Origin of the sequence: Streptomyces sp. NPDC046931 (assembly GCF_040644655.1) — a bacterium.
GTDB lineage: Bacteria > Actinomycetota > Actinomycetes > Streptomycetales > Streptomycetaceae > Streptomyces.
In genome coordinates this window covers 1-55,876 of record NZ_JBEYWX010000019.1, presented here as the reverse complement: position 1 = coordinate 55,876, position 55,876 = coordinate 1, and the positions used below count along the sequence as shown (strand labels likewise).

The window sequence follows — 55,876 nt, the reverse complement described above, 5'->3', positions numbered from 1 at the left end:
GGCCCACCTTTCCGTCGGCGGCGGCGCCGCCCGCGCGCTGGAGTTCCTTGACGGCCTTTTCCGTGTGCTCACCGAAGAGGCCGTCGATCCGGCCGGGGGAATGCCCGTGGTGCGCCAGCAGGCACTGCACCTCGACCACCTGCTCGCCGCCGGCGTTCAGCACGACGAGCGGCTCTTCGGCACTGTGGCCCGCGAGAAGCCGGCCGTTTCGCCGCGTGTAGTGGCAGGCGAAGCCGGACGGCTGTACGGCCGCGCGGACCGGCTGCTCCTGCCGGGACGGCGCGGACGCCGAGTCCTCGCGTACCGTCATCCAGCCTGCCACGGCCAGCAATGCGAGCGCCGCGGCAATGAGCCCCGCGATCATGGCCGGGCGTGAACGGCGCGCAGGGCGTCGGTCCTCCGGCCCTTTGTTCTCCGTCCGTTGGTCCTTTGGCGCTTGCTCTTGCTGGCGTTGCTCTTCCTGGCGTTGGTCTTCCGTGCGTTCGGCGTTCTGGAGCGGGCGGCCGGTGCCTGGCTCGGCCGCCGGTTCGAGCTCCGATTTTGCCCCCGGCCGTTCTTGCGAGCGTGCGTGCTCCGCAATTTCCCACAGGGCGAGCAACTGTGCCGGGTCGGTGCCGGACATCCTGCTCATGGCCTCGACGGCCTGACGCGGCGGCAGCGTTCTGCCGTTGAGATAGCGCTCCCAGGACGACCTGCTGTACGCGGACTTGGCCGCCAGAGTCGCGGTACTGACGCCCATCTGGTCCTTGAGCTCCCGCAGACGGACAACCAACCGGCGCACCGATGGTGCGAGTTCGTCGGCCAACGGCTTCCACTGTCCCATGCTGTCCCCCCGGCATGCGGCGGCTTCCCTCTCAACTTTGACTCACGCGGACCGGTTCAGTCCGCGCTTTCCGGGCCTGTTTTCGGTCGTCAGCAGGCGACCGGCGTCCCAGAAATGCGTCAGCGGTCGTCGAAGAACCGCAGGTCACAGTCTCGGTGTCCCGGCTTTGCCCGTCATGCCCGGCTGTCCTGTCACCGGCCCCGCCCCCCTTGGCACGATCGGGTCATCGCCTCGGCAACCGGCCCGACCGCGGGCCACATCGGGGCTTCACCACGACAGGAGACTCCATGAACACACGAACGAGCCGCCTCCTACTGTGCGCCGCGGCCGCGGCGTTGAGCGGCGGCCTGATGGCCGTCCCTACGGCACAGGCCCGGTCGACGGCACTTCCCGCAGCCGAGCGGAGCACCGGCCACACCACCGCCGCCCAGGCGGCGAGCGGCAACTACACCTACCTGGAGTTCAAGAAGGGGGCCAATCCGCAGAACTCCCGCCTGTACTTCGTCTACGTCCAGGGCTCGAACCCGGACCACCCCCGCATCCACACCCTGGGCAGTTGGCGAGCCGGCTCGGGCAACGGCAGCAAGGACACCTGTGCGAGCAACGCCGGCTGGCTGCCGAACGGCACCTACAGCATCAAGGCGTTCTACCCGCAACACCGCGGGGGGCCCCACGGCGTCAACGGTATCGCCTGGTATGTGGGCGACCACAAATGCCACAGCGGCCGCTGGCGCACCGACTTGTTCGTCCACAGCGAGATGCTCCCCAACGGCAGCGCCGGCGGCTCCGAGCCGTACCGGTGGGACGGCGACAGCGACTACAAGTCCAACGGCTGCATCAAGCTCAAGCCCTCCGACATCCGGGCACTCCGCAACCTCCAGGCGAGCTACCCCAACCCCCACACGCTCACCGTGCACTGAACCCGGCCTCCCCAAGGAGCCCATGAACATGATCAGCGACCGTTCCAAGACCACCGCAGCCACCATCGGCCTGGCCCTCGCCGGCGCTCTTCTCTCCACCGCCGGCGGCGCATCCGCTGCCCCGTCGAGGGCCACCGGGGACGCCGTGGCGCAGACCCGCTCCGATGTCGTGTGCGACTACTTCTACGGTGACCGGCCGACGATCTCGTACGGAAGTTCGGGACCCATCGTCAAGCAGGCGCAGTGCGAACTCAACGCCGTCATCCGCGCCGGACTGGCGATCGACGGTGCCTTCGGTCGTGCGACCGAGAGCGCGACCAAGAAGTTCCAGGCGAAGTGCGGGTTGACCAAGGACGGCATCATCGGCCCGAGGACGTGGGCCCGCCTCAACGACGCCTTCTACTACCACGCCCACTGCTGACGGCACCCCTCACCCCACCTGCCCTGAACGCAGAACGAGGACAAGACAAGGCGGAAACACGATGCACCTCAAGCGATCCCTGGGCCTGGCCACCGCCGCGACGCTCACGACCATCGGACTGGCCGCGCTGGCCGCGCCCGCGGCCCACGCCGACGAGTGGGCGTGCACCTACCCGGCCGTGTGCTTCTTCAAAGGCTACGAACGCACCGGCTCCTTCGTCGACATCACCTCCGGCTGGCAGACTCTGACATCCAGCAAGAACGCCACCGGGGCCTGGAACACACGCAACGACGACGGGGCGCTCCTCCACTTCACCAACGGCAGGAGGCTGTGTCTGCGACCCGGTGACTCACGCAACGATCTGCGCACCATCGGCACCGTCGACAAGATCCGGATCATGGACAGCCCCAGCTGCTGAGAGCCCGCTCCACGACCGGGGGAGGAGAAACAGGGGCAGGCCGTCACGCGACGGCCTGCCCCTGGGCGACTACTTCGTTCGCAGCATGAGGGCGTAGCGGGTGTTGTCCCCGTAGACACCGCTCTCGTCCCCTCGAACGTCGAACTGTCGCTGGAATCGAGCCACAGCCTGCCGGACCTCCGTGTCGAAACGGCCGCTGACGGCACCGCCGTCGTAGATGTGCGGGATCTGGAGCAGACGTACCTGCAGCTCGTACACGCCATGGCCGCTGTCGCCCAGGCGCAGCACCCCGGTACCTGGGACTTCGGGGAGCGAGGTCCTGCCGGGAAGAGGCTGGGCCGGTTGCCCGGCGGGAGGGGAGGGGGTCGCGGGGGCGGGGGAGGGGTCGCCAGGCGATGGCCGGTCGGGCTGCCCCAAGGACGCGGGCGGCACCGCTGGCGTGGAGTGCTCGTTGATGAGCAGGGGAGAGGCAAGGAACAAACCGCTCGCCGCGCCCAGCCCGAAGATTCCGGCGATACGGGAGGGGCGCCGGTCAGTGAAGCGCCGATGTCCTCGGCTTCCGTTCTGCACGGGCGTGGGGGCGGGCTTGCGGCGCAGTGGCTCCTCGTCGGGCTGGTCGTCGAGTTGGTCCGCGGGCCAAGCCGAGCGCTGCGGGGCGGCCGAGCCAGGGGTCTCCGTAGATGAGTGGCGCCTGTGACGGACGCCTTCCGGTGGAGAAGCCGGGGGAGGGAAGGCTGCCGGCGGCTCGGCGCGCCTCCGGCGGCTGTGGCTGGTGAGGGGAGCCGGCTCTTCCGCCTTCGGCGGCTGAACCGGCTCCCCCGGTCGCGTGCCGCGTGCCCACAGCGGCTCGGGCGTGGCGGCCACCGGAGCCCCGTGAACGCTACCGGTTCGCGGCTGGTCCGCGACGGGCGGCAGAACCCCATGGGGAGGGACGGGGACCAGGCCCTCTGAACCGGGTCCCACCCGCTGCGTCCGTCGGTGCGGAGCAGGAGCCGGGGGCGATGACGGGAAGCGGGCGGAGCCAGTGGAGTCTCCGTCCCCGGCTGTTTCGCTGTAGTGGCCGAAGGACGGCAGCGGGCTCCCGGCCCCCGGGTGGTCGTCCTCCGTTGCGTAAAGGTCGGCGCGTGCGGCGTCCAGGGCGTCCAGGATCGTCTGGAACGAGTCGCGGATGTCGTGCGCGAGTTCATCTCCGGGAGCGAGTGCCCGCTGGGGTTCGGTCTCGTTGAATCGCATTGGCAGACCTCCTCGGCCAACATCCGTGGAATGCCATGGCGGACTCCCGGTTTCCGTGTGAAGCCATACGCAGTCCGCGTGGTGTTTTCTCAACCAGTGGGCTGGAGTCGGACCGCTCGTGCGGGCACTCCACCGCGGCCGCAGCATTCAGCGGGTTGCCTGGGTCACTCTTCGATGAACCCGCCCGCCGGCTGACTCCGGGTTCCGTGTTGGTCCCGCGGTAACGGCTCACTCCCTGCACGCCTCAGCCGCCGGCATCCCCCTGGGTACTGGGTGAGCGGCTGCTCGAGGGCGAGGCGCTGATGCTGGCGGAAGGACTGGCGGAAGGTCTCGCCGAAGGTCTCGCCGAAGGGGGCACGGTCGGCGCGGTACGGCTGGGGCGGGCGCTGGAGGGCCGCGGCGTCGGCTCGGTCTTCACGGGTGGCGGTGGACTGCTGCTGACAGCGGGAGTTCGTGGAGCCGGCGATTCCGGGTGGGGGACCGCCGGTCGGGGACGCCCGGACCCTTCACTGTTTCGTTCCCGGACACCCTTTCCGGCCGACTGCGTGGCCGTGCGCTCGGGTGAAGTCGGCGAGTCGGTGACGTGGACCGGGGGCTCGTCGAGGATTGGCAGATCCGGGCCCGGTGCGGCTCGTGGACTTGTCGGCTGGGGAAGCAGTGACGCGGCGCCCATGCCGCCGAGCACGGTGAAGGCGGCCGCGGCAAGGGCCCGACCCGCATACTTCTTCAGCAGTGGTGGCCGAACGCGCCTGGCTGCCGGCCGGTTCTCCGAGGGAGTCGAAGACCAGGAGGCGTCCGGAAGCCCGAAGGAGCCCGGTCTCTCGTTCAAGTCGGCAACCGGGACCCCGGTGTCGGAGACTGGAGCACTGTTCTGCCCAGAGCTCGTCTGTGTCATGTCGGAGTCGAATGCACCGCATTCTGGGCACGTCACAGCGCCGTTGAGGGTGCGGTTGCACGGGATGCAGTAGTCCATGGGCTCGACCGCTCAGCGCATGGGTTCATGGGGTGAAGCGGAGTCGGTGACCCGGGCTGGGCAGTGGTCGGCGGTCGGGAGACGCCGCTTGTTTTCTTCGATCCTTGCCATGTGCGAACCTCATTCACCGGTCTGGAGAGGTGGTCACCGGTTACTGAGATCAACGGGGTGGACTGGATGAGTGTTCAGGCAGTTGCTGAAACGTGGGCTAGGTAACTCTGCCGGAAAGGTCGTTGTCGCCAGGCCGGCGTGCGGTCGGTCGCGGAGTCCACCAGAGCTGTGGGCATGTGATGCTTCTTAACCTTCACATGAGCGACTTCAGCCCTGTGGCCGAGGAGCCGCAGGCCGCCCGTCCTTCCGACCCTGCGGCGTTCGACCCACGGGCACTGCAAGCACCGTCCAGCTCTTGCAGCCTGGCCGGTCGCTCAACAGTCCGCGTTCATAAGGTCGACGTGCACTGGGCTATCGTCCCGGGTGAACGGCCGCGCATCGGCGCACCAGGCGATTACGGGTCCCGGCGTCTGACGACTCGAAACCCGAGCGAACGAACAAGGGCGTCATAGGCCCCGGGCCGCGCGCCCCATGCAGGACAGCGCTTGGCGCAGGATGGCGGGTGACGTGCCGAAGTTGAGCCGTACGCACCCCGCACCGCCGGAGCCGAAAACGTGTCCGGAACTGAGAGCGACCTTGGCTTCGTCGAGGAACATCTTCGCCGGCCCGGCCATGTCGCTGACCACGCCAGGGCTTCCCGTCTGCTGGTCGCTGTGCAGCCGCAGCCTCGTGCAGTCCAGCCAAGCGAGGTAGGTGGCTTGTGGCGGGCGGTACCGCACGCTGGGGAGGTGCTTTTCGATGAGTTGCCCCAGGAGATCTCGATTGGCATCGAGTCCGAGTAGTAGTTCGTCGAGCCATTGTCCGCATTCGAGGAATGCTGCGGTGTGGGCAATGACGCCCAGATGACTGGGCCCGTGACTCACTTCTTCGGGCATGAGCCGAAGGTCTTTGACAGCTTCGACGCCTGCGATAGCCAGAGCAGCCTTGAGACCGGCAAGGTTCCAGGCCTTGGACGCGGAGGTCAGCGCGAAGCCGTTTTCGGAGCCTGGAACGGTGAGAAATGGCGTAAAGGTGGCCCCGGGCAATACCAGGGGGGCGTGGATCTCATCGGATACCACCCTCACGTCGTATCTGCGGGCGAGCTCTGCGATCGCCTCCAGTTCCTTGCGGGTGTGGACGACACCGGTCGGGTTGTGCGGGTTGCTCATGAGGAACGCGGCGCGACGGCCGTGGCTTCGCGCGCGTACGAACGCCTCCTGCAGCGTGGCCAAGTCGATCCGCAGGTCCGGACCGAGCGGTGCCTCGACGACTTCTCGGGCGTCGTGGGCGACGAAGGCATAGAAGGGCGGATACACCGGTGAGCACACCACGACGGCGTCCCCGGGATCGGTTATCAGGCGGAGCACTTCGACGATGCCCATCATGACGTCAGGCACGATCGCCATGTGCTCCACTCGCAAGCCGTCCCACCGCCATCGCTCGGAGGCGAACTCGGCGAAAGCCTCGGCATAAGCATTTCCGTACGGGTACCCGGTGTCGCCGAGGCCGATCGCTGTGTGCAGCGCTTCCACAATGGCAGGGGCCAAAGGCACGTCCATCTCCGCTACCCACAGCGGGAGCACATCCTCGGGGAACGTGCGCCACTTCATGCTCGTGCGCTCCCGAAGCTGCTCAAGAGACAGTTGCACTAGAGGGTCTGTTCGAGCACCCTCTGCCGCTTCAGAACCTGAGCCCTTCATACGACCCATCACTCTATGCTCCCATGCACGCAGAAACAGGCTTATGCGGGTCTGAGCAACCACGCGGCGGCGCCGGTGCTCCGGCTGGCCCTCGCGATCTGGGACTACGGTCGGCCGGTGTGCTCCCTGAACCGGTCCAGTCCCCGGACGGCCGCATCATCGAGGACATGGGCGACTGCATTCCCTTCACCTTCTGGTCAGCACGTACTACGAGGTGCGGAGCCTGGCCAACGACCCGCGGCTGAGCAACGACACGAGAAACCGTCCATCCGGCTACGGCCGCACAGCGGAAGCGGAGGACACAGGCCTGCCGCCGAGCTTCATCTTCACCGACCCACCTGTGCACGACCGGCTGCGCGACACCATCAACCGGCCGTTCGGTCCCCCGCACAGCCCCAGATTCCTCGACGACCTGCGCGGAGACCTGGCCAAGGCCGTCACCGAGCTGCTCGACGCCTTCGAGGGCAAGGACCAGGTCGACATCGTCGAGGACTTCTCCTACCCCCCTTCCTGTCACCGCCGTCTGCAAGGTCCTGGGCGTGCCGCGCGAGGACGAACCGCGCTTCCACGCTGGGCCGATGCCCTGGCGTCGTCAATCGATCCGCATTCCGGCGAGGACGGCCAGGAAAAGGGACAGCGGGCACGCCAGGAGCTGGGCGCCTACCTGTCCGACCTGATCGAGACCAAACGCCGCCATCCCGGCCCCGGGATGCTCAGCGCGCCCGCCCCCGACATGACACCTGCAGACCTGGAGGCCACCGCGGTGCTGCTCCTGGTCGCCGGCCACGAGACCACCGTCAACGCGATCACCAGTACGACCCTCACCCTGCTGCGCCACCCCGACGTCCTCCAGCGGTTCCAGAAGGAGCCTGACCTGGCCGTCCCACTCATCGAGGAAGTACTGCGGCACGAGCCCCCGGTCCAGTTCGTCCCGTGGACCACCGCCCTGGCCGACATCGACGTCGCCGGCACCACCATCCCCAACGGCTCGCCGATCTGGCTCATGCCGGCCGCGGCCAACCGGGACCCCAAACGCTTCAAGGACCCTGACCGGTTCGATCCCGACCGCAAGGGCACCGAGCACCTGGGTTTCCACACCGGCATCCACTACTGCTTCGGCGCCCCGCTCGCCCGTATAGAACTGCATTTGGCTGTGCCCGAACTGTTCCGACGGGTCAAGTTCTCCGGGCTGCTCGAGGATCCGCCGCCGTACCGCGCCAACGCCGTTCTGCGCGGCCCGCGCCACCTCCCCTCGCCGATCGAGGGCCTCACCCCCCTGAGCACCGCCGCCGGGAGCGACAGGCGAACCGCTGCAGGGATCTCCAGGGCTTCCGACGCCTGCGCATCCGCTGGGAACGGCGCGACGACATCCACGAAGCATCCCCCGGCTCGCCGTGCCCCTGATCACCCACCGCCGCGTAAAACGGCTTTGTTGGGCCTCCCGACCGACCGCCGTCCACGACCCTTCCAGGAGGATCTTGCCTCGACTGCGCCAGATCTGCGAGGCTGTTGGCGATGAGGAGGCCCACGAGTGTCGCTGGCGGCGCGCCGAAAGTGGTCGCCGCGCTCCTGGCAAAGATCGAGAGCGGAGCCTCACGTGCAGGCGACTGGATCCCGATTGTCGCCACCTGGCCGAGGAGTGCGGCGTCAATGAGAACACGGCCCGTAAGGTCGTCATGAGGCTGGGATCGACTGGCGTCCTCTCCGGACTTGGAGGCGGCAACACGTGCGTACGCGCACTGCCACGGCACCAAAAGCGCCGGAACATTCGGTATCACGCAGAGAAAGCAGCAGTTCTGGTGCCCGAACCCGAGCGTGCACACTGCGGAGTATCCGAGGCTGAGTCAGACCCCCTTGACCGCGTTCTTCTTGAGGACAGCGCAGATTGCACGGTCATCGAGGCGCCACCCGAAATGTCCGAGGTGCCAGCCCTGGCGCCCGGGGTACGGGTTCCACGTCGGACTTACACCAGGCGTCACGCGCAGAAGGCTGGACCCGGTACTGGACTCAGCCGCTCCATGCGTCACATCCTGCGGATCCCCAAGGGCGGCTTTTCGGCAGATGACAAGCCTGTCGAGGTCACCGGAGGGCTCTCATGAGCCAGGTGATCTCGATCGTCACGCCGGTGCACGGCCGTGGAGTACGGTTTCTCTCGGATGTCTACGCGTCTCTGCTCGCCCAAGATCTCCCTGACGGCTGGTCATGGGAGTGGTGTGTGCAGGAAGACGGGCATGACGTCCGTGCGTCCGCCCAGCTACCGACGGACGATCCGCGCATCCGGATCTCAGCCTCTCGCCCTGGCGGCCCACATGTGGCACGAACCCTGGCGTTCGCCCGGTCAACGGGTTCGTACGTAAAGAACCTGGACGCCGACGACCAACTCACTCCAGGCGCACTGGCACGCGACATAGCAGTGCTGGAAGAGCACTCCAACGTCGGGTGGACCACTTCCCGAGTGGTCGACCTCCTTGAGGACGGGAGTACCGTCTCCTTCGAACTCAGCGATCCGGAGCCGGGTCTGCTCCCGCAAGGAACCGCATACGGGTTCTGGGTCGAGCACCGGCGACCACAGGTCCATCCCGCCACGCTGTGCGTGCGACGCCCCCTTCTGGCGCTGCTCGGCGGGTGGATGGCCCTGCCGGCTTCCGGTGACACGGGCCTGCTGCTCGGACTCGACTCTCTGGCACACGGATTCTTCATCGGCGAGATCGGCCTTCTTTATCGCAAGCACGGCGGTCAGATCACCACGCACCCCCATCACAGGGCCGGGGCGGAGTGGGAAGCTCGGATGTCGTTGATCCAAGAACACGCTGACGCGCTCCGGGCCTGGACCGGCAGCACGGGTTACGACTCGAAGTTCGAGAGTGACAGATAACCATGGTCAGCGAAACGGGCACCGATGGCCGGCCCTCTCCCGGCGGCGAGCTGAGATGACCGGTCCGGGGTCGTCCGAGTCGGCGGGCGCCCGACTCCACCACCGCGTCGAATCCCATCTCGCGCACGTGTGCGTCGACGGCGGCCTGCCACCGCGCGGTGACGGCGCGCCAGGGCTGCAGCAGTGCGGACGTCGGCCAGGGCAGGGCGGCCACGGACCGGCCGCTGTCGTCACCGGACGCCTGCGTACCGCCCGGTGCGGGGATGTCACCGTGGATCGTGTCGGGTTCAAGGACGACTCCTTGGCCCTGCTGTTCCTGTGCTGCCATCCCGAGCTGTCCTCGCCCAGCCGGATAGCACTGACCCTGCGCGAGGTCGGCGGTCTGACCACCGCGCGGATCGCCGCGGCGTTCCTGGTGCCCGAGGCGACCATGGCGCAGCGCATCAGCAGGGCCAAGCAGGCCATCAAGGCATCCGGCACCGCCTGGTCCCTGCCCGAGGCGGCGGAACGCGCCGAGCGGCTGGCCGAGGTGCGGCACGTGCTCTACCTGATCTTCAACGAGGGCTACGCCGCCACCGGCGGCAGTGACCTGACCGCGCCGGAACTGTCCACCGAGGCGATCCGGCTCACCCGGCTGCTCCACCGGCTGGTGCCCGAAGACACCGAGACCGCGGGGCTGCTCGCCCTCATGCTGCTGACCGAGGCACGCCGTCCCGCACGTACTGGACACCATGGCGAGTTGGGCCGCTGACGCACCAAGACCGCAGCCGGTGGGACCGTCGGCTCATCGCCGAAGGTGTGGATCTGATCAGCCGCACTCTGCCCCGCGGGCAGGTCGGCCCTTACCAGTTGCAGGCGGCCATTGCCGCCGTTCACGACGAGGCCGAGCACACCGACGCCACCGACTGGCCCCAGATCCTCGCCCTGTACGACCTACTGGAGCAGTTCGGGCCGAACCCCATGATCACCCTTAACCGTGTTGTGGCCGTCGCCATGGTCTGCGGTCCGGCCGCCGGACTCGATCTCCTGGCGGCGTTGGAGACGGACAAGCGCATGACACGCCACCACCGGCTGCTCGCCACCCGTGCCCACCTGCTGGAACTGCTGGGCGAGCACGCCGCCGCACACGCCTACCGGGAGGCCGCCCGCCGCACCACCAGCGCACCCGAACGCCGCCATCTCACCGACCGCGCCCACCGCCTGAAGGGCCCTGCGTGACTCGGTTCGAGCGGACGGTGGTACAGCTGCACAGGCTGGGCGGGACGGCGCGGTTCTCGCGTGGCTGAGTGTCGGTGAACGTGTCGGCGGAACCGTTCACCGGCGTTGATCTCCGACGCGAGCCGCCGACACGGCCCGTCCTGCGGGTTCGCGACACTCCGACACGTGACTACCGGCTGCGCGAAGGTCTCGACCGCCGACCGGAGTCCCGATCGTCGGATCGACACCCTGCTGCCGGGCCGGGGTCGACCGCGAAAACATCCGCGTCGGCACCGCGAGTCGCGCGAAGGCGTTCCGGCCGAAGCTCGACCTCTGCTCCAGCTGCTGCGCAGGGTGACAGCTTGAAGGTAACCCGGCTCGACCGGCTCTCCCGATCGGTGCTGCAACTGGCGATGCCGCATCTGGTGACGCTCGGCGCGGACCTGCGAGCGGGGGATCGGGCTGCACGTGATCGAGCAGGGTATCGACATGTCCACGATGGAGGGGCGGGCCATGTTCGGGACGTTGTCGGTGCTCGCGGAGCTCCAGGGGGCGCCGATCGTGGCGGATACCGACGACGGGCTCGCCGTCGCGCGGGCCCGCGGCCGGATCGCCGGGCGCCGACCCGGGCTCACCGAGGGCAAGGCTGCGATCGCCCAGCAGCGGCCCGTCAGGCGCGGCTCGGTGCCGGCTCCGGCTCCGGCTCGGCGAGAGGTGCTGCCGCGCGGCGGGGGAGCAGCAGCGGGGTCGCCAGCAGGAGCGCTCCGGCCAGGCCGATGGCCGTACGCGGGCCGAGCAGGCCGCCCAGCACGCCCCAGACGGCCGTCAGGAGCGCGGTCGAGGCCTTGGTCGTCACCGCCCAGGCGGACAGCGTGCGGGCGACCCGGTCGGTCGTGGTGCGTTCGAGGCGGTAGGTGGCGTAGACGGGGTTGAAGACCCCGCAGCAGAAGATGAGCCCGAGCTCTACGCCCATCACCAGCAGCAGCCCCCCGGTGCCCGGCCCCAGGAACGCCAGGCCGACGGGCCAGAGCGCGCGCAGCGCCCCGGCCACGACCAGGACCTGGTGCTGCCCGAACCGGACGACGAGCGGTCGGGCCAGCCGCGAACCGAGCAGCCCGCCGATCGAGGGCGCGGCGAAGGCGAGGCCGTACTGCCACGGTGCGAACCCGAGTCGGCCGAGCATCAGGACGGCCAGCAGCGGCTGGGCGGCCATCACCAGGCCGTTGAACAAGGCGGTGTTGAAGAACAGCGGACGCAGCGTCGCGTCGGCGAGGATGTACCGCCAGCCGTCGAGCAGGTCCCGGGCCCGCATGCGCGCGGCCTCCCGGCGCGCGGGCCGCGGCTCGTGCCCGCCCGTCGCGCGGATGCCCAGCGCCGAAAGCAGGTAGCTGACCGCGTCGGCCACCACCGTCGCCACCGGACCGAGGAGCCCGGTCGCCGCGCCGCCCAGCGGCGGTCCGATGATCGTGGTCGTCCAGGCCGTGGACTCGAATCGGGCGCCTGCGACGAGCAGGTCCTCGGCCGGCACCAACGTCTTGAGGTACGCGCCGGAGGCGGCGCGGAAGGTGATGTCGGCCGCCGCGACGACGACCGAGACCAGCACGAGCTGAAGGAAGGTGAGCACGCCGAGCGCGAACGCGGCGGGGATCGTCAGCAGCGCCGCGAACCGCACCAGGTCCATCGCGATCAGCACCGGCCGCTTGCGGCGGAACTCCACCCACGGGCCGAGCGGCACCGCCACGGCCGCGCCCACCGCAGCCCCCACGGAGGAGAGCGCGGCGACCTCGGCCGGTCCGGCGTGCAGCACCCGGATGGCGATCAGCGGGAAAGCGCCGAAGGCGAGCCACGTGCCGAGCGCGCTGGTCCCGTACGCTGCCCAGAGCCACCCGAAGCGCGGCCCCAGCCGTTGTCCGAGCAGATGTCCCAGCCGGTGCCCGTTCCTCATGCCCGACGCCCCTCGCCCCTCACCTGCACAACCGCTCGCTGATCAGAAGCATCAAAGCGGGCCCAATAGCCAGGGATCAAACAACCACAGGACCGTCCTGCCACAACCAACGGTTGTACCCGTAAGGTATCGGCATGGACATCAACACCGTCCGGACCTTCGTCGCCGCCGCCGACGCGGGGCAGTTCCAGGAGGCCGCCGCCGAGCTGGCCGTCACCCAGCAGGCCGTCTCCAAGCGCATCGCCGCACTGGAGCGCAACCTCGGCGTGCGGCTGTTCACCCGCACCGCGCGCGGCGCCGAGCTCACCATCGACGGGCAGGCGTTTCTGCCCCACGCGCGCGAGCTGCTGCGCGTCGCCGAGCGCGCGGTCGTATCCGTGCGCCCCGGCCGCCGTCCCCTGCGTGTCGACGTGATCGCCTCGCGCGTCGCGCCGTCGGGCCTGATGCGCGCCTTCCACCGCGCGCACCCCGAGATCGAGCTCGACGTGGTGATGCTGTTCGACGTCGAGACGGCCGTCGCCGCCATCCGCTCCGGTGCCATCGACGCATCCTTCCGCGCCGTCGCCGCGCCCGGCCGGCCCTTTCCCGAGGACATCGACTCCGTCCGGGTGCTCGACGAGCCGCTCCAGCTCCTCACCGGGCCCGCCCACGCGCTGGCGGGCGCCCGGTCGGTGACCGTCGCTCAGCTCGCCGGGCACCGGATCTGGATGCCCGGCATCGTCCCCGGTACCGAGTGGGCCGCCTACTACGGCGACCTCGTCGCCGAGTTCGGCCTCACCATCGAGGCAACCGGCCCCAACTTCGGTTCCGACGCGCTACTCGACACCGTCGCCGACACCCCCGCCCTGGCCACCTTCATGGGCGAGCAGACCCGCCTCGTCTGGCCCGCCGGCCACGGCTTGCGCCGCATCCCGGTGACCGACCCGACGCCCGTCTACCCGCACTCGCTCCTCTGGCACCGCGACAACCCACACCCGGCGCTGGCCACCCTCCGCGCCCACCTCGCCACCACAGCGGCCGGTCACGGTGCCGCCGGGACCTGGACACCGGGCTGGGTGATTCCGCGCTGAACGCTGCGGCGTCCGCGACCATCGTGGCCGGACTCGACGGACGGTGACGCGGGGCAGGCGTGGCCATGGGCACACCCCGGCGCTCCCGCACCGTATGCCTCCTGTGCCTTGACGGTGATCAAGACTGTGAACTGCTGATTCGGCTCAGTGGCCCCGGATAACACGCGGAGCCGGAGGAAGCACCGGAGCAGAAGGCCGGCGATTGGCTCTACGCTTTCGGACGCAAGGGCAAGCCCGTGCCGTCGGTGGCGGCTGGAAGGGCGGACGGCATGAGCGGCGACGATGAGCTGCTGCTGCTGCTGCGGGGCCGGGTCCACGGCCCCGACCACGGCGACCCCGACCCCGAACCCGTCGCGCTCGGACATTTGGACGAAGTAGGCACATAAGGATGTCACCTGAAGCACCGTGATCTCCGCTGCACCTGTCCTTCGCCGAGAGCCTGCGAGCGACGCTCTCTGGGCGGCAACCGGGTTTCGACACAGCTGCCTGCTGCCCGCTGCCTGTAGTGGAACTCAGCCCTGGCATACGCCGCGTGCGTAGTCGAACGTGGCCGTCGCCTGCGAGTACCGCCACTGCGGTGCGAGCAGCTTCGCCTTGAGCTGGGCCGCCGCCTCGGGGCTCTCCACCGCATAGCCGAAGTCCTGCAGCCAGGACGGGTAGAGGTTCTTCGAGCCGATGTAGAAGGCCGAGTCGTCGACCGACACCAGCTTGTGGTGCTGGGCGTACGGATGGCCGTCGGCCCACTTGGCGCTGTCCGAGCTGCGGAAGGTGGCCAGCTGGAGGGTGGAGCACATCGTCGTGCGGGTGGCGCCCTTGTCGCCGGTGAGCAGAGCGAGGCGGTTGCGCAGGGTGTCGCTGATCTCCGACAGGGACTTGATCTGCGAATAGCCACCGCTGCCGACCGAGCCGCGGTTGGCGGGGTCGCTGACCACGATGCGCACCTTCACGCCCGCGGCCATCAGCGAGCAGGCGACGACGCGGCCCGTGAGACCGAAGCGACGGCGAAACTGACGGTAAGTCAATTCTTTTTCGCATCCTGGAGGCGCGGAGGGGCGCGCCCTCGAGATCAACTTCCGAGGCTGCCAACAGCGCGAAGGCCGTCGGACCGCCCGACGGCGCCGTTGGCCGAGAACCGCCCCTCGGCTCTGCGTTCTCAGCGACATTCCTCAGAGCCGGACACCCAGACCGTTCTCCGAACCCTCCTACAAGGAGTCATAGACGCTCCGGCACGGCGAGCCGTACGTCCCCGTAGCGCCAGTTCGTGGCCGATCGCGTTGTCCAAATCCATGCGAAGCGATCGGGCGGGCCGCAACGCGACCCTTGGTTGACCTTCACCTTGGGGGAGGCCACAGCATCAGTGGAGCCGGGTGATGTGCTCGGCATGAGGAGGAGCGAGCATGGAGTTGCTGACCATCGGGGTGTTCGCGAAGGCGTCCCGGTTGTCACCGAAGGCGCTGCGACTTTACGACGCGCTCGGCCTGCTGACTCCGGCACGCGTCGACCCGGTGACCGGCTACCGCCTCTACACACCGGATCAATTGGACCAGGCCCGACTGGTCGCCTGGCTACGGCGCTTGGGAATGCCGCTGGCCCGCATCCGGCAGGTCTGCGCGCTGGATGCGGGCCCGGCGGGCCAGGAGATCCGCGCGTTCTGGGCACAAGTCGAAGCCGACACCGCCGCACGGCGGGACCTGGCCATGTTCCTCATCGACCACCTGTCCTGGAAGGACCCAGCCATGCCCCCAACCGACCAGCCCCTCGGCCTCCGTTACGCCGCCCTCTCCGACACAGGTCTCGTCCGCGAAAGCAACCAGGACACCGCCTACGCCGGATCCCGGCTGCTCGCCGTCGCCGACGGCTGCGGCAGCCAAGGAGGCCCTGCCAGCGCAGCCGCCATCGACGCGCTCAAGCACCTCGAAACCGACAGCGTTCAAGCCGGCAATCTCCTCAACGTCCTGGAAGACGTCATCGAACAGGCTAAGCAGGCCGTGCACGACATCGCCGAGAGTGGCTCTTCACACGAAGACACCGGCACCACACTCACCGCGATGCTCTGGACGGGATCACAGCTGGCCCTCGTCCACATCGGCGACTCCCGCGTCTACCTCCTGCGTGACGGAGAACTGTTTCAGATCACCCACGACCACACCATGGTCCAGTCGATGGTCGACGAAGGACGCCTCAGCCCGGAAGAAGCCGCCTCCCACCCTCAGCGGTCGCTGTTGGTCCGGGCCCTGGGCCACGGAGCCGACGCCACCCCCGACATGCGCCTCCACCACGCCCAGCGGGAGGACCGATATCTGCTCTGCTCCGATGGCCTGTCGACCGTCGTGCCAACCCAAGAGATCCACCGAGTGCTCTTCGAGTTCAGCGAACCCGAGCAGGCCGTCCGCGAACTCATCGCCCTCGCCAACGGCTTCGGCAGCCCCGACAACGTCAGCTGCGTGGTCGCCGATGTCCTGGAGCTCCAGCCGTAGAAGCGAGCGACATGCACTTCGACTTGCACCAGATCCGCTCTCGGGAACTCATCCGTGAAGCCGACGAGTACCGGCTCGCCGGACAAGCCAGGAGAGCCAAGCCGGCACCCCAGGCCAGGGAAGGCGGCGCCGCGACCGGCCCCCGGCGCATGCTGGCTTGGCTTCGGGGCTCCGGGTGAACATCACGCCGCCTCCGGTTGAGCGGGGCGCTACCCGCCAACCTGTCTCACTCAACCTCAGGCAGCGCAGATCACCCCTGCGGCCTGTTGACCTGTCCACGGATATTGTCCGGCGCCATGTCGATCACGGGATGGCAAGTGCACTCCACTCGCCAGGAGCAGGCGTGACCATGCGAGGCGACGGTGCTCATGCGGGAGAGTGCCGGCCGGCGCCGCCACCGCAGCGCGTCACTGCGTGGCGGTTGTTCGCTCCCCGGACGCGCTGCCCGCGAGCCACTGGTCCCATCCCAGGTTGAAGTCGGCGTAACCGTTGTCGGCCGGGGCCTTGGCACGGGGCGAGCCGGTGATGGTGACGGGGTCGCCCTGCTTGACCTGCCCGTAGAACCACTTGGCGTCCGACATGGACAGGTGGACGCAGCCGTGCGAGCCGCGGGCGCTGCCGCTGCCCGGAGTGGGGTCGCCGGTCGAATAGTGCACGTACGTGCCGGACTGGGTCAGGTGGACGTCCCAGGGCAGGGTGAGGTCGTAGTAGTTGGGGCTGCCCTTGTCACAGCTGATGCCAACGCTGCAGGAGGTCATGTGGACCTTCTCCTGCTTGTCGATGACGGCCATCGTGCCGTTCCACGTCGGATACTGAGCGCTGCCCGCATTGATCGACAGGGTGCGCAACACCTTGCCGTTCCGGGTCACCTTCATGGTGTGGCCCACCACCGACGCATCCGCGCGCACGTCGTCGCCGATCGTGAAGGTGTGCGTGTAGCCCCGCACGCCGTAGCGCCCATCGCCGTTGCTGACGCCCTTCATATCAGCGTCGATCTTCACCTTCGTACCGGAGGGCCAATAGGTCTTCGGTCGCCAGTCGGCGCGTTTGTCGCCGAACCAGTGCCAGGCGCCGACCACCGGCTGCGAGGCGCTCACCTTCATGTGCTTCTCCACCGTGGCCCGTGCCTTTGCCGCCACCGGGTTCGTGAAGACCACCGAGATCGGCATGGCCACGCCGACCGTGGTTCCCGTCTGCGGGGTGATCGTCTCCAGCAGCATCGGCGGGCCCGCGGGCTTCGTCGGTGACGGAGAGGCGCTCGCACCCGCCTTGCCCGACGCCTTTGCGTCGTCCCCACCCGCCTTGTCACTGTCGCCCCCGCCGCAGGCACTCGCGCCCACCAGCATCGCACCCGTGACCAGTGCGACCCCTATTCCGCCCTTGCGCCGTCCCACGACCTGACCCGCTCTCTCGCTCTTCGGCCCTGACGGGCCCGACTCCCTGTCAGACAACCAGGATCCGGGCCACAGTTGCGCGCGCCGCGTAAAGCGTGTCTCAAAACTCGGTGGGCGAGAGCGCCGGGCAGTGCCGCAGCGCCTCCAGTACGTCATTGAAAGATCCGAGGAGCGTGCTGCGGATGCGGGTGAGTCGTTCGACGGCCGTTAGCCACGCGGCGACGTGGGTGCCGTCGTCGTAGAAGACCCCGTAAGTCAGAAGGTGGAGCAGGACGCCGCAGTCGGCCCGGGTGACCGCGTACGCTTTCGTCGAAGAGGGGGCCGCTCAGAGGACGCGCCGCCGCTGCGGTTCTGTCCTACAAGATCAAACCTCGACAGTGATCAACCGCCCGGGCCTTTGCGGACCTGGGCGTCATCGGCGCCGCTGCCTGCTGTGAAAAGGCCTCTCGTGCGTGGAGGTGAGTACGGATACTCAGGACGAGGCAAGGGGTGGCCCCTATCGTGAGCTTCACCTGGAGACTGGGGGCGCAGAGGTGCGGGAGGGATTCATGGGAACGGGTGGGTTCGGGGCGGCCGGACACTGCGGGTCCGGGCAGCGCGGCAGGGGTGCCGTGACGGCGGCTCTGGTCGTACTCGCGACGTGGTCGCTCGGCGCCTGTGGCACGGAGCGCGCGACGACGGGGGCGAGCGACGGGACCATGACTAATGGGACCAGAACCACCCCGAGCCCGTCCATGAGGTCTCCCTACGTGGAGCCAGGGGCCGGTGACGGCGCCCCCCACTACCGCGAGAACAACGGCTTCCGGATCTCGGGCGAGATGTCCGCCGCGAGCGCCAAGGACGCCCAGCGGGAGGCCGGCCGCATCGAGTCGGTGCTCAAGCGGCTGTGGCAGCAAAGGATGTGGGACCCGAAGACGGTCCGCGCTGCGATGCTCAAGCTCGGCTACCAGGAGGAGCGTTTCGACGCGAAGGGAAAGCTGCTCGGCGGGACACTGCGGGTCGAACCGATGGACTCGCGTTTCAAGAACGGCCGGGAGGTCAGGCCCGAGGGCGCGCTGGTGGGCCTACGCGTCCATGCCGATGCCTGCGTCACCGCGTTCGTGCAGAAGACCAATTACCAGGTGTCGACTAATGGCCCCTACCCGGAGACGGGTTGCTTCGAGCCACCGGCCGGTCACTGAGAGCCGAGGATGGTTCCCGCACAGCTTCTTGCCGACCTCAGGCTGGGCTCTTCCGGCTCTTCCGCGGCATCGAACCTCTGCAGCTCTTCAACGGCTCAGGTCACGGCGGTTGGTGTGACTGAGCGTGCTACCTGGCCATTGCGTGCCTCAGTTGGCCGGTGTGCGTGATGTGCCGAGGAGACTCGAGGCGCCGGGCTGTTCCCGCGGCAGCAGGGGCCCGCGCCCCGGGTGTCGGTGGCGGCACCTATGGTCTGCGCATGACTGATCAGTGGTGGGTGGACGTACGTCGGCGTGTTGAGGCGGCTGGTGCAGCGCCTGCGGGCAGCATGGTTTTCGGGGCATTGGGGCATAAATGGGTAGTGGAGGATCCGCTCACCCAGGGCGAGCTTGCCGAACTCGAGGCTCAGATAGGCGTGCGGCTGCCGGAGGAGTACCGGGCCTTCCTGCTCCACGTCGGCGCGGGCGGCGCCGGCCCCGCTTACGGCCTGTTCCCGGTTCGGCGCGTGCAGGGCCGTTGGCGTTGGGAGGGCGATGGCGCGGACCTGGCTGACCTGTCGAGGCTTGCCGAGCCGTTTCCTGACCAGGGTCCGGACCCGAAGTTGATCGACGATGTCCTTGCCCGACGTCCCGAGGAAGAGGACTTCGACGACATCGAGGACTTCGACGACGCCGTCGAGGCGTGGGACGAGCGGTGGGAGGCCGTGATGTTCGCCCCGGAGCGCACCGCCGGCGCAATCGTGATCTCCCACCTGGGCTGCGCCCAAAGAGAGTGGCTGATCATCAGCGGCAGCCACCGCGGCACGATCTGGTCCGACTGCCGGGTAGACGACGCCGACCTCGCCCCGCTCCTCGACGGCGACGGTAAGCCGGTGACGTTCGCCCGCTGGTACACCGACTGGCTGGAGAAAGCCGAGCGCACGGCCCTGTCGATACCGTAGGTCGTCCCCAGTACTGCTGAGCGTTGTAGACCTCCTCAGCTGCGACCACACACCCTCGCCCGGGTTGAACTCGTGAACTCGCAAAGGGAGGGCGGCAGCTGGTGGGCGGTCAGTCCTGATCGGGGGCGATCGGCTGGTGCATGGGGCGGCTGACGTGCATGCTCAAGTCGTCCCGGACCAGAACGATGGGGCCGCCGAGCTGCTGCTGCGCGGCATCCAGGAGGCGGGCGTAGTCGGTCCCGGTGAAGCCCCGGCGGCGGCCCTCGACGGGACCACGGTCGAGGCGGATGCGGTAGATCAGCCGTGATCTGTGGCCGGCGTTGGTGCAGATCAGCTCCGCCATCGAGATACGTCTGGTGCGCGCGGCGGTGACCCGCACCACCGGGGTGTGGCCCGGGGGCCCCAGGTACGGCCCTTGGGCGGCCTCAGGTCCTGGCCGGCTTCCTCGAAGCAGAGCCAGGCGTCCAAGTCCGCTGCCCTCTCTTCACGACGGGCCACTGCTCGCCCTTCCAGGCGGCGATCTTCGTCTTGTCCCGCTCGGTCGCTTACGGGATGGGACCTGCACGCTCCAGCCGATGCGGGGTAGCAGCAGGTAGCCCGGCCAGGTGTACTCGACGCCGAATCGGCGGTGCATGATCTCGGCGATCCGGGCCAGCGCCCAGCCGAGGAGGTCGGGCAGCGGTCCGGCCTCCCGGGCGGCCAGCTTCGGTACTCCCTCTCCGCCGCCCTGCAGACCGTCGGCGACCGATGGGCCCTGCCGGCGATCCGGGAGATCATGCTCGGCAACCACCGGTTCCGGCAGATCGCCAGGAACACCGGCGCCCCCACGGACCGCCTGGCGGCGCGCCTGAAGGCGCTGGTGGAGAGCGGCGTCCTCGAACGGCGCCCGCTGCCGGACGACGCACGCTACAGCGGCTACTACCTGACGGAGGCGGGGCGCGACCTGGGGGGCATCACCCGCGAGCTCATCGGCTGGGGCGACCGCTGGGCCGTCACCGCGCCGCCCGGCCGGATCCTTCACCGGGAGCACGAACTCGTCACTCACACGGTATGCGAGACCTGCGGCGAGCGGGTCCACGCCGAGGATGTCCATCGGGAGGAGCTGATCCCCGGCTGGGACCAATCCGGCCCGGTGCAAGCCCCGTAGACCGTGCGGTGGTTGCCGATTCCGCCCCGGAACGGGTGTGTGATCGCGGCGCGGCACCCCAGGACGTCGCTGTTGGGTTGTGCACCGGCCTGGTGCAGCGTCGCCACCCCGTGGGCGCGCGCACGGTATCGCCTGTCAGGGCCAGGGTGCGGGGGCCCCGCGTCAGGGCCAGGCAAGGATGCGGGGCCGCAGGAGTTCGAATGCGGCTTGGCCGTACATTGCTCTCTTGTGAGTTTTGATCCGATTCGCGTGGCCTTCGACCACGTCAGGGCTCCACGGCAGGGCGAGTCCGGCGGTGACGGCGTCGACAAGGCGGCCGTCGGACGGCGCGTGAAGCGGGACGGTCGCGTCGTAGGATTCCGCCCGTCCTCCTACCCGTCGAGCTCATAGGGGCGGGCGGTACTTCGTATCGGTGATCACATTCTGTCGCCGCCGCGGCGTACCGTGCCCGTATGGAGCAGCGAGAGATCATGCAGCGAGTCGTCGGCATCCTGACCGAGGCTCTGGAGATGCGACGTCAGGCCCGCGCGAGCGGCGACGGTGATGTGCCGCAGAGCGAAGCGGTCTCCGCGTTGCTCGAGGAGATGCTGCCCCGTATCCAGGTTCCCGCTGACGCGAGTGCCCGGGAGGTCGCGACCGCGGTAAGCCGCGAGCTCGGCCCGGCCATCGCGCACATCGCATCCGCGTTCGCGCTCGCCTTCGTACAGCTCGCCGAGATCCATGACGAGGGACACGCTGATGTCTCCGCCGCGGACGTCCTGCAGTCCATCTCTCTGCACTTCGAGACGGAGGCGGGGCAGTAGAAGCCATCTCTTGTGAAATCCGGCGATGGACGGCCACAGGCGCTGGGAAGATCGCTGGTGAGCGGTCTGTGCTCAAAGTGGGTTGACTGTTTTGCTCAGAGATTGTTGGCCACCGCGGTCCTCGTCGGTGACGGAAGATTGCAACATCGCTCGACATCGACCAGGGGGAAGGCATCCGGGCGCAGCTCTACGCCCTCAGCGTCACGTAGGCCGTCCGGACGACAGTCGTTGCCTGTCGGCAACGGTCGCCCGACCCCGGAAGGCGCCGGGGCCGATCGGAGGCCCCCGGCAGTGCCGAGCGTCAGAGCAGTACAGCGCTGCAGATCACAAGCCGAAGGCCGGCCTACCGCGAGAACTCGGTCTCGCCCTAAGCGGACCCTGACGGCACGAGTACCCCCTGACGTCAGCTGGTCCGGCGGATCGAGGCGCCGACGAGGACACCGTCGGCCACGGTGTAGTCGCCGGCATACGTCTTGACCGTGCCGTCGGTCTGGGAGGCATACAGGACGGCGTGGACGCGGGAGGCTCCGAATTCGTTGACGGTGCCCAGGGCGATGCTCTGGGTGGTGCCGAATCCGGCCACCCACCGGTCATAGGTCGTCCCGGCGATGTTCGAGCCGCCGAGCGCCCAAGCGGCCGCGTAGTCGTGATCGGTGATGTCCTGGTAGTACTGCGAGACCACCCGAGGCGTTGGTCAGATGCGGCCGAGGAGCCGCCGGAGGCGCCGGACAGGGGGTTCCGGCACGGTCCGCCCTTCGCGGTCGTGCACTTGTTCACGCGCTCGCCTCGGTTGCCGCGAGGTGCAGGACAGCATGGCGTGATGCCTGACCTGCCGTGGGCCGATGTCAAGGACCTCTCAGACGTCCGCCATCTGGCACAACGACCACACCGGACAGCCCGTCATGCGCTCCCTGACCGCCTACGACCCCTGACAACCAAGGACCGCCGCTGGTCCTACATCTCTCGTAAGAGACACGACGAGACTTCCGCACGATGTCCAGCTGATCAATGCAGCCCTACCGTGAGGCGCATGGAGATCCCCGAGCAGTACAAGTACGCGGTCATCCCACACATCATGGTCGACGGCGCCGCCGAGGCGATCAAGTTCTACGCCACCGCGTTCGGAGCGTCGGAGTACTTCCGGCTCGAAGGCGATGACGGGCGCATCGTGCACGCCGAGATCAGCCTTCATGGCTCCGCCCTCATGCTCGGTGACGCCGACGCCCCTTTCTCGCCACCCGGCGCGGTCGGTGCGTCCGTTGCCCTGCATGTCTATGTGCCTGATGTGGACGGCCTGACCGCGCAGGCCCTGGCCGCCGGCGCCGACCTTCTCTCGCCTCCGACCGACATGCCCTACGGCGCCCGGCAGTCCATGCTCCGAGACCCGTTCGGCCACGTCTGGATCTTCCTGACCCCCATACCTGCCTGACCCGAGCCCCTTCGAGCCGGCCCGTCCGATTGCGGCGGCCTCGGACGATCTGCACAGTCGGCGAAGACCAAGGAGGGTCACCCCCAAGTGCCGGTCGGCTGGCACCCTGCCTGCGCCCGGGCGGCTTCCATGAACACCGCCATCATGACAGCGCTGTCCGCAAGGCCCGGGCTCGCCACCGAACAGCTGGGGCGCCAGCAGATCGTAGAAGGTCAGGTCCGGCGCGCCGGGCAGTATGCGAATGCATGGCAGTTCCAAGAGGCGAGAACGGTGGCCGGTGGGATCGGGTCGCAGCCGTCCTGGGCGGCGAAGGCGACTGCGCAGTGGAGCCGGAGAGCAGGGCATTCCACTCTGTTGGCAGTCTTCGTCCTGCTTGTTGATCTCGCAGGCAGGAACAGGGGCGAATTTCGGGTGAAGCCCGGCGGCGGTCCGGCGTACCGCCGCGTATGCCCGCCGCGGCGGCGGGTACGACCCCTTCCGTACGGGGCCGTTGCGTAAGCAGCCGAAGGCGGCCGGAGAACGAGGGGTGTCGGAAGTGATTCGAAAACTGCAGGCGGTCGCGCTGGACTGCGCCGATCCGGTACGGCTCGCGGAGTTCTACGCGGATCTGCTCGGCGGCCGGGTGGTCGCGGACCCGGAGGATCCCGACTGGGTCGAGGTGCACGGGTTCGAGGGGACGCCGCTGGCCTGCCAGCGGGTGGACGGCTACCGACCGCCCGAATGGCCCGGCCAGGAGCGCCCGCAACAGCTCCACCTGGACTTCGACGTGGACGACCTCGACGGGGAGGAGAAGCGGGCGCTCACCCTTGGTGCGTCCGTGCTGGAGCGGACGGATCAGCTCCGGCCGGAGGCCAACTGGCGGGTCTACGCGGACCCGGCCGGCCATCCGTTCTGCCTCTGTCTCCACTGAGTCCACCCGGCCTGCCGCAGCCGCTGAGACAGCGTCCGGATCAGCCGGTGGACGGGGACTTCGACTCCGTGTTCGACCAGCCGGGCGCGGCCCAGCGCCACGGCCAACACCAGTGCGTCGACGTCGCGGGCCCGGGCCCGGGCCACACGCGCATGGGGTTCGCTGGCCATGAGGTCGTCTATACCTCCCTGGTCCCGCTGGCGTGACCGTCTGCCTCGGCCTGCCCGGCGAGGTGGCGGTCGTGCCGCGGGAGGCCTTCCGGGAGACGGTCGTCGGCTTGGCGGTGGATCCGCTCGACGGTTTCCTTGTCATCCCGGAGTCGAGTCCCGAGATCTCGTCGAGCGCGTCAACCGACCCGCCCGCACGCTCCGCTGGAACCGCTCGCCCCCTGTGGTCGTCTTGTGCGCTGATTGTGTAGGAAGCAGGAGTGCGGGGGACGCTGTGACGCGGAACGTGACGAAGGTCGGTCTCATGGTGGTGGCCATGGCGACGGTGCTCGGGGCCTCGGCCTGCGGCGGGGATGCCGGCGCGGCGGCCGGGGGGAGCGGCGGGAAGCTCCCCGGACACGGGAAGGGGGAGTCCGTGGCGTCCTCCGGGGACGGGGCGCCCTCCGGCTCCGCGCCGACGTCTCTCGGCACCGTGGGGACGTTGTCCGGAGTCGCTCAGACCGCGGCGTCGCCCATCACCCGGCACGTGCCGTGGAACCTGGACATTCTGGATCAGCGGTCGAGGCCGCTGAACGGGAAGTTCACCACCACCGCCACGGGCAAGGGCGTTCACGTCTACGTGATCGACACCGGGATGGACATCGCTCACAAGGAGTTCGGCGGACGCGCCCACCTCGGCGCCGACTTCGTGGGCCCGAAGGACTCCGGTGACTGCTTCAGCGAGGCGGGGACCGGCCACGGCACGTTCGTCGCGGGCATTATCGGCGGGGCGAGGTACGGGGTTGCGCCCAAGGCGGAGCTCGTACGGGTCCAGGGCATTGTGTGCGAGAGCGAGGGCGGTGGCTCCGCGGCGGCGGCCGAGGCGGCCTTGGTGAAGTCGGTCAAGTGGGTCACCGCGCACGCGCAGAAGCCTGCGGTGGTGAACATGTCGCTCAACCTCGACCACCGGTCGGCGGCCCTGGAGTCCGCCGTGAAGAAGATGGTCGACGCGGGGATCCCCACGGTGGTGTCGGCGGGCAACTTCCATGACGACGCCTGCAAGCACTCCCCGGCCGGCGTCCCCGGCACGATCGTCGTGGCGGCCTCCACCTCGAACGACCGCGTGTGGAGCGACGGTGGCTCCTACGGATCGGGCTACGGACGGTGCGTGGACCTGTACGCCCCCGGCCAGAAGGTGACCGCGGCCCTCGCCGGCGGCGGCACTACCACGGAGAACGACGGCGCGACATCCTGGGCCGCGCCGCATGCGACCGGTGTGATCGCGCTGTACCTGTCGGCACACCCCCACGCCACGGCCAACGAGGTCCACGTCTGGCTCGACCACACGGCCACCCGCGGCGTCGTGCGCGGCGTCCGCTCCGACACTCCCAACCGGCTGCTCAACACCGGCGGCCTCTGACCTGCCGACACCGCCGGCTGCCCGGCGGAACACCTCCGAAGCGCGCACGGTCCCGGGTGGCGCGATAGCCGTCCTCTTGTGCGGCCGGTGTTTGAGCGCGCTTCGGACTCTGTCGGGCATGGCCCGTCCCTGTCCGGCTTGGCCGGGAACTCATTGAGCCGGCAGACCTCATGACGGCGATGGAGGGGGCCGACGACCTTGCCGGTGGTCACCTCCAGTGCCACGAACGGGGTGGTGGCGCCGGCGCGAAGGCAGTCATTGCCCCGGTGCTCGGGAACCTTGGAAGACCCGTCGGCAGATGGCGCGCTTGAGACTCCCTGGACGGCGTCGACGTCGAGAGCGGCAGTCTGCACGGGGCAACGGCGGGCGGTTCGTGCCGGTGTCGGCGGCCCGCCGGGGGCCCCGCCCGGCGGGCCGCCCCCGGGCTCACGCCCGGGAACCGGCCCGCTGTCGTCAGCGCCTGCCGTGCCTCATTGGCCGAAGCCGTAGGCGAAGAGGTGGTCGGTGCCCGTCGAGCCCGTCACCGGCAGCGTGATCGACGCCACCTGCTTGGACGCGTCGAGCGGGACCTTCGTGGCGAAGACGAAGGTTTTCACGTTGTCCCGGCCCCCGCTCCCGGTGTTGCGGTATGCCGTCGTGACGGCCGTGGTGTCACCCGGGAGCGGCTTGCTCGACCCGGCGTTGAGCGTCCAGTCCGAGAAGCCGACCGTCGCCTGGGTGGTGGTGCCATCGGTGTAGGTGACGGTCATCATGCCCGAGACGCCGCTGCCGTCGGTCGGCGCGTTGCTCGCCGTGCCCAGCAGGCCCAGCGACGAACCCGACGTGCCGGTCGGCATCAGGATGGTCTGACCGGCCATCTCCACGTTGTCCAGCTGACCGGACGTCACCGCCGGCCAGATGTAGGAGATGCCGTCGACCGTGACGGTGGAGCCGCTCGTGACGCCGACGGCGGACAGTGCGTTCCGCGAGAACGCCCAGCCGCCGCCGTCGAAGCCACCCGAGAAGCGCATGCCGTCCGGGTAGACGCCCTCGTTGGTGTCGTACGGCCACAGCGCACCGGCCTTGGCCACGGCCACGCGGAGGGTCGCGCCGCTCAGCGCCGCCCCGGTGCCGTGGTCGGTCAGCGCGAAGGTGACCGGGTACGTTCCCTCGTCCGCGCCCGCCGTCACGTGGACCTTCGCTTCGGCGCTGCCGGAGGCGGGCACGGTCACCGAGCCGGACTCCGTGTCCAGCGTGACGCCGGAGGGCGCCGTCGCTTTCCAGTCGACGGTGACGGCCTTGCTGCCGAGGTTCGTCAGGTCGAGCGTGCCTTCACCGGACACGCCCGGCTGGAGCACCAGGCCGTCGCTGACTGGACCGGTCGCGGCCAGCACCCGGTCGCCGCCCGTGGTGTCCGACGGGGGTACTGCTGACGGGTCGGACGCCCACGACGTGTTGGGCTCGGTGCCGAGCATGAAGTCGACCGTGCCGGCGCGCTCGAACTGTCGGTACGTCAGCCAGGAGGTCTTCCACTCCTTGCCCTTGACGTCGAGCGACTGCACATACGGCGCGTCGGGCGCGGCCTGCGGCGCGTTGATCTGCACCGTCTTGCCGTTGCCGAAGGTCACCTTGGCCACCGGGAACGCCGGACTGCCGAGCGCGAGGGTGTCCGTGCCCGGGGTCTCCGGGTACATTCCGAGCTCGGACCAGACGTACCAGGAGCTCATCGCTCCGAGGTCGTCGTTGCCGAACGAGCCGACCGGAGCGTTGAAGTACAGCTTCTGCTGGGCCTCGCGGACGGCCGCCTGGGTCTTCCACGGCCGGCCTGCGTAGTTGTACTCCCAGGGGATCTCCACGCTGGGCTCGTTGCTCAGGTTGGCGTTGGTGTTGCCGGGGTTCGTGATGTTGTCGAGCAGGCTGTCCAGGAAGGACGAGTACGCATTGGCACCGCCGCGCGCCTGGATCAGCTGCTGAAGGTTGAACGGGACCATCGGCGTGTATTGGGCGGAGGTACCCTCCACGAAGCCGTTGGAAGTGCCCGGGGTGAAGCCGCCTGCGAACTGGCCGTCCTTGTTCTTGCCCTGCATGTAGCCGGTCTGCGGGTTGAAGACGTTCATCCAGTCCTGGGCGCGGGTGGCGAACTTCTTGTAGACGGCCGTGTTGCCCAGCGACTTCGCGAAGGCGGCGAGGGCGTAATCAGCGGAATCGTACTCCAGCTGTGTGGAGACCGGGCCGTAGAAGTTGCAGCAGCCGTAGTCGTTCTGGTCCAGCGGGAGATAGCCTTTCGTGTCTCGCACCGACTCGCCGGGGCGGTCGTTGTTCGGGACGGTGGCCTCGTGCTGCAAGGCGGCGAGCGCCTTGTCCGTGTCGAAGCCCCGGGCGCCGAAGGCGTACGCGCCGGCGATGATGCCGGCGGCCGGATCACCGACCATCACATAGCTCTCGCCGTTGTTCGAAGCCCACTTGGGCAGCAGCCCCGTCTGATCGTAGCCATTGAGCATCGAGGTGACCACGTCGCTGGTGATCTTGGGCTCGACCATCGCCATCAGCTGGGTCTGGGAGCGGTAGGTGTCCCAGCCCGAGTAGTTGGCGTACTGGGCCTGCTGCCCCTTGGCCAGCTTGTGGATCTGGTTGTCCATGCCCATGTATTGGCGGTTGTCGTCCGAGAAGACGTTCGGGTGCAGCAGCGCGTGGTAGAGCGCGGTGTAGAACCGCACCTGCTGGTCCGAGGAGCCACCGCCGACCTGGATCTTGTCCAGCACCGCGTTCCACGCGTCGTGGTTCGCCTGCTGGACGGCGTCGAAGTTCCAATTCTTGATCTCGGTGTCGAGGTTGTCCGCCGCGCCCGCGTCATTCGTGTAGGAGATGCCTGCCTTCGCACTCACCGTCGGGTTCGAGGAGGTGTCGAAGGTCAGGTACATCCCGTTCGCACCGGTCGTGGGGGGCTGGACGGCCTTGCTCGCCGCCTTGCCCGCCGCGGTCCTGTCCGCGGCGGACGCCCGGGGCGCAGCGCCGGCGCTCGGTGCCGGGGACGGCGTGCCGGAGGACGTGTTGCCGCTCCCGTGCACGGTGGGGGACGGCGCCGCGGGAACGGTGAAGTGCTTCTCCTTGAGCGGTTTTGACGGGTGCCGCTGCAGGGGCTGCCGGGCCTTGCCCTCCTTCAGTGACGTCGCGCCGGGGTTGATGGTGCTGCCAACCCAGGTGCCGCTCGCGGTGAACGGCTGGTCGAACTTGATGTCGAAGTGCAGCGTGTACCTGTTGCTCGCACCGCAGAAGTGACCGCTGTCGATCGCGCCGCTGATCTCCTTGTTGTTCACTACCCGGACGCGGGTCCCGTCCACCCGCGTGGCGCCCCCGCTGAGCTTGAACAGCAGGTTCGCCTGCCGGCCCGCGGGGAAGGTGAAGGTCCCGAGCCCGGCGCGGGTGGTGTCGGTCAGTTGGGTCCTGACCCCGTTCGCGTCGGTCACCTCGTAGTACCCGATGCCCGCCTGCTCGTCGTCGTGGCTGAAGCCGACAGACGTGTTGCCGAGGTCGCCTGACAGCGCGCCGGTCACCGGCAGGATGGGCAGGTCGCCCGCGACGTCGCAGCCGGGCCCCGAGACGTGGGTGAGGCTGAAGCCGGACAGCTTGTGGTCGTTGTACTCGTAGCCACCGCCCGAGGGGCGGTCGGGCGTCGTGTCGGGGCCCCACTGCACCATGCCGGACGGCATGTCGGGGCCGGGGAAGGTGTCCACCGCACCGGAGGTGCCGATGACGGGGTTGACGAGGGACGCGGGATCTTTCACGAAGGCCGGCGTCGCGGCGCTCGTGGCATAGGCGCCTCCGATCGCCGGAAGAGGGAGTGCGGCCATGCCCAGGACGGAGATCACGGCCAAGCGTTGGCTCAGTCTCTTTCGGTTACGTGGCGCAGCTGAACGTCGGGGTCGGACCATCGGTTGCCTCCGCAGCGGTTCGCGCTTCGCACATGAGGTGCTGACGCGCCCAAAGTCGGGGTACGCCAGCGACTGGCAACGATGCCGGTCGCTCCGGCGTCCTGACAACGTTGCCATGCACGAGTGTCGAGTGAAACGTGTGTGCTACGGCATGTCAACGAGGCCAACAGGACATTCGGAACGCCAAGTTCACAGCCGGCCACCCCGGCGCGCGCGACCGCGACCCCGTGGTGTGCTCAACGATCTCGGGCTTCCGATTGCGCTTCTGCGGTAGGAAAACATTTCGACGACGATCCCGTGCTTCCCGGTCTCCTTACCGGCTGATCTGGCGCGGGAGCGGCGACGTTCGCGCCGGTCGGGTAGCCGACGGCCGCGAACGTCCCCTGGCCCCGAGGAACATGAGGAAGCACTGCAGCCCAACGAGCCGGCACTGCGGCCGGGCCGGGGCGGTAGAGGCCGACCACCGCACCCCCGGCGGTGGGGACGAGCACCTGCATGCTTCCCGACCGGCTCTACGACTACGCCGCGATCCCGGAGCTGTACCACGCCGAGCATCGTGCCGCCCACGTCAGGGGTGCCAGCGACGCCGTGGAGCAGGTCGCGCCCGGCCCATCGTGGCCGCGGTCGTCCTGCACCCGCGAAGCAGGCGGTTCTCGGAGCGGGCGTGCAATTCGCCCGCGGCGATCAGCCCGTACGGAACCGGCCATATCGGATCGTGCTGCGCACATCGGATTGAGGTGTTCATGCCTTCCTCATAGCGTGTGCGAGGCAGAACGGGGCTGGGCGATGCCCGAACCACAGCACACGGACGCACACCCATGCCTGCCCTGGACCAAGCGGGTCATCACCAACGGGAGGACCATCATGCGCCTGCGTACCGCCCTTGCCACCCGCACCGCGAGATCGGCGGCAGCCGTGTTCGCTACAGCGGCGCTGCTACTGACCGGTACCACGGCCGCGCACGCGGTGGCACCCAAGCCCAAGGGTCCGGCCATCGCCGACGGCCAGATCTACTACTACGCGCTCCAGAACCAGAACACCGGTCGTTGCGTGGACGACTCCTGGGCCTACGGTCTGCGTGCTTTCACCTGTAACGGCCTCAACTACCAGAATTTCAACTGGTACAAGCAGACCGACGGCACTTGGGTCATCCAGAACCAGAACACCGGCCGCTGCATCGACGACAGCACGGACTACGGCCTGAGGGCGTTCGGCTGCAACTACCTTTCGTACCAGCGGTGGACGATCATCTACCAGTCCGACGGCACGAAGACGTTGAAGAATCAGAACACCGGCCGCGTGATCGACGACAGCCTCGACTTCGGTCTGCGCGCGTTCGGGTACAACGCGCTGGCCTACCAGAGGTTCACGTTCATCGGCTGACGCCCCAGCCGGCCACGGCCGTGCGCGCCATTGCCGGTGCGCACGGCCGTCGCGCATCGGTCAGGCTTGCTCAGGCGATGCGGACGGCCATGCGCGGGAACGGGCAAGTCCTCTGCGTGGGCGTCCGCGCCGGGCCTTCAGCGCGACCGCGTCCGCAGCGGGCGGTCCCGTCCTGACCGCGCCGACGACTGCAGCACTCATCGCCTGTCGTCGGCCGGCACGGCGGCAAGGAGCCCCGAAGCGGGCGTCGAGATCGGTGCGACGCAGAGTCATCAGACGTGCCTTTCCGACCTGCCGAGTCCGAATAATTCCGGCTTCTCGCAGGATCCGCCGATGATTGGACAGCGTCGATCTGGGCACGTCCAGGCCGTTCGGGCTGCAGGCACTCTCGCCGTCGGTTCACCTATCGCGGCCTGGACCTCGCGAGCGTTGGCGGCTATCTGCTTCTGGCAGGTTCGTACGAAGCCGTCGCCCCTTACCGAGGCACCCACGCCACCAGGATCGTCGAGCCCATCGACCAGGTCTTGCACATCATCGAGCAACACGGCGGGGAGATCCTCGACGGCCCCAACGAGAGCCAGCGGGCCGCAACCTGACGGTGCGGCACCCTGGCGGCGCGACCATCGAGTACTTGCAGTTCCACGCAACCGCACCATCAGCCCTCGAGCCGGGTTCACAGCCCCTGCCTGCGGTTTCCCGCTGACGCGCCGAGCGGAGGTCGAAGCGTTGTTCTCCAGTTGCGAGTTCGGCGGTTCCGGCGCCGGAGCACCATGTGCTCCCGCCGGAATTTCGTGGAGCGGCTGCCGGCCTCACCCGTGGCCATGGCCGACGCACCGAGCGGCTGAGCTCGGCCCGGACGGGCCGGGTCCCGGCCGGCTGCCGTCCTCGGCGTGTCCGTGAGCCGGAGAACGATGTGGCGCTGGTCGACGCTCTGCCCGAGGCAGAGGTGTTGGCGCCGCGGGTGGTCGGCGTCGACGAGTACGACACCCGCAGGGCCGACACTACGGCACGTGGCGACCACGGGATGCACATGGGTGCAGGTCCCGCGGGTCTTCGGCCCGTCCGGAGCCACCGCTCATCGCCGTTTCATGGAATGGTCCAAGGGCCGGGTGTGGGCGAAGCTGCACCGGCTGGTCCCGGACGAACTCGGTCCCCGAGGTGATCTGGACAGGGCCCTCGAACCGCTCGTGCGCGGCATCCCGCCCATCCGCTCCCGCCGCGGACCGCGCCGGCGAAGGCCCGCCAAGCTCCACGCCGACAAGGGCTACGACTACGACCACCTGCGCCGATGGTTACTCCGGCGCGGCATCCGGCACCGCACCGCCCGCAAAGGCATCGACTCCTCCAAGCGGCTGGGGCGGCATCGTCGGACCATCGAACGCACGATGGCCTGGCTCGCCGGATGCCGCCGCCTGCACCGCCGCTATGAACGCAAGGCTGTCCATCTCCTGGCCTTCATCGGCATCGCCTGCACCCTCATCTGCCACCACATACCACGTGATCGACGGTTCTTCCCAGGTCAGAGGCATCGCACACCCTCGGGCGTGCCCCCCTGATTCGAAGGGGCGTTGGTTGCGGCGTCGCCGCCCAGCGGCTGTACGACTGCGGCGAGCTTCTGGGCGTACTCCTCGGCGCAGACGCCGGACTTCACCTCGATGAGGAAGGTACTGGGCTCGGCCGACGGGAAGTTGGCCATGTCCGCGTGGATCTCCAGCTCGTTGCCCGAGGTGTCGAAGGACTCGCCCACGATCCGCAGGTTCGCGGTGTCCTTCTCGTAGGTCACCCGCACCGTGTCACCGATCTTGGTGCTGGTCCTCTCCAGGAAGCGCGTGGGCACCACGACCTGCCCCGTACCGGTGAGCCAGTGCCCGGAGATCATCTCGTAGCCGCCGGAGCGCGAATCGCCCTCGTAGAGGCTGATCTCAACCGAGCCGGAGACCTCCGGCCACGGCGACCTCGGTCTGGGTCTTGCCGTAGTACGACCCCGTGCCCGCCTGCGCCTTGATGGCAGGCCGTACCTTCACCGGGTCCGTAACCTTGGGTTTGGACGTGCTCGCCACACTGCTGCTTACGGGAGACGGGCTTGCCACGCGGCTCAGTGGCGAGGTGGCCATGTGCAGTCGGCGGGCCGCCGCCGAGAAGTTCCGGTCCCCGGCAACCGCCACTAAATAGTGCAAATGGAACATCTCCACTAAGTCACGTTAACTCCTATCGCCGGTCCGTTTCCGGGAGTGGCACGTCGAGGCGGCGGTCCGTGCGGCGCGAGCCGTTTCCGGGCGCCGGCTGCCGAACGGCTCAGGCTGTGTGGACCGGACTACGGCAGGCTGCGTGTGCCCTCGAGGAAAAGTCCCCGAAACCGGCCTACCTCGGCGCGGCCCGGGGGCGACGTGCTTGAACACGCGCGGGGCCGCGCGGCGACCGCGGCCGGTGCGGCGCGCAGTTGTGGGGCGTGGTGATCCAACCAGTAGCCCCTGGGCGCGGCTTGAGCCGTTGCTGCCGCTGGGTAGGAAGCCGGGGTGGCCGCCGGTGTGGACGCCTCGGCAGTTTATCGATGGCATACGGTGGCCGACCCGGACGGGTGCTCCGTGGCGGGATGCTGCCCGGACAGTACGGGCCGTGGGACCGGGTCTACGGCCTGTTCCGGTGCCGGCAGCGGCAGGGCACCTGGAAGCCGATCAGCCCGCCCCCGTGCGGATACCTCATGCGACCGGCCTGCCGCGAACCGCAGCTTGTCAGCGCCCGCGAGATCACGCCGGCAAGCTCAGTAGCCGTTGTCAGAGGATGTCGCGGATGAGATCGGGTTCATCCGGCTCCGCGTCGTGCCGGTGGCCGCCTTCGCCGAACAGCTCGCCGAGGGCCATCGCCGGGAACCGCAGGGGCTCGTCGCGTCCTTCCAGCCGGATCCGTACCCGCCACTGGCCCTCACGGTGTGCGAGAAGCACATCGACCCAGTCCGGTCCGAAGGCCTGGAGGCCGACCAGTTCGGGGCCGCCCTCGGGACCGTACTCGCGGTGGGTCGGCAGTGAGGCGAGGTCCCGGATGAGCCATGCCAGGTGGGCCCAGCCCGGGGATGCGGCGTCCGGCATCCAGTACTGGCCGACGTGTTCTGTCTCCTCGGCCGCGATGGCGCGGCCGTCGCTGGTGGCGCCGCGCCGGCGGGAGGTCTGGGTGTCGCGGAACTCGAAGGTGCGCGTGGCCACGTCCATGCGGCGCAGCTCGATGCCTTGTGTCCCGGCGCGGAAGACGAGGTGGGAGACTCTGAGGAGGAAGGCCGCCGTCGAGTCGTCGGCGGCGGGCTGTTCGCTCGGTTGGCTCGCGGAGGGCGGGCCGTAGGAACCGACCGTCACCGTGCGCGTCCGGCGCCGTTTTCCGCGGGCCGCCATGATGCACCCCCTTGCGTCTCGTGCGGATGCCGCCCCGGCAGGTCTTCCGAGGCGGCATCCATGCTACTGACCTGCTGACGTGTGCTCAGGCAGCCGGGACGAGGTGGCCCTTGCTGACCTTCAGCGGCTTGTAGGAGAACACGTACTGGTCGCCGGAGGCGGCGGTGTTCAGGGCCGTCATGCGCGGCTTGAACTTGGTGTTCACCCAGGTCGGGCACTTCTCGGTGCCCACGCAGAAGGCGGTGACCGCGCCGAAGAAGGCGAACCGGCCGCGCCCGCCGGTGGGGGTCATCGTCTCGTCGGTGGCCAGCAGCATCTTGCGCCGGTCGACGATCTTGCAGCGGCTGCCGGAGCATTTGACGTGGTGGGCCCAGCCGGTCAGGTTGTAGCGGGGGCCCTTGAGGTGGTCGATGTTGGGCGACTTGGCCAGCCAGCCGACGATGCCGTACTTGGTGATGTTGTGCTTCTTCTTGATCTTGGTCCAGCCGAAGCCGACCATCTTGCCCTTCTTGTTGCGGTAGTACTCGCCCAGGCGCAGCGGAAGCTGGTACTTCTTGCTGTGGGAGTAGTCGAACTCCTTGAGCACCTTTAGCTTCGTGAAGGCCTTGGCCTGAGCCGACTGCGTCTGCTGCGGGGGCTGATCCTGCACCGCGTTCGCCGGCGCGGCGCTGGCGAGCAGACCGGCCGCCACGGCACCGACGGCCGCCACGCGTATCTTCTGCATGCTTCCTCCCCGTGGTCGTCCCCCTGGACAAGGGGTAGATGATCACCGTACGGAAGCGGCAGCAGTGCTTTCCACTGTCTCTTTGTGCACATCCCTTTCCGGCAGCATCAGGCTTCGCCGGCAGGCTCACCGCTCATGCTGATCGCATAGATGAACGACTGTCAGGCAAGCCCGTTCTGGTCATAGCGCTCACGGCGGAGAACGTCGCCCGGATAAAGCAGGTGGAGCCCGTCTACGCCCGCTCGGCCGACTTCCCGGAAAGTATTCGTCATCGATGCCGAGTTGCTCGGCGACGGACCGCGCTACCGTGGCTGGGACCGCCGTGAGGTCCTCGGTCAGGAAGGTCCCGAGCATCCGCACCGTGTTGCACTGCCCGGATGTCCAGACGGGAGGACTGCTCCGGCTCGCCAGGCGACGGCTCGGTGACACTCCCCCCGTAGCTGGCTCGGCCGAGGCGACATCGAGGACAATCGGATCTGCTCGTTCGAACGATGGCTCATGGGGCACCTCGCCCGCATCTCCGGCTCCGACCACGCTCAGGCCATCCGTCGGTTCGCCACCTGGGAAGTGCTGCCGCGGCTACGAGCCCGCGCCGAGAAGAAGCCAATCGCACCGGCCGCCCGCAGACATGCCGCGGACCAGAAGCAACGTCCTGCTTTACGCCCAGCCGCTCAGCCGTGTCGTCCGCCTCACGCTGGACGACATCGTCCACGCCGACCAGCAGGCCCTTCTCCGGCTCGGTGAACGCCCGTCCCCGATGCCCGAACCGCTCGCGGAACCGCTGTTCCGCTGGATCGACAGCCGGGACAAGCATGAACACCGCGACCGAGCATGCCTCCCGCTGGCTGTTCCCAGGCCGCCGAGCCGGGCAGCCGCTCCACCCCGACATCCTTGCGGCCCTCCTCAACGACATCGGCATTCCCACCACGGCCGGCCGCACCGCCGCGATCCGGCAGCACGTGCCGGAGATGCCCGCCACGGTCGTCGCAGAGGCTCTTGGCTACCACCGGCTCACCACGGTCATGCTGGCCTCCGAGGCTGGAGGCAGCTGGTCTCAGGTTCTCGTCCTGTTCGCGCGCGCCCTGAAGCCGGGCGGGCACTTCATCACCGCAACACATGTCGGCGACGAAGACGCGGTGCGCACCGAGGCCTACGGAGGTGTACCCGTTCGTTGGACGACGCACAAGTGGCGGCCGGAACAGCTCGTGGAGCTGGTCGAGCAGGCTGAACTGCGCCCGGTCGCCGAACTTCGGCTCCCTGCAGATGAGCAAAGCGGGCCGGGTCTGGTCGTCATGGCCAAACGCCCCGCCTGAGGACCAGGCGCCCAGGGGCCCAGGCGTCCAGGGCTCGGCGTAGTCGGGTGGCGTCCGATTTGTACTCAAGTGAGGCCGACTTCGACAAGATCAAGACGGTTTGCGCGTACGTCGTGCCATGGGAGGGGGTGGTGGCGTCGCGACACAGTGCGAAACGGCCGCCCACTCTCCGTCCCAGTCCTTGCTTTCATCTATCGAAACTCGATAGATTCCCATCGCAACTCGATGGAAGGATGGATCATGGGAAAGCTGACAGTGCGTGCGCTGCGTGCCGTGCTCGTGGTGGTGCTCGCCGGCACCGTGTTCGTACAGGCATTGATGGTGTGGGCATTGGCCACCGACCCGGAGGACGGGTCGCTCCCGCTGACCCCGCTGCGAGTGATCACGATCCTGGGCATGGTGTCGGCCCAGGTCGCCCTGGTCTGCGTATGGCGGCTGGTGACGATGGTGCGACGCGGAACCGTGTTCTCCCACGCCGCCTTCCGGTACGTGGACGGTGTGATCGGTGCGATCGTGGCGGCTGCCCTCGTGTGGTTCGCGGTTACGGTCCTCAATGCGCCGGGCCAGCGGGACGACCCGGGCGTCACCGTCATCATGGGCGGGGTTGGCGTGGCCATCCTGGGGGTTGCTCTCATCGTGCTCGTGCTGCGGATGCTGCTTGTCCAGGCCGTCGCGCGCGACGGCGAAGCGGCGCAGTTGCAGGCCGAGTTGGACGAGGTGATCTGATGCCGATCGCTGTCGACATCGACGTGATGCTGGCCAGGCGGAAGATGTCCGTGGGCGAGCTCGCGGACCGTGTAGGGATCACGCCCGCCAACCTGGCGGTACTCAAGAACGGCCGTGCCAAGGCGGTGCGCTTCGCGACGCTCGCCGCACTCTGCGAGGTACTCGAGTGCCAGCCGGGCGACCTGCTGCGTTGGGAGGCCGAGGACGCCTCGGGCGGATGACGTGCCCCAAGGTGGGCGTGAAAGCCCTTGGCACCACCGGCCCGTGACACGGCACGTGGACCGCATGGACGTGGATCATCGATCACCCGCAGCACCGTCCTGACCCCCTTGGGCAGGCTCCGGTTGACCTGCACCGCACCACCGCTTCCAAGATCATGGAGTTCTCGACGCCCGTGGTCCGGGTGGAAGACCGTGCCCGCAGACGCGTCATCGCCGATCCCGGCTGCCTTTGACCGACTCCGCGAGCATCCCGGGGCCGTGCCCGAGGAGATCCCGGGCCCGCTGGAGCGACTGGCCGAGGTGCCCGGCCCTCGCGATCCGCACGGCGTACGCCACGCTCTGGTCGTCGTGCTCGCGCTGGCCGCATGCGCGGTTCCGGCCGGAGCGACCCCCCTGCCGGCGGTGGGTGCCCCGAGCCATGGCTACAACTGAAGGGTTTCCCGACGGGAACCCCGGGGCGGGTGTCCTGATTTCCGGGTGCGGCCCCTTGGGTTTGCTGTGACCCCGCGCGTTTGACCACCTCGTTGATGCGGGGGCGTGCGTGTCGTCCTGACTCGGTTTCACGCTTCGTCGCGGTGCATGAGGTGGCCGTCGGCGAGCCGCCAGTAGTGCTGGTGGTCGGTCAGTTGCCAGGTCTCGTCGGCAGCGATCGCCTGCGTGATCCATTCGTGGAGTTGCGGGAGGGCATGCGCTCGTAGAACGGCGCGGGTGGCAGCACGATCAGTGGCGTCGACCGGGTGGACGTCGATGCGGAAGCCGACCATGTCCGGGCGTGTGCCGCGGCCGTGGTTACGGGGGTTCGGAGCGACCCATGCTGCTCCCAGGACGATGGTCCCGCTGTCATGCCCCGTAAGGAACCGCAGGTCCGTGACTCGGCTCATGTAAGGGCCGAGACATTCGTTGATGTCGGTGGTGGTCAGGGGCCAGGCACGGTGCCGGGGCAGTCTTCGATTTCGTGCGGACATGGCAAACAGAATCGCAGAAGGCCACCGCTGGCTCTCGGGAGTTTGTTCGGCGGCCTGCACCAGCAGCGCCCGTGCGAAGTGCGCGTAGCGGATCGCGGTCCTTCTGCGAGCGAGGCAGCCTTTCGCGGCGGGCCGCCGACGGCCAGGGTCAGGCCTTCGGCGGTGCGTCGGCCAACGAAGTCGCGGGTGCGCCGGTCGTAGCGCATACGGGCCGGCACGAACGTGTGGAGGGCTCGGCCGGCCTGCCGGTCGCCGCCTCGGCTGAGGCGGTGGCGGTTCGTGCGGCCGGAGGAGGTCGGCAGCGGGCGCGGCGCCGCGCAGGTGGGTGAAGGAGGCTTCCCAGCGCATGTGGTCGGGGTTGTCGCCCGCGGTGGTCGGCAGCCGGCGCGCAGTTTCCGGGCCGACGCCGGGCAGGGCGGCGAGCTGCGGTGCGGCCTGGGCAAGCAGCGGACCGAGGTCGGCGTCGGCTTCGGCGATTTCCTCGCCCAGCCGCTGGTAGTGCCGGGCGAGTCGGCGCAGTGTGACTCCGACCGCGCAGCCAGGGTCGGCAAGGTCACCGACGGGCCGTGACCTGGCCAGAGTGCCGATGGGTTCGCTGACGACCAACGCTGCAGGAGGTCCGCCCCCGCTCGACACGTGTGTGACCTCCGCATACCTGCTGGACATCACGAGCGGCGCCACCCGGCTGTCGATCCCGCGGTCACCGTCCAGGAGCCGCAGGGCAGCGTCCGGTGCCGGAACTCAGCTGCGTCGCGGAACCTGGGAGTGGTCAGGCTGGTGTGAGGGGCTGCTCCAGCCGGCAAGGAGCCTCAGACGGTCGTCGGAGGGGGAGCCGGGTTCGGCGGGGTAGATGCCGGGGGTCTGTTCGGGGTCGTCGGTGGCGGTGAAGGACTCGTAGCCCATGACGAGGTCGCCGACGAGGGCGTGGTGGTAGTGCTTGGTGCCGTGGGTGCGCTGGAAGACGTGGTGATCGGCCCACCAATGGCGGAAGTCGAGGTCTCGGAGGGGGAGTTCGCCGACGAGTTCGGCCAGGGGGCGAGAACGCCTGCGCACCCACCGCAAACTGACCGAGGCCGCCGCCGGGAAGGCGCTGCAGCGCGACCCCGGTGCGCTGTTCCGGGGCACACGGCTGGACACCCTGGCGGGACATACCGCCTGTTCCGGTAGTCCGAGCCGCTTGGCCGCCCGGCGTCGCTCCCGGACTTCTGCAGTCGACCACGGCCGGCAACCGCAGCGTCGGGCCCGACTGCTCACCGGCGATCGATGCGCCGTCGGAAATTCCATCGCGCTGTGGCCGGAACTGGCCGAGACTCGTCTCATGGCTGACATGGGGGCGTTCCGGGACGCGGTCACCGCGTGGGCGGCGGGTGGCCCCGGCGGCCCCGCGCACGAAATGGCAGCGCGGCTGTCCGTCCGGGCGGCCGTCCTGTTGGAGGGGCGGAGTGATGTCGCGGCGGTCAGCGCGCTGGCAGAGAGGCGCGGCCGGAACCTGGCGGCCGAAGGCGTCTGCGTCCTGTCGATCGGCGGTGCGATGAGCGTGGGTCGCTACGCCCGACTCCTCGGTTCACCCGGCCTGGGCCTCCGCCTCACGGGACTGTGCGACGAGGCGGAGCGTCCCTACTACGCCCGTGGCTTCGAACGGGCCGGTGCGGCCCGGCAGGGCTTCTTCGTCTGCGCGGCGGACCTGGAGGATGAGCTCATCCGCGCGTTGGGCGTGACACGGGTAGAGGAGCTCGTCCGGGCGGAAGGCGACCTGCGTGCCCTGCGGATCTTCCTGCGCCAGCCCGCACAGCAGAGCCGTGCCCCGCAGCGGCAGTTCAGGCGCTTCTTCGGAACGAAGAAGGGACGCAAGATCCATTACGGCCGTGTCCTCGTCGCGGCCCTCGACCCCGACCGCGTCCCAGCCCCTCTCGACGGCCTGCTCTCCAGCCTCTGACCGCCGGGCGACGTCGATCCCGGCAGAAGGCAACGCGCATCCCAGCCGGCGGTCTCCGGCTCAGGCGGTCAGACTGCGGTGGCAGATCAGGGCAGACGCGGAATCAAAGCCACAATCCCAGTGCATACGGACGGGTTCGCAACCGGCAGCAGCTCGGTTCCGGCGGCGGTCGGCCACTGAAGTAAGACAAGATCGACTTCAAGAGATCGCACGGCCCGCCGACGCCGAACCGTCTCAACCCGCTTGGGAGCGGTGTTTGGCGGACCAGGGCCCGGTCAGGTGGCGGGCAACGGCCGGTTCCGGTGCGGGTGCAGGCGGTCGGTGAGGAAGGCGAGGATCTCGTCGCGGGCCCGGACTGTGGGATGGCCGGCCTCGTCGACGAGATGGGCGGTGACGACGCTGTGCGGGGTGCCGACCAGGTCGGCGAAGAAGGGCGGCGGTGCCGGGTTGGCGGCGCTGTCCGGGAGGACGCGGCCGTCGAAGGCGTCGCCGAGCAGCGCACGGTAGGCGGCGAAGCGCTGCCCCGTGCACCAGCGGTCGCCCTCGAAGCGGTAGGCGAGGACGGTGAGTCCCTCGCGGTCGAGCCGCTCGCGCACCGCGCGCGCGTCCGCCGCGTCGAGTTCGAGTCCGCCGGGGTCGTCGAGCGGCAGCGACGGGTGGTTGACCACCGGGGCGATCACCGCCGGCTCCAGGGCCATGGTGAGGGCGAAGTTGCCGGTGAAACACAGTCCGATCGCGCCCACCCCCGGCCCACCGCACGCGGTGTGGGCCTGGCGCGCCAGGCCGCGCAGCCAGACCGTCACCGGGCTGGTGCCGCCCCCGGCGAAAGCGCGGAACTCCGCGCTGACACAGGCGCGGCGGACGACCTCCCGGCCGCCCTCGACCGTGGGGAAGGCGCCGTCCGTCCCGAACAGGGAGGGCACATGGACGGTGAACCCCGCGTCCCGCACCCAGCGCGCGAGCCGCAGGACGTCGGGACTGATGCCCGGCATCTCGGGCAGTACCACGACCGCAGGCCCGGCCCCGGCCACGTACACCGTCTTCTCCACCCCTTCCACGGCCACGCTCCGGCGGGTGAAGTCGGTGATCGGATCGTTGTCGCTCATGGGGCCAGCCTGGTCCCGGGGCCGGCCACCGCGTGAGGGGCGGGATCGCCGAGGCCAGGGGTAATCTCGCCACACGCGAGGGATGCGAGCGGTACGCGGTCGGCGACCGGGCGCCGGGGACACCAGGGGGTACGGGAGCGATGGCGGATGCGGCGCGGCAGGCGGGGGACGGTGCGGGTCCGGGCGCCGGAGCGGCTGCGCTCCGGGTCGGGGTCCTGGCGTACCCGGACTGCTTCGCGTCCGAAGTGTTCGGCGTCTCGGACCTGTTGACGATGGCCGGGCATGTCGCCGGACCGGACGCGCCCGGCTACCGGGTGTCGGTCGTCTCGCCCCGCCGCCGGGTCACCGCCTCGGGTGGCGCGAGCCTGGACGTGCGTCCCTTGCGCGAGGTCGACGTCCTTGTGGTCCCCGGCTTCGAACTGCGCCCGGACACGAACCTCGACGCGCGGCTCGCCCGGCTCGCCCCCGAAATCGCGGCGATCCGCGCGCAGGCCGCCGCCGGCACCGCCGTCGTCTCCCTCTGCGTCGGCGCGTTCCTGCTCGCCGAGGCCGGACTCCTCGACCGGCGCCGGGCCACCACCTCCTGGCTGTACGCCGGCGAACTGGCCAGGCGTTGCCCGGACGCCGACGTGCGGCCCGAGCACCTGGTCGTCACCGACACGGGGGTGACGACCACGGCGGCCTTCAGCGCTATGTACGACTTCGCGCTGGACCTGATCCGCCGACACAACGGCGTCCGGGTGGCCCGCACCACCGCACGGTTGGCGCTCGTCGACGACGCGCGGACCTCCCAGACCCCGTACGTCGACCCGCGGCTCCTCCCGCAGCCCGGCCGGGAGTTCTCCCAGCGGGTCATGCGGCGGCTCGACCAGAACCTCGCCGAACGGTACGACCTCGCCGCGCTCGCGGACGCCTTCCGGGTCAGCACCCGCACGCTGCTGCGCCGCTTCGCCGAAGAGACCGGACGCAGCCCGCTGGCCCATCTGCAGGCCTCCCGGGTCCGCCGCGCCCGCCATCTTCTGGAGACCACAGACCGCACCGTCGCCGCCGTCGCCGCGGCCGTCGGCTACCAGGACCCCGGTACCTTCGCCGCCCTCTTCGCCCGCCACACCGGCCATCGCCCGAGCGCCTACCGGGCCGCCTCCCGCCGCACGGCCCGACCGTCCGCCCCGGACGGCGGCGTCTAGGTGTCTTTCCGATCATCGGATCGTCGGTCCGATTGCGAGGGGCAGGGACATTTCTGACGCAGCGTGGGCGGTGATCACGCCGTTGCTGCCGCCCGTGGGCCGGACTCGCGGCGGTGGCGGGATCGCCGAGAGGCCCTCCAGGGCATCGTGTTCAAGTTCCCCAGCGGCCTGGGAGGGCGGGAAGAGTACCGGGTGCGGCGCCGGTTACGGCGACCGGATCGGCGTGAGCGTGCTGCACAGCGGCCTGGCCGACGGCTTCGCCCTGAACGCCGTCCGGAACGTATGACACACATCAGCGCACGCCTGCAGAACCTCGCCGATGTCCTGGGGTAGCAACGAGGATGCTGTGTTCTGCACGGCGGGGGCGGTGCCGTTCATTGGCACCTCCACCCGGTGACCGCAACCCGGCAGTGCACCACGACGCCGCGTCCAAAGGGGTGCGGACGCTGGAACCGGCAGAGACCGAACACTTTGGTGCACAATGTGATCGGCCTGTCGCCTGGCCGCGGTTCCCAGACCGAACCGGCAGCCAGTCGCCCTCCAGACGGGCCGTCGGTCATACCCATGCTCCAACGGCGCCTGCACAGCACACGACGCGGGACGCGGACGAACCCGGCGTACGGCTGCGCTGCTACCTGGACCTGTCCCAGGAACTGAAACCTCTGCCGGCCTGGACGGGCAGGCCACGGAGGCGACCACGGCCCGGACGGGCTCATGACGAAGTGCTGCTGCCTGCGCCGAACAGCGGCACCTCGACGTCGACGTTCATACGGATACGGTCGGGTCGTGCTGGGTGCCGCCGGCGTCCGGCACTGCGGGCACGCTGCTGGGCAGCGGTCAGCGCACTCGGTTCAGCGCCGACACAGGAGCGCCTGTTTGAAGGAGAGGTGCCCTGTGAGGCAACGGCTTCGCCTACGAGAGTGAGAGCAGCCGACCGCGATCTCGTCGCGGGCGGCTGCTTGTCTCAGGCTCGGGGATCATCACACTTTCGCGTGTACCAGGGTCACTTCGAGTACACCACGACCACATGGAAGCTGCGGTCTTCCAAGGTCCCCGCCGAATTGAACGTCCGAACATACAGACAGTTATCGGTGTTCACCCGGCCCACGACGGTGATCTCACCGGGCTGCGACGTGCCGGAGTTGCCGGGAATGCCGATGGTTGCGACATACGTGCCGTTGGTGACCGGCACGTCGAAGCAGACCTGGTAGATGCCTGAGGGGTTTTCGACTCTGGTCACCGACGTGGCACCGAAGCTCTGCCCGGCCACGAGGGTCGCGTCGCCTTGCACGACGGCCCGCACGATCTCCTGAGCCGCCTTCCGGTCTTTCTTGAGGTCTTTTCGCTGGGTGTGCTTGTCGAGCCCCTTGGCCGCTGTTTCCGCGGTTCCCGAGTTCGCCGTGTCCGGCTGGACCGGTGTTGGCTTGCCGGCCGTGTTCGCCGAGTTCGTCGCGACGGCGCCGGTAAGGGCCTCAGAGGGAGTGCTGCTCTGGGCGGCCGCGGGTGAGGCCATGAGAACCCCGGCGACTACGGTTCCGGCCACTGCCGAAAGGCCTCTGACGGTCCAAGTGAAACTCCTGGAACGGCCGTCGGGACGCCGTGGGGCCCTAGGTTCAGATTTCATGCTTGCGTTCCTTTTCTGGGAATGCGAGACCCACTCGGAGACGCTGAGGGCAAGCCTTCTGTCGGCATGCCGCCATAGCGAGTCTTGCAACCGGACGGTTCTCGCGAACAGTCCTTCGGGGGTGATGCATGATCAGATGGAAGCCTTCCGCCCTCGATGGGCGCGACGCTCTCTTTCGCCAGCAGCGCTTCCACAGTCAGAGCATTCACGTTCGCCTGGATCCGAGTTGTCACCCATGGGGGCGACGGAAATGCGCCGTATGAGCAGCACGACATCCGTCGCGGTTACATCCGTCGCGGGTTGATCAGCTGCAGTGGGCCCGCGTTCCTACGTACCAGGGGCGTGAAAGGCGACCTGTCGACGTGCGGCCTTGTCGATCTCGTCGAGGGTGAGGGAGGGGTGGGGCCAGGGTCCGAAGGGCGCCCTCGGCCTTGACGGCGAGGCTGACGGCGGCCATGGAGACCGGGTCGGCGAAGTCGACGATGAGCACGATGTCGTCCTCACGGAAGGCGAAATACATGGCCTCGACGTTCCCGCCGGGCTGGTGACGCCCTGTCCGACGGCGCCGCGGCGGTCACTCGCGCCTTCCGTCAGCAGACACTTCCAGAAGGTCGCCGCAATGATTCGTGTCTCGCTGGGCACGGTGCAAAGCATCGAGCGTGGCCGTGCCGGCGCCAGGCGGACGAAATCGAGGACCAAGCCGAAGGCGGACCACCGTGCCATCCCTGCCGCCAGACTGGCCCTCGGACCGCACGGACAGCAGCGGCTTCCTGCGCACGCCGGCCCCGATGGCCGACGTGCAGGTCCGCGGCCCCAACTGGGCGGGGTTCGCTGACGCGACATGAAGCGGGCCCGTCAAGTCGCGCGCCCACTATCGGAGCGTCAGGCGAGCCCGCTATCGGAGCGTCAGTGGCGGGTCTCGCGCCACAGTATGAGCAGGTCACTGCGCCACTGCCGAGCTTGTACACCGCACCCCGCAGGAACTCACCCGACTCGCTCCCTCCTTGCCGGCCAAACCATTTACGCAGGTGGCCCGTCTTCTCCGTGCGCCACCTGTCCCGACGGGTCAGTCGCCTCATGGCATGCTGCCCGTCCTGCACGCCACCGCTGGTGGACCCGAGATCCTGGATTGCGACGGGCCGGCGCTGGATGGGGGTGGTCGCGGTGCCAGAGGAGCGAGTGTGGTTAGACGGGCGTCGGGTCGGTCACCGGGATGCGGCGCAGGCAGTGGCCGGCGGGCCGGACGAGGTGGGTCTGCTCGCCTATGAAAGTGGCCGGGGCCGGGGTGTCGGCACAAGCCGTAGCCGAACCGAAACCGGAGTCGCCGCGCTTCGGACACTCCACCGTCTGGCAGTAGTCGTAGCCGAAGCCCAAGAGCGGTCGGGGGCTGGCCTGCTGGACGTGGTCGTCGACAAGTGGGGGTGGAACCGGAACCCTCGGGCGGCAAGACCGTATGGTTCGAGTGCCTCTGGCCACCCGACAGCCGGGAGACGGCGCACAAGCCGCAGTCACTGCCCCGTCCACTCAATGCATCCTCAACTCCCTCCTTACAAAGGCGGGTTGGAAGCATTGCCGCTCAGACCGGGCTTCGCCACACTGAGCGGGTCCGACTCCCCACGACCTGCACATGACAGGTGAGGACTGTGAACACACGAAGGATGATCGCGCTCGCCGCGGCAGCCTCCGCCGCGGCCGGGGTGCTGCTCGTTCCCGCGACCCCGGCCGCCGCCACTGCCACGTATTGCCGCGACCACGTAAAGTCCATCAACGGAACCGACCCCAACGGCCATTGGCCTCCTTACAGCTCCACCTACACCACGTCCTACTGCAACGACATCAACGTCAAGGTCAACCAGCAGACCGAGGTGGAGACCTGCTTCGCACCGTCCAGCGGCGGCTACTACTGCAACGGCTTCCGCACGCTCTATGCCAATAGCTGGGGGCTGGCAGCCACCGACGTCAAGGACGGCACCAACTTCTGGCTCATATTCTCCAGCACCACCGTCCAGGGGGTCGCCGCCTACTGACCACCGCAAAGGGCTCCGGTGCGAGCTGCGCCGGAGCCCACCATTGCATGCCCGTCATTCCCGTCCGGACGCCGACACCGCCAGCCCCCCGGCGCCAGCGCCGCGATCAGCAGTCACCGTGATACCGGAGGCGGCCTCTTTTCGGCTGGGGAAGGACGTCCTTCCTCTGTCTCCACGGATTCGCCTTTACCGGGAATGGGGCACCAAAGGGAGCGGCCGACAGCCAGACGGCGGCCGACAGCCGGACACGTGCTGATCGTGGATGACACCCTGGTCCCCAGACGCGACCACACCGGCGCCGAGCAGCCGAAGAACTACCGCTACTCGACGAACCACCAGGTCGTCATCGACGCCGACACCCGCCTTGTCGTGACCGTCGGGCGGCCAGTGCCCGGCGACCGCGACGACTGCAAGGCGTGGGAGATGCCCGGAGCGAAGGCCGTTGCCGACAGGACCACGGTCATCGCCGACGCCGGCTACCAGGGCACCGGACGGGGCCGTCGTGCCCTGGCTCCCGCAGGAAGTCGGCGTGTCCGTTATGGCGGGCGTACTCCTGGATCATCAGCACGTAGAGCCAGCGCAGGCTGAGGGGAGCGCCGCGCGCGGACGTGAACGTCTCGTCGAGGTCATGGCCGGCTGCCGCTGCCTCGGACGCGGCGACCTCGGCCCGGAACCTCTCGAAGTCCCTTTCCGCATATGCCTCGTGGACTCCGTCGATGCCCTCATCGCCGTCTCCCGGATCGATGAAGACATTCTCGACGCCCTCGCCCGCGAAGCGCCGCCGAAACCATGACCGCTCCACCTCCGCCATGTGACGGACCAGGCCCAGCAAGGTGAGGTTCGACGGTTCCACGGTGGTCCGCGCCAGTTGGGCCGGCTCCAGCCCCGCGCACTTGACCAGCAAGGTCTCCCGATGCCAATTCAGCCAGCCTTGCAGCATTCGACGCTCAGGTACGGTGGCCAGGTCACCGATCCGCGTAGTGCGCTCAATCTGCGGCGCTATCCATGTCATGCGCCAACTCTGACCGCCCAACTCACAGGATCGCCAGAGGGACAACGCACCCGTCGGCCAGGTCGCGTCCGCACGACAAGAGACTTCCCAATCAGGAAGTCAAGCGGCCGTCATGACTGTTGATGTAGTGAATCGCTCTGGGAGCGGTGGAGGCTCTATGCGTTGACTCCGGCCACCGGTTGGGGCTGGTGCCGAGCGCAGTAGTTAGTCTCGTGTTCGCGGGGCGAGATGTCTCCGATCGCTGTGTGGAGGCGCTGGTGATCGAAGCAGTCGGCCCATTCCTCGGTGGCGGCCAGTACCTGGGCGTGTTCGGCCTCGGCGCCGGCCTTGCCGAGGTCCTCGGCCCGGGACTTCGGTGCCCCGTAGGCATCGCCCAGGGGACACCCGCACCCTCCACGTGATCCGACCGAAGGAGGCGTTCCCGTCATGAACGAAGCCGGATCTGTGCCACTGGATCTACGGTTCGAGTCGGAGCTGCCGGCCGGGGTCCTAGAAGGGCACGCCGTCATCGTGGTACGGCCCCAGGCGCATCTCGATCCCGTGTCCGGTGTCGTTCTGCGACTGCGCCTGTTCCGTGCCCGCATCACCTCCCTGCACCGCTGCACGGCATCCTCGACCTCGGTCAGCCCGCCCGAGGACGTGAGCGCCCGGCTGTGGGCGGAGCAACAGCACGTCCTCATCTGTCCGCTTGACCCCCTGCCCGCCTCGGACGCGTGGGAGTACCACCTGAGGTGGGCGATCGACCCGTCGGAACCGGGTTTCGGGGCCGTCGGGGAGCAGTGCGCGCTGTTCGGCGTCCGCCTCCTGTCCCGGCACCCCGAAACGGGGGACCGGATGCTGGCCGCTGGAGGCATCACGGCGGCCTGGGAAGCGCCCCACCCCGTCAGGGATCTCCAAGCACTCGCCCACCTCGGGGCCCACGGCCGCCTGCCGCGGCCGCTGGCCGACGCCATCGCCGACCTGGTCGGCGCGAACGGGCCGTCGGTGCCCTTGTGCGGGTACTGCGCGCTCTACTGGGAGTTGGAGCTGCTCACATACGCCGACCGCGTCCGGGATCTGGCCGAACACCACGGTGAAGCCGAGGTCGCCGGCCTCCTGGCGCGGTGGGATCCCGGCCAGGGACTGGACCACCCCGGCCGCCGGTACCATCGGCCCTGCCGCTGCCAGCGCCTGCGGCTGGGGGCACGCCCGGAGGCACACGAGGGTTGGCGGGCGGAGGCCGGGGGCGAGTGGTGGTCGCCGGACCCGCACACCCGCGAGCGCCTGGAGTCCCGGATGCGGCAGCAGGTCACAGAGGCCCGGCTTCGGCACTTCGCGCACCGGCGCCGGTTACTAGGGGACGTCTGACGGGGCGTGGGGGGGCGCCTTACTCCGGCCCACTTTGTGTCACATGGACACGGCGTGAACGGTGCATCCCTCGGCCTCGTCGGCCGCCAGACGGCCGGAATGAGCGAGACAGGCCCGCACCCGCCCCGACCGGGTGCGGGCCCGTTAGGCCTACGCCTCCCGCAAGAACCGTGTCTACCTGCGAAGACGTGAGATCCGCAGCATCATCCCGGACAAGGCCGAACACGTCCGCAACCGCAAGAAGCTAGTCGCCCGCGGCGGCCGCCCGCCGACGTTCGAGAAGACCGTCTACCGTGAGTGTCACGCGGTGGAGTGTGACATCAACCGTCTCAAGCGACACCATCGTCACGGGGCGGTGTTGGGCGGAGCGAGCCGATGTCGCACAGGTCATCCACAGCCGCCACCCAGAGCCCTCTCACACTCGGTTTGTAGCTTCCATGACATGTCAAACGACAAGCACCACGCACGCTCTGCGGACGACGAGAACGCCCCTGCCAAGGCGGGACCCAGCAGGCGAAAGGTCCTGACCGTACTCGGCGGAGCGGGGCTCGGCGCGGCGGGAATCGCCGCCTACGCCGCCAACGCCTCGGCTGAACCGGCGGGTTCCGCCACGGACGCGACCACCACCGGCTCTGCCGGCACGGGTTCCACGGCCACCCCGCAGTGCGTTCTCACCGCGGAGCAGATGACAGGCCCCTACTATCTGGAGGAGGAGAAGGTCCGCAGCAACATCACGGAGGGTAGGCCCGGCGTACCGCTCGCCATGACCTTCCTGGTGGTGGACACGAAAACCTGCAAGCCCCTCCCCAACGCGGCGGTGGACATCTGGCACTGTGACGCCGGTGGCGTCTACGCCGGCTACACGGCCATCTCCCCGGACGAGCCCTACGACCCCAGCAAGGCCGACGAGAACGGGCACGTTCCGAACACCGACGAAACGACGTTCCTGCGCGGAGTGCAGCTCACCGACCGGCATGGCAAGGCGACGTTCAAGACGATCTTCCCCGGCTGGTACTACGGCCGCACCACCCACATCCACCTCAAGGTGCACTACGGCGGCGAGGTCGAAGGCCGGACGTACGAGGACGGCCACGTCGCCCACACCGGTCAGGTCTTCTTCGCCGACGAAGTCGCCGACGCCATCGCCAAGCTGGACCCGTACGCGAAGCACACGGGAAGCCAGCGGGTCAAACTGGCCGAAGACCACGTCGCCCGGTCGGCGGGCGCGGCCTCGCTGGTCACGCTCAAGCAGGTCAAGCCGGGCACTTACAGCAAGGGCCTGACCGGCTCCATCGTGCTCGCCGTCGACCCGGACGCGACACCGCCCGAGGCGGGCGGCCGTCCCCCCGGCGGCCCGGGCGGCGGAGGCCCCAGCCCCAGCCCTTCCTCCTGATCCGCTCCCCGCCCAAAGCGCTGAGCCAAAGCGCTGAGCTCGCCCCCGCCCGGTGGGCGGGGGCGAGCTCAGTCGCAGTCACCAGGTCCTGCACCCACGGGGCCGGGCGCGCGAGGTCGCTCACAACGGCGAGGTTCCTACGGCGGCCGCTCGCCGAAGTTCGACGAGTTTCGACTACCGCGAGCGGAATGCTGTCGGGTGCGGTCCGCCGCACGGGGCACCGGGCGGTGGCCTCCCGCTAGGAGAAACTCGCTGTCCGCTACGAGAAACTCGGCGCCCGCTACGAGGCGACCGTCCTCGTCGCGGATAGCGATGAACGGCTGTGACCAGCGCCATCGAGAGTGATCCAGTAACGGCGCTCTCTCCGGGAGCGTCGGAACGGAAATGAGCGGTAGCCGGTGACGCCGTACCGCTTCACCGAGGGGCTTGGCCGCGACCGTGCGCGGGCCGGGGAGTTCGCTGAAACGGGCGAAGGCCCTGCGCTGTCCCGTACGGGACCAGTGCAGGGCGCTTCGTGTGCCGCCCGAGACCTCCCGTAGGCACAAGGCGGCGGTGGTGCGGGCCCCTTGCGGGGACGCGCACCGGGGAACGCGTTGTTGCGGGGGCCTGAGGAGCGGCGCCCGGCCGTCGCCCCGTGAGTGATGAGGGGGACGATCGCCGGACGAGGGCTGGACGGGGGTATCTGTCCACGGGCGCCGATCGGCTTTTTGGGACCGGGGGCCGCTCCCTTTGGGGGTGTGGGCTGTGCGGCCCCCGGCCGTGTTGGAGGTGTTACTTCTGGTTCACGAGCTGGCCGATGAAGGCGTCCTTGGTGGCGTGGAGGGTGACGTGCTTGACGGCCTTGTTCCCGAAGGACTTGACCTGGGGGAGAGCGGTGATACGACCGCTGGCGTTGTTGCCCCTGACGCTGCCGGTGGCGTCGATGCGGATCGCGGCGTTGATGTTGAACACGTCGATGCTGCCCTTGGTGATGCCGGGGAGCTTGCCGATGGTCGGGTAGACAAGGGTGGCACCCTCGGTGGTGACGGGGATGTTGAAGATCTTCTCCGTCACGGAGAACGTCGCCGTGGTGGTGCGGGTCTTGTCCTTGACGATCTTGAAGGTCGCCTTGGTGACGAAGGTGACGTTCTTGTTGTAGCGGTCGACAGTGGTGACGTTGCGGATCTTGCCCCAGGCCTTGCCGGTGAGGGCCTTGTAGACCTTCTGGTCCTGAAGGGTCTTGACGAAGACCTGCTTCTGGTTCTTGTTCAGCTTGGCGAACTGGGCGGCGGCCTTCTTAGCGGCCGGGGTGCGCTGCTGCTTGAGGTACTTCTCGTACGCAGGGACGGTCAGCTTGGCCGCCGGCTTGGCCGGGGCGGCGTCGGCGGCGTGGGCGGCCGGAGCGAGGACGGCGAGCCCGGCAACGGTAGCGATGGTGGCAGAGGCGAGACGGCCGGTCGTGGACGTGAGCATGCGTGACTCCCTGTCGTATGGGCTTCTGTGTGATCGCTAACGACCCTACGTACGCGGTTCCTTGACCGAAATTGTCTCTTCAGGCACGGCCCGATCGGGCACTGCCTGAAGGTGCATTGCCCTCTCGGGCAACACCTTTTCGCGCAGCGCCTTTTTGGGGTTGTTCCCCAACTCTCCATCCGGACGGGCCGGATCGTCTCGCCTGCGCCGGGGTCCCCGCAGGTCGTGGCTCAGACGAATGAACCCCGGCCGGCGTCAACCCCGTGACCGCGCGCTCTGGTTGCCCGGCTGGTCAACCAGAGCGCCCAAAGGAAGTGCCGGCTGGCGCGGTCGCCGGAGGCGGGGTACCACCCCGGCGTCCGGTCAGTGGGTGGCGAGGAACTCGAGCGTGTCGATCACGCGGTTCGAGAAGCCCCACTCGTTGTCGTACCACGCGACCACCTTGACGTGGCGGCCGTCGACGCGGGTGAGGGCCGAGTCAAAGATCGATGATGCGGGATTGCCCGTGATGTCGGACGACACGAGCGGGTCCTCCGAGTACTCGAGGATGCCGGCGAGCGGCCCCTCCGCTGCGGCGCGGTACGCCGCCAGCACGTCGTCACGTGTCACGTCGCGGGCGACGGTCGTGTTGAGTTCGACGATCGAGCCCACCGGCACCGGTACCCGGATCGAGTCGCCCGACAGCTTGCCGTCGAGGTTCGGCAGCACCAGGCCGATGGCCTTGGCGGCGCCGGTCGTGGTCGGCACGATGTTGACGCCGGCGGCCCGGGCGCGACGGGCGTCGCGATGCGGACCGTCCTGCAGGTTCTGCTCCTGCGTGTAAGCGTGCACCGTCGTCATGAACCCGTGCTCGATACCGGCGAGTTCGTCGAGAACCGCGGCCAGCGGCGCGAGCGCGTTGGTGGTGCATGAGGCGTTCGAGACGATCGTGTGCACGGCCGGGTCGTAGGCGTCGGTGTTGACCCCGAACGCGAGCGTCACGTCGGCGCCGTCCGACGGCGCACTGACGAGCACCTTCTTCGCGCCGGCGTCGAGGTGGGCGCGGGCGGACTTCGCCGAGGTGAAGCGGCCGGTGGCTTCCAGGACGATGTCGACGCCGAGTTCGGCCCACGGCAGCTGCGCCGGTTCGCGCTCGGCCATCACCGTGATCCGACGGCCGTCAACGACGAGGGCGTCCCCGTCGACGGTCACCGGGCGCCCCAGCCGGCCGGCCGTGCTGTCGTAGGCGAGCAGCCGGGCGAGAGTGGCGGGCTCCGTCAGGTCGTTGACGGCGACGATCTCAAGGGCGCTGTCGCGTTCGAGCAGGGCGCGCAGCACATTGCGTCCGATGCGGCCGAATCCGTTGATGGCGATACGAGTCATGAATGATGTCCCTTCTCTTCGCCACCAGGCTCCTCCGCGGCCGGCGCCGCCGACAGTGGCGGTATCGCCACGGTTCAAAAGGATCCCGCCACGCGGTGCCGGGCAGGGTTACTCGCCCCGGGTGAAGGTGCGCCGGTATTCGCTCGGTGTGGTGCCGAGGATGCGCTGGAAGTGCAGGCGCAAGTTGGAACCGGTACCGAGCCCGACGTCGGCGGCGATCTGTTCGACGCTGCGCTGCGAGCGCTCGAGCAGTTCCCGGGCCAGGTCGATGCGGGCGCGCATCACCCACTGCATCGGCGTGTAGCCGCTCTCCTCGACGAAGCGCCGGGAGAACGTGCGCGGCGAGACCCCCGCCTGCCGCGCCAGTATGTCGAGGGTGAGGGGCTCGCCGAGCCGGTGCAGCGCCCACTCTCGGGTGGCGGCGAACCGCTCACCGAGCGGCTCGGGGACACTGCGCGGCACGTACTGGGCCTGGCCGCCGCTGCGGTAGGGGGCCGCAACCAGACGCCGGGCCGCGTGGTTGGACGCGGCCACTCCGAGGTCGCCGCGCAGGATGTGCAGGCACAGGTCGATCCCGGAGGCGGCGCCGGCCGAGGTGAGCACGCTGCCCTCATCGACGAACAGCACGTTCTCGTCGACCCGGACGAGCGGGTGCCTGGCCACGAGCGCCCGCGTGTAGTGCCAGTGCGTCGTGGCGCGCCTGCCGTCGAGCAGACCCGTGGCGGCGAGCGCGAAGGCGCCCGTCGAGATGGCGGCGAGCCGCGCGCCCCGGTCGTGGGCTGCGAGCAGTGCGTCAATGACGGCCTGTGGCGGGTCGTCGCGGTCCGGGAACCGGTAGCCGGGGACGAAGACGATGTCGGCCCACGCAAGGGTGTCGAGGCCGTGCTCGACGTAGTAGGCGAGGCCATCGCCGCCGGTCACAAGACCGGGTGTCGCCCCGCACACCCGCACCTCGTACGGCATGCTCGCGCGGGTCGTGAAAACCTGCGCCGGAATTCCGACATCGAGCGGCTTCGCACCCTCGAGCACGAGGACGGCGACGCGATGCTGGCGGGAGGCTGACACAGGAAGAGGTTACGTGGGGCGTGACGTCGATACGCCCACTGCGCGGACCGGGCAGACGACTCCACCTGCCGTTCGGGCGACAGTGTTCGGAAGCCGGTCACCCGGATGTCGGAGAAGTGGCCGAAGCAGCCACCGGGCGTCTCCGGGGAGTCGAGCACGCCCCATCCTTCTTCGTCGTTCCACTCGCGGACAGTCGCAGTCACCATGAGCGGAACTCTGCGGGCCCTGTGTGCGCCGCCACCTGTCCAGTACCTCAGCTTGGGAAGCGACGGCGCTTGGGCGGGCCGTATGGCCCTGACGTGCAGACACGCCCTGTACTCGGTGCGGTCGTGCAGGTCGGAACGTACCCCTGTCGACGGTGGTCGTCCGCTCTCACGGGCACGCTGTGGGCACGACTGCTGACCGCCGGCGGGTCCAGCGCCTCTGGGGACCACCTTGGAGCTGGCCGACCTCACCGACGAAGATGAGCCCTTCACCGGTGAGTTCGGCGACGACCACGCACAGGAACTGGCTGCAAACGTCCTCACCCTGCTCCAGGAGCATCTCGCTACCGGACCCGGAGGCGGCATCCGCGAAGTCGACGGCTCCCCAGCCTGAACCAGTCGCGACGCTCCGTCGCTGTCCGGATTCGGGGCCGTCTCTCGCTTCGTACGGTGACCGAATGGGCAGGGACGGGGACGCCCCGGCTGAGGCTGGTTGTGTCCGCGGGCGACGACGTCGGGCCGCGGCTGTGCTGCTGGGTGTGGTGGACGCTGTGCACGACCTGCCATCAACCCCTGCCCCGACCCCGGACCAGGCACCAACCAGCAAGATCTACACCAATCTGACGGAGTCCTACCGGCACCCGGCGGCGGGACTGGACTGCTACTCCTGGCCGGAGACCGCCATCTCCCCCAGCAGCGACCAGTCGTCCTGCGGAACGGTCATGTTGACGATGCGCGGCGTCTCGACCAGATGGGGCGGCAGCGTCTGCTGCGCAGCCTTGAAGTGCGCAGACTGCACATGCGCGGCCCCGGCCTCGTCGTCGCGGAAGGCCTCGACCAGGACGTATTCCGTCGGGTCCTCCACACTGCGCGACCAGTCGAACCACAGGCAGCCGGGCTCGGCGCGCGTGGCGCGGGTGAAGTCGGCGCTGATCTCGGGCCAGCGGTCGGCGTGCTCGGGACGGACTCGGAACTTGGCGGTGATGAAGATCATGAGATTCCTTCGCTGTTGTCTTTCGCCAATTCCACCGCGTGTGGCGCGGGGGAGGGGAGACGTTCGGGCCGGCGCAGTGCCGCCACTTTCATTCCACATGTGTCGTGTACGCGACGGTCAGGGTGACAAGCCGATCCGCGGGCGACCGCGGCTTTCCCCGCATTTCGGCCGGGGGCTCGTCGCTACAAGATCGTACGACCTCCGCCTGTGGTCGCCGGCTCGCGGACCCGCGAGTGCGGACGCGTCGCAGCGCTTCCGGCCCGGCGCCATCGCCCAACGCCCCGTGGCGAGCCGCCCGGTCGGCGGTCCGCCACGGTGTCGCGGGCAAGTGGCGCGGGCGTGCCCGCCGGATCACGAAGACCGGGAGTATCAACTTACCGTCCGCGTATGGCAGGACCTTGGCGCGCGGAAGATGGACCAGGACCTCCTCGCCCGCCGGGACCCCCTCCTCCCGCAGCGTCTTGGTCCTGACGAGCTGCCCGGCCATCTCCACCTCGAGCACCCGCTGTGCGCCGTGGTCCGTGACGCTTCGCAGTCTGCCGGTGAAGGTGTTGGGACCCGGGTCCGTGACGACCTCGACGCACTCGGGCCGGACGCCCACCTGGAGACCTCGCCGGTGCTGTGCGGGACGTCCCAGGCGGCGGACACCGTCCGGCCCTCGGCGTGAGAGTTTCCGTTGCCCCGGTCCACCGTCCTCCCGTCGGCCCTGGCAGGGCCTCGCCGATGTCGAACTCGGTACCGCGGAATGGGTCGGCTGGTTCGACAACCAGCGCCTCCCCAGCGCGATCGGTGACGTCCCACCCCACCAGCACGAGACCAACCACTACGCACAACGCCGGCCCAAACCGGTAGCTGGAGTCAACGCATAGAGTGGTATGCCCCGGGTTCAATAGGGCCGGGATGCTGGAGAATTGACTACCCGTCGGCCTCCGGAGGCCCGTTATGCCCCGCAGCTATCCGCCCGAGTTCCGCCGCCGTGTCCTCGATCTGGTCACCTCCGGCCGGAAGATCGCCGAGGTGGCCACGCTCCTC

At 68.9% G+C, this 55,876-nt stretch carries 52 protein-coding genes and 11 pseudogenes (1 of these 63 cut by a window edge); 35 read left to right on the top strand and 28 right to left on the bottom strand.

The annotated features are described in order from the left end of the window. Positions 1-823, bottom strand: the 5' portion of a protein-coding gene (locus ABZ876_RS27930; protein ID WP_361786856.1) for a peptidoglycan-binding protein. Its footprint begins 29 nt before the window's first position; the window shows 823 of its 852 coding nt (coding positions 1-823); it begins with the start codon at positions 821-823; the stop codon falls past the left edge of the window. Between the two features lie 287 nt (positions 824-1,110). On the opposite strand from ABZ876_RS27930, the gene ABZ876_RS27925 reads away from it, so the two are divergent. From ABZ876_RS27925 to ABZ876_RS27915, 3 genes are all read left to right on the top strand, one after another. After that, positions 1,111-1,743 carry a hypothetical protein gene (locus tag ABZ876_RS27925; protein ID WP_361786853.1) on the top strand — a complete coding sequence of 211 codons (633 nt, stop codon included), beginning with the start codon at positions 1,111-1,113 and terminating at the stop codon, positions 1,741-1,743. A gap of 28 nt (positions 1,744-1,771) precedes the next feature. Continuing rightward, on the top strand, positions 1,772-2,164 hold the full coding sequence (locus ABZ876_RS27920) for a peptidoglycan-binding domain-containing protein (protein WP_361786850.1): 393 nt from the start codon (positions 1,772-1,774) through the stop codon (positions 2,162-2,164). A gap of 61 nt (positions 2,165-2,225) precedes the next feature. Further along, positions 2,226-2,582: a hypothetical protein gene (locus tag ABZ876_RS27915; RefSeq protein WP_361786847.1), complete on the top strand. Its 357-nt coding sequence runs from the start codon at positions 2,226-2,228 to the stop codon at positions 2,580-2,582. Between the two features lie 69 nt (positions 2,583-2,651). Here the strand turns inward: ABZ876_RS27915 and ABZ876_RS27910 are convergent, their stop codons facing one another. Continuing rightward, positions 2,652-2,870: a peptidoglycan-binding domain-containing protein gene (locus ABZ876_RS27910; protein ID WP_361786844.1), complete on the bottom strand. Its 219-nt coding sequence runs from the start codon at positions 2,868-2,870 to the stop codon at positions 2,652-2,654. Between the two features lie 2,475 nt (positions 2,871-5,345). Further along, the gene (locus ABZ876_RS27905) at positions 5,346-6,587 is read right to left on the bottom strand and encodes a MalY/PatB family protein (protein WP_361786842.1); all 1,242 of its coding nucleotides are present in this window, start codon (positions 6,585-6,587) and stop codon (positions 5,346-5,348) included. Between the two features lie 700 nt (positions 6,588-7,287). Here ABZ876_RS27905 and ABZ876_RS27900 point away from each other — a divergent pair. From ABZ876_RS27900 to ABZ876_RS27880, 5 genes and pseudogenes are all read left to right on the top strand, one after another. Further along, positions 7,288-7,782: pseudogene (locus ABZ876_RS27900) on the top strand (cytochrome P450); the annotation flags it as partial. 116 nt (positions 7,783-7,898) lie between these two features. Next, positions 7,899-8,008: pseudogene (locus tag ABZ876_RS27895) on the top strand (IS5/IS1182 family transposase); the annotation flags it as partial. A 665-nt stretch (positions 8,009-8,673) separates the two neighbouring features. Then, a complete protein-coding gene (locus ABZ876_RS27890; RefSeq protein WP_361786839.1) occupies positions 8,674-9,453 on the top strand; it encodes a glycosyltransferase family A protein in 780 nt (259 codons plus the stop codon). A gap of 289 nt (positions 9,454-9,742) precedes the next feature. Further along, positions 9,743-10,671 (top strand): annotated as a pseudogene (locus ABZ876_RS27885) (DUF6596 domain-containing protein); the annotation flags it as partial. A gap of 435 nt (positions 10,672-11,106) precedes the next feature. Beyond that, a pseudogene (locus ABZ876_RS27880) lies at positions 11,107-11,247 on the top strand (recombinase family protein); the annotation flags it as partial. A 73-nt stretch (positions 11,248-11,320) separates the two neighbouring features. On the opposite strand, the gene ABZ876_RS27875 reads toward ABZ876_RS27880, so the two are convergent. Then, positions 11,321-12,595, bottom strand: a complete 1,275-nt coding sequence (locus tag ABZ876_RS27875; protein WP_361786836.1) for an MFS transporter — start codon at positions 12,593-12,595, stop codon at positions 11,321-11,323. A 134-nt stretch (positions 12,596-12,729) separates the two neighbouring features. Between ABZ876_RS27875 and ABZ876_RS27870 the strand changes: the two genes are divergently transcribed. Next, positions 12,730-13,665: a LysR family transcriptional regulator gene (locus ABZ876_RS27870; RefSeq protein WP_361786833.1), complete on the top strand. Its 936-nt coding sequence runs from the start codon at positions 12,730-12,732 to the stop codon at positions 13,663-13,665. A 512-nt stretch (positions 13,666-14,177) separates the two neighbouring features. On the opposite strand, the gene ABZ876_RS27865 is transcribed toward ABZ876_RS27870, so the two are convergent. Further along, entirely contained in the window at positions 14,178-14,687 is a 510-nt protein-coding gene (locus tag ABZ876_RS27865; RefSeq protein ID WP_361786830.1) for a hypothetical protein, read from the bottom strand. 375 nt (positions 14,688-15,062) lie between these two features. Here ABZ876_RS27865 and ABZ876_RS27860 point away from each other — a divergent pair, with 375 nt between their 5' ends. Further along, a complete protein-coding gene (locus ABZ876_RS27860; protein ID WP_361786827.1) occupies positions 15,063-16,142 on the top strand; it encodes a MerR family transcriptional regulator in 1,080 nt (359 codons plus the stop codon). A 407-nt stretch (positions 16,143-16,549) separates the two neighbouring features. On the opposite strand, the gene ABZ876_RS27855 is transcribed toward ABZ876_RS27860, so the two are convergent. Beyond that, a complete protein-coding gene (locus ABZ876_RS27855) occupies positions 16,550-17,536 on the bottom strand; it encodes a L,D-transpeptidase (protein WP_361786824.1) in 987 nt (328 codons plus the stop codon). Between the two features lie 734 nt (positions 17,537-18,270). Here ABZ876_RS27855 and ABZ876_RS27850 point away from each other — a divergent pair. Beyond that, positions 18,271-18,717, top strand: coding sequence for a hypothetical protein (locus ABZ876_RS27850; RefSeq protein WP_361786821.1), 447 nt, complete (start codon positions 18,271-18,273; stop codon positions 18,715-18,717). A 257-nt stretch (positions 18,718-18,974) separates the two neighbouring features. Next, the gene (locus tag ABZ876_RS27845; RefSeq protein ID WP_361786818.1) at positions 18,975-19,655 is read left to right on the top strand and encodes an SMI1/KNR4 family protein; all 681 of its coding nucleotides are present in this window, start codon (positions 18,975-18,977) and stop codon (positions 19,653-19,655) included. Between the two features lie 109 nt (positions 19,656-19,764). On the opposite strand, the gene ABZ876_RS27840 is transcribed toward ABZ876_RS27845, so the two are convergent. Continuing rightward, positions 19,765-20,034 carry a transposase gene (locus ABZ876_RS27840; protein WP_361786815.1) on the bottom strand — a complete coding sequence of 90 codons (270 nt, stop codon included), beginning with the start codon at positions 20,032-20,034 and terminating at the stop codon, positions 19,765-19,767. Positions 20,035-20,139: 105 nt separating this feature from the next. After that, positions 20,140-20,289, bottom strand: a complete 150-nt coding sequence (locus ABZ876_RS27835; protein WP_361786812.1) for a hypothetical protein — start codon at positions 20,287-20,289, stop codon at positions 20,140-20,142. Here ABZ876_RS27835 and ABZ876_RS27830 point away from each other — a divergent pair. After that, on the top strand, positions 20,284-20,802 hold the full coding sequence (locus tag ABZ876_RS27830; RefSeq protein ID WP_361786809.1) for a helix-turn-helix domain-containing protein: 519 nt from the start codon (positions 20,284-20,286) through the stop codon (positions 20,800-20,802). The genes ABZ876_RS27835 and ABZ876_RS27830 overlap by 6 nt on opposite strands. Before the next feature lie 452 nt (positions 20,803-21,254). Beyond that, a complete protein-coding gene (locus ABZ876_RS27825; protein ID WP_361786806.1) occupies positions 21,255-21,605 on the top strand; it encodes a hypothetical protein in 351 nt (116 codons plus the stop codon). A 403-nt stretch (positions 21,606-22,008) separates the two neighbouring features. Here ABZ876_RS27825 and ABZ876_RS27820 read toward each other — a convergent pair whose 3' ends face one another. Further along, a complete protein-coding gene (locus ABZ876_RS27820) occupies positions 22,009-22,287 on the bottom strand; it encodes a hypothetical protein (protein ID WP_361786803.1) in 279 nt (92 codons plus the stop codon). A gap of 348 nt (positions 22,288-22,635) precedes the next feature. Between ABZ876_RS27820 and ABZ876_RS27815 the strand changes: the two genes are divergently transcribed. The 4 genes from ABZ876_RS27815 (at position 22,636) to ABZ876_RS27800 (ending at position 25,510) form a co-directional block, all read left to right on the top strand. Continuing rightward, complete coding sequence (locus ABZ876_RS27815; protein WP_361786800.1) at positions 22,636-23,034, top strand: VOC family protein; 399 nt, start codon at positions 22,636-22,638, stop codon at positions 23,032-23,034. Positions 23,035-23,569: 535 nt separating this feature from the next. Beyond that, a complete protein-coding gene (locus ABZ876_RS27810; protein WP_361786797.1) occupies positions 23,570-23,944 on the top strand; it encodes a VOC family protein in 375 nt (124 codons plus the stop codon). A gap of 47 nt (positions 23,945-23,991) precedes the next feature. Next, on the top strand, positions 23,992-24,150 hold the full coding sequence (locus tag ABZ876_RS27805) for a hypothetical protein (protein WP_361786794.1): 159 nt from the start codon (positions 23,992-23,994) through the stop codon (positions 24,148-24,150). 235 nt (positions 24,151-24,385) lie between these two features. Beyond that, positions 24,386-25,510 (top strand): S8 family peptidase, encoded by a 1,125-nt coding sequence (locus tag ABZ876_RS27800; protein WP_361786791.1) that lies wholly within the window; start codon positions 24,386-24,388, stop codon positions 25,508-25,510. A gap of 470 nt (positions 25,511-25,980) precedes the next feature. Here the strand turns inward: ABZ876_RS27800 and ABZ876_RS27795 are convergent, their stop codons facing one another. Further along, the gene (locus tag ABZ876_RS27795; protein ID WP_361787069.1) at positions 25,981-29,358 is read right to left on the bottom strand and encodes a lectin; all 3,378 of its coding nucleotides are present in this window, start codon (positions 29,356-29,358) and stop codon (positions 25,981-25,983) included. A 927-nt stretch (positions 29,359-30,285) separates the two neighbouring features. Here ABZ876_RS27795 and ABZ876_RS27790 point away from each other — a divergent pair. Together ABZ876_RS27790 and ABZ876_RS27785 are read left to right on the top strand one after the other, a co-directional pair. After that, positions 30,286-30,804, top strand: coding sequence for an RICIN domain-containing protein (locus ABZ876_RS27790; RefSeq protein ID WP_361786788.1), 519 nt, complete (start codon positions 30,286-30,288; stop codon positions 30,802-30,804). 1,010 nt (positions 30,805-31,814) lie between these two features. Continuing rightward, positions 31,815-32,360 (top strand): annotated as a pseudogene (locus tag ABZ876_RS27785) (transposase); the annotation flags it as partial. On the opposite strand, the gene ABZ876_RS27780 reads toward ABZ876_RS27785, so the two are convergent. Both ABZ876_RS27780 and ABZ876_RS27775 read right to left on the bottom strand, forming a co-directional pair. After that, positions 32,324-32,683, bottom strand: coding sequence for a hypothetical protein (locus tag ABZ876_RS27780; protein ID WP_361786785.1), 360 nt, complete (start codon positions 32,681-32,683; stop codon positions 32,324-32,326). The pseudogene ABZ876_RS27785 and the gene ABZ876_RS27780 overlap by 37 nt on opposite strands. Before the next feature lie 211 nt (positions 32,684-32,894). Continuing rightward, positions 32,895-32,996: pseudogene (locus tag ABZ876_RS27775) on the bottom strand (LysR family transcriptional regulator); the annotation flags it as partial. 298 nt (positions 32,997-33,294) lie between these two features. Between ABZ876_RS27775 and ABZ876_RS27770 the strand changes: the two are divergent. Then, a pseudogene (locus ABZ876_RS27770) lies at positions 33,295-33,448 on the top strand (transposase); the annotation flags it as partial. A gap of 130 nt (positions 33,449-33,578) precedes the next feature. Here the strand turns inward: ABZ876_RS27770 and ABZ876_RS27765 are convergent. Together ABZ876_RS27765 and ABZ876_RS27760 are read right to left on the bottom strand one after the other, a co-directional pair. After that, the gene (locus ABZ876_RS27765; RefSeq protein ID WP_361786782.1) at positions 33,579-34,187 is read right to left on the bottom strand and encodes a hypothetical protein; all 609 of its coding nucleotides are present in this window, start codon (positions 34,185-34,187) and stop codon (positions 33,579-33,581) included. Positions 34,188-34,272: 85 nt separating this feature from the next. Continuing rightward, on the bottom strand, positions 34,273-34,911 hold the full coding sequence (locus tag ABZ876_RS27760) for a hypothetical protein (protein ID WP_361786779.1): 639 nt from the start codon (positions 34,909-34,911) through the stop codon (positions 34,273-34,275). A gap of 812 nt (positions 34,912-35,723) precedes the next feature. On the opposite strand from ABZ876_RS27760, the gene ABZ876_RS27755 reads away from it, so the two are divergent. The 4 genes from ABZ876_RS27755 (at position 35,724) to ABZ876_RS27740 (ending at position 37,603) form a co-directional block, all read left to right on the top strand. Beyond that, positions 35,724-36,224, top strand: a complete 501-nt coding sequence (locus ABZ876_RS27755) for a hypothetical protein (RefSeq protein WP_361786776.1) — start codon at positions 35,724-35,726, stop codon at positions 36,222-36,224. A gap of 240 nt (positions 36,225-36,464) precedes the next feature. Beyond that, positions 36,465-36,950 (top strand): DUF2975 domain-containing protein, encoded by a 486-nt coding sequence (locus tag ABZ876_RS27750; RefSeq protein ID WP_361786773.1) that lies wholly within the window; start codon positions 36,465-36,467, stop codon positions 36,948-36,950. Next, a complete protein-coding gene (locus ABZ876_RS27745) occupies positions 36,950-37,171 on the top strand; it encodes a helix-turn-helix transcriptional regulator (RefSeq protein WP_361786770.1) in 222 nt (73 codons plus the stop codon). The genes ABZ876_RS27750 and ABZ876_RS27745 overlap by 1 nt, the downstream gene beginning before the upstream one ends. 258 nt (positions 37,172-37,429) lie before the next feature. Beyond that, positions 37,430-37,603, top strand: a complete 174-nt coding sequence (locus tag ABZ876_RS27740; protein ID WP_361786767.1) for a transposase family protein — start codon at positions 37,430-37,432, stop codon at positions 37,601-37,603. A 128-nt stretch (positions 37,604-37,731) separates the two neighbouring features. On the opposite strand, the gene ABZ876_RS27735 is transcribed toward ABZ876_RS27740, so the two are convergent. Both ABZ876_RS27735 and ABZ876_RS27730 read right to left on the bottom strand, forming a co-directional pair. Next, positions 37,732-38,136, bottom strand: coding sequence for a hypothetical protein (locus tag ABZ876_RS27735; RefSeq protein ID WP_361786764.1), 405 nt, complete (start codon positions 38,134-38,136; stop codon positions 37,732-37,734). Further along, a complete protein-coding gene (locus ABZ876_RS27730; protein ID WP_361786761.1) occupies positions 38,088-38,579 on the bottom strand; it encodes a transposase in 492 nt (163 codons plus the stop codon). The genes ABZ876_RS27735 and ABZ876_RS27730 overlap by 49 nt, the downstream gene beginning before the upstream one ends. Between ABZ876_RS27730 and ABZ876_RS27725 the strand changes: the two genes are divergently transcribed. Next, on the top strand, positions 38,485-38,706 hold the full coding sequence (locus ABZ876_RS27725) for a hypothetical protein (RefSeq protein ID WP_361787090.1): 222 nt from the start codon (positions 38,485-38,487) through the stop codon (positions 38,704-38,706). The two genes, ABZ876_RS27730 and ABZ876_RS27725, sit on opposite strands and share 95 nt — an antisense overlap. A gap of 171 nt (positions 38,707-38,877) precedes the next feature. Here ABZ876_RS27725 and ABZ876_RS27720 read toward each other — a convergent pair whose 3' ends face one another. Continuing rightward, positions 38,878-39,189: a hypothetical protein gene (locus ABZ876_RS27720; protein WP_361786758.1), complete on the bottom strand. Its 312-nt coding sequence runs from the start codon at positions 39,187-39,189 to the stop codon at positions 38,878-38,880. Between the two features lie 265 nt (positions 39,190-39,454). Between ABZ876_RS27720 and ABZ876_RS27715 the strand changes: the two genes are divergently transcribed. Further along, complete coding sequence (locus ABZ876_RS27715; protein ID WP_361786755.1) at positions 39,455-40,072, top strand: TOPRIM nucleotidyl transferase/hydrolase domain-containing protein; 618 nt, start codon at positions 39,455-39,457, stop codon at positions 40,070-40,072. A 275-nt stretch (positions 40,073-40,347) separates the two neighbouring features. Here ABZ876_RS27715 and ABZ876_RS27710 read toward each other — a convergent pair whose 3' ends face one another. Next, positions 40,348-41,178, bottom strand: coding sequence for a dienelactone hydrolase family protein (locus ABZ876_RS27710; protein WP_361786752.1), 831 nt, complete (start codon positions 41,176-41,178; stop codon positions 40,348-40,350). Between the two features lie 140 nt (positions 41,179-41,318). Between ABZ876_RS27710 and ABZ876_RS27705 the strand changes: the two genes are divergently transcribed. Together ABZ876_RS27705 and ABZ876_RS27700 are read left to right on the top strand one after the other, a co-directional pair. After that, on the top strand, positions 41,319-42,365 hold the full coding sequence (locus ABZ876_RS27705; protein ID WP_361786750.1) for a helix-turn-helix domain-containing protein: 1,047 nt from the start codon (positions 41,319-41,321) through the stop codon (positions 42,363-42,365). Between the two features lie 341 nt (positions 42,366-42,706). Beyond that, a pseudogene (locus tag ABZ876_RS27700) lies at positions 42,707-43,006 on the top strand (DUF6207 family protein); the annotation flags it as partial. A 362-nt stretch (positions 43,007-43,368) separates the two neighbouring features. Here ABZ876_RS27700 and ABZ876_RS27695 read toward each other — a convergent pair. The 3 genes and pseudogenes from ABZ876_RS27695 to ABZ876_RS27685 all read right to left on the bottom strand — a co-directional run. After that, entirely contained in the window at positions 43,369-43,878 is a 510-nt protein-coding gene (locus ABZ876_RS27695; protein WP_361787087.1) for a hypothetical protein, read from the bottom strand. 415 nt (positions 43,879-44,293) lie between these two features. Next, complete coding sequence (locus ABZ876_RS27690) at positions 44,294-44,509, bottom strand: hypothetical protein (RefSeq protein WP_361786747.1); 216 nt, start codon at positions 44,507-44,509, stop codon at positions 44,294-44,296. A 668-nt stretch (positions 44,510-45,177) separates the two neighbouring features. After that, positions 45,178-45,282, bottom strand: a pseudogene (locus tag ABZ876_RS27685) (LysR family transcriptional regulator); the annotation flags it as partial. A gap of 350 nt (positions 45,283-45,632) precedes the next feature. Between ABZ876_RS27685 and ABZ876_RS27680 the strand changes: the two are divergent. Together ABZ876_RS27680 and ABZ876_RS27675 are read left to right on the top strand one after the other, a co-directional pair. After that, the gene (locus ABZ876_RS27680; protein ID WP_361786744.1) at positions 45,633-46,016 is read left to right on the top strand and encodes a hypothetical protein; all 384 of its coding nucleotides are present in this window, start codon (positions 45,633-45,635) and stop codon (positions 46,014-46,016) included. 249 nt (positions 46,017-46,265) lie between these two features. Then, positions 46,266-46,508, top strand: a pseudogene (locus ABZ876_RS27675) (transposase); the annotation flags it as partial. Here the strand turns inward: ABZ876_RS27675 and ABZ876_RS27670 are convergent. Continuing rightward, the gene (locus ABZ876_RS27670) at positions 46,477-47,028 is read right to left on the bottom strand and encodes a DinB family protein (protein ID WP_361786741.1); all 552 of its coding nucleotides are present in this window, start codon (positions 47,026-47,028) and stop codon (positions 46,477-46,479) included. The pseudogene ABZ876_RS27675 and the gene ABZ876_RS27670 sit on opposite strands and share 32 nt — an antisense overlap. A 257-nt stretch (positions 47,029-47,285) precedes the next feature. On the opposite strand from ABZ876_RS27670, the gene ABZ876_RS27665 reads away from it, so the two are divergent. The 3 genes from ABZ876_RS27665 to ABZ876_RS27655 all read left to right on the top strand — a co-directional run bounded on the left by ABZ876_RS27665 (position 47,286) and on the right by ABZ876_RS27655 (position 49,768). Continuing rightward, complete coding sequence (locus tag ABZ876_RS27665) at positions 47,286-47,429, top strand: hypothetical protein (protein WP_361786738.1); 144 nt, start codon at positions 47,286-47,288, stop codon at positions 47,427-47,429. Between the two features lie 25 nt (positions 47,430-47,454). Further along, a complete protein-coding gene (locus ABZ876_RS27660; protein WP_361786735.1) occupies positions 47,455-48,375 on the top strand; it encodes a hypothetical protein in 921 nt (306 codons plus the stop codon). Positions 48,376-48,817: 442 nt separating this feature from the next. Further along, positions 48,818-49,768 carry an intradiol ring-cleavage dioxygenase gene (locus tag ABZ876_RS27655; RefSeq protein WP_361786732.1) on the top strand — a complete coding sequence of 317 codons (951 nt, stop codon included), beginning with the start codon at positions 48,818-48,820 and terminating at the stop codon, positions 49,766-49,768. A 771-nt stretch (positions 49,769-50,539) separates the two neighbouring features. Here the strand turns inward: ABZ876_RS27655 and ABZ876_RS27650 are convergent. The 4 genes and pseudogenes from ABZ876_RS27650 to ABZ876_RS27635 form a co-directional block, all read right to left on the bottom strand. Further along, positions 50,540-51,220, bottom strand: coding sequence for a hypothetical protein (locus ABZ876_RS27650; protein WP_361786729.1), 681 nt, complete (start codon positions 51,218-51,220; stop codon positions 50,540-50,542). A gap of 363 nt (positions 51,221-51,583) precedes the next feature. Beyond that, positions 51,584-52,582, bottom strand: a complete 999-nt coding sequence (gap, locus tag ABZ876_RS27645; RefSeq protein WP_361786726.1) for a type I glyceraldehyde-3-phosphate dehydrogenase — start codon at positions 52,580-52,582, stop codon at positions 51,584-51,586. A gap of 108 nt (positions 52,583-52,690) precedes the next feature. After that, the gene (locus tag ABZ876_RS27640; protein ID WP_361786724.1) at positions 52,691-53,647 is read right to left on the bottom strand and encodes a helix-turn-helix domain-containing protein; all 957 of its coding nucleotides are present in this window, start codon (positions 53,645-53,647) and stop codon (positions 52,691-52,693) included. A gap of 59 nt (positions 53,648-53,706) precedes the next feature. Further along, a pseudogene (locus ABZ876_RS27635) lies at positions 53,707-53,853 on the bottom strand (cold shock domain-containing protein); the annotation flags it as partial. A gap of 229 nt (positions 53,854-54,082) precedes the next feature. On the opposite strand from ABZ876_RS27635, the gene ABZ876_RS27630 reads away from it, so the two are divergent. Then, entirely contained in the window at positions 54,083-54,244 is a 162-nt protein-coding gene (locus ABZ876_RS27630; RefSeq protein ID WP_361786721.1) for a hypothetical protein, read from the top strand. Positions 54,245-54,511: 267 nt separating this feature from the next. Here ABZ876_RS27630 and ABZ876_RS27625 read toward each other — a convergent pair whose 3' ends face one another. Next, positions 54,512-54,844: a putative quinol monooxygenase gene (locus tag ABZ876_RS27625; RefSeq protein ID WP_361786718.1), complete on the bottom strand. Its 333-nt coding sequence runs from the start codon at positions 54,842-54,844 to the stop codon at positions 54,512-54,514. 88 nt (positions 54,845-54,932) lie between these two features. After that, positions 54,933-55,445: a TOBE domain-containing protein gene (locus ABZ876_RS27620; protein ID WP_361786715.1), complete on the bottom strand. Its 513-nt coding sequence runs from the start codon at positions 55,443-55,445 to the stop codon at positions 54,933-54,935. Positions 55,446-55,876 lie beyond the last annotated feature (431 nt).

Coding starts and splice junctions, on each gene's coding strand:
- ABZ876_RS27815 (WP_361786800.1), top strand. CDS start 22,636: ATGGAGATCCCCGAGCAGTACAAGTACGCGGTCATCCCACACATCATG.
- ABZ876_RS27835 (WP_361786812.1), bottom strand. CDS start 20,289: ATGCACCGCCGATTCGGCGTCGAGTACACCTGGCCGGGCTACCTGCTG.
- ABZ876_RS27790 (WP_361786788.1), top strand. CDS start 30,286: ATGCGCCTGCGTACCGCCCTTGCCACCCGCACCGCGAGATCGGCGGCA.
- gap (WP_361786726.1), bottom strand. CDS start 52,582: ATGACTCGTATCGCCATCAACGGATTCGGCCGCATCGGACGCAATGTG.
- ABZ876_RS27845 (WP_361786818.1), top strand. CDS start 18,975: ATGACTGATCAGTGGTGGGTGGACGTACGTCGGCGTGTTGAGGCGGCT.
- ABZ876_RS27915 (WP_361786847.1), top strand. CDS start 2,226: ATGCACCTCAAGCGATCCCTGGGCCTGGCCACCGCCGCGACGCTCACG.
- ABZ876_RS27715 (WP_361786755.1), top strand. CDS start 39,455: ATGGCTGACATGGGGGCGTTCCGGGACGCGGTCACCGCGTGGGCGGCG.
- ABZ876_RS27925 (WP_361786853.1), top strand. CDS start 1,111: ATGAACACACGAACGAGCCGCCTCCTACTGTGCGCCGCGGCCGCGGCG.
- ABZ876_RS27690 (WP_361786747.1), bottom strand. CDS start 44,509: ATGTATTTCGCCTTCCGTGAGGACGACATCGTGCTCATCGTCGACTTC.
- ABZ876_RS27920 (WP_361786850.1), top strand. CDS start 1,772: ATGATCAGCGACCGTTCCAAGACCACCGCAGCCACCATCGGCCTGGCC.
- ABZ876_RS27765 (WP_361786782.1), bottom strand. CDS start 34,187: ATGGCGGCCCGCGGAAAACGGCGCCGGACGCGCACGGTGACGGTCGGT.
- ABZ876_RS27650 (WP_361786729.1), bottom strand. CDS start 51,220: ATGCTCACGTCCACGACCGGCCGTCTCGCCTCTGCCACCATCGCTACC.
- ABZ876_RS27750 (WP_361786773.1), top strand. CDS start 36,465: ATGGGAAAGCTGACAGTGCGTGCGCTGCGTGCCGTGCTCGTGGTGGTG.
- ABZ876_RS27755 (WP_361786776.1), top strand. CDS start 35,724: ATGAACACCGCGACCGAGCATGCCTCCCGCTGGCTGTTCCCAGGCCGC.
- ABZ876_RS27860 (WP_361786827.1), top strand. CDS start 15,063: ATGGAGTTGCTGACCATCGGGGTGTTCGCGAAGGCGTCCCGGTTGTCA.
- ABZ876_RS27705 (WP_361786750.1), top strand. CDS start 41,319: ATGGCGGATGCGGCGCGGCAGGCGGGGGACGGTGCGGGTCCGGGCGCC.
- ABZ876_RS27735 (WP_361786764.1), bottom strand. CDS start 38,136: ATGTCCGCACGAAATCGAAGACTGCCCCGGCACCGTGCCTGGCCCCTG.
- ABZ876_RS27905 (WP_361786842.1), bottom strand. CDS start 6,587: ATGGGTCGTATGAAGGGCTCAGGTTCTGAAGCGGCAGAGGGTGCTCGA.
- ABZ876_RS27870 (WP_361786833.1), top strand. CDS start 12,730: ATGGACATCAACACCGTCCGGACCTTCGTCGCCGCCGCCGACGCGGGG.
- ABZ876_RS27760 (WP_361786779.1), bottom strand. CDS start 34,911: ATGCAGAAGATACGCGTGGCGGCCGTCGGTGCCGTGGCGGCCGGTCTG.
- ABZ876_RS27890 (WP_361786839.1), top strand. CDS start 8,674: ATGAGCCAGGTGATCTCGATCGTCACGCCGGTGCACGGCCGTGGAGTA.
- ABZ876_RS27710 (WP_361786752.1), bottom strand. CDS start 41,178: ATGAGCGACAACGATCCGATCACCGACTTCACCCGCCGGAGCGTGGCC.
- ABZ876_RS27660 (WP_361786735.1), top strand. CDS start 47,455: ATGAACGAAGCCGGATCTGTGCCACTGGATCTACGGTTCGAGTCGGAG.
- ABZ876_RS27875 (WP_361786836.1), bottom strand. CDS start 12,595: ATGAGGAACGGGCACCGGCTGGGACATCTGCTCGGACAACGGCTGGGG.
- ABZ876_RS27695 (WP_361787087.1), bottom strand. CDS start 43,878: ATGGCCTCACCCGCGGCCGCCCAGAGCAGCACTCCCTCTGAGGCCCTT.
- ABZ876_RS27655 (WP_361786732.1), top strand. CDS start 48,818: ATGTCAAACGACAAGCACCACGCACGCTCTGCGGACGACGAGAACGCC.
- ABZ876_RS27745 (WP_361786770.1), top strand. CDS start 36,950: ATGCCGATCGCTGTCGACATCGACGTGATGCTGGCCAGGCGGAAGATG.
- ABZ876_RS27850 (WP_361786821.1), top strand. CDS start 18,271: ATGAGGTCTCCCTACGTGGAGCCAGGGGCCGGTGACGGCGCCCCCCAC.
- ABZ876_RS27780 (WP_361786785.1), bottom strand. CDS start 32,683: ATGATCTCCGGGCACTGGCTCACCGGTACGGGGCAGGTCGTGGTGCCC.
- ABZ876_RS27825 (WP_361786806.1), top strand. CDS start 21,255: ATGGAGCAGCGAGAGATCATGCAGCGAGTCGTCGGCATCCTGACCGAG.
- ABZ876_RS27625 (WP_361786718.1), bottom strand. CDS start 54,844: ATGATCTTCATCACCGCCAAGTTCCGAGTCCGTCCCGAGCACGCCGAC.
- ABZ876_RS27670 (WP_361786741.1), bottom strand. CDS start 47,028: ATGACATGGATAGCGCCGCAGATTGAGCGCACTACGCGGATCGGTGAC.